Source organism: Corynebacterium sp. Marseille-P4611, from assembly GCF_916618765.1.
Lineage (GTDB): Bacteria > Actinomycetota > Actinomycetes > Mycobacteriales > Mycobacteriaceae > Corynebacterium > Corynebacterium marquesiae.
In genome coordinates, this window is sequence record NZ_CAKAKD010000001.1 from 795105 (window position 1) to 851905 (window position 56801).

A 56801-nucleotide genomic window follows, 5' to 3' on the forward strand; every position below is an offset into this window, starting at 1 on the left:
GGGACATCTCGTGCAGGATGGTATTTGCACGGCCGGCGTGCTGCGCGCGGGTAGCGCGGGAGCGGAAGATGTAGTTCTCCGTAAACGTCACTAGGCCGGGGTTTTCCATGGCACCCAGGTTGTATTCGGGTACAAAGATGGAATCGTACTTGCCCCACGGATAGGGATAGCCAAAGTTCTGGTGGAAAAAGTCCATGCCTTGGGCGGTAACTTCTAGGATTTCCTCGTCCAGGTGCTCAAACATGGACGCGCGCGCAAAGGCGCGCAGCTGTGCCGAGTGGCTGCCATCCGGGGCGGTCCAGGTGCGCTCTTGGTACTGGTAGGGGCCGGCGGCGAAAGAAGTCAGGTACGTCGACAGCGGCGGGGTCGGCGCAAAAGTAACGGTGGCGAGCTCCCCCTCTTCGCTGCGTTCGACTTCCGGTTGGTTGGAAAGGATCTGCCACTTTTTCGGTGCGGTCATGCGCACGTGGAAGACGGCCTTGAGATCCGGCTGCTCTAGGCAGGGGAAGATGCGGCGGGCATCAGAAGGCTCGAGGTGTGAATACAGGTAGGTCGCGTCATCGGCCTGATCGTGCATCCGATGCAGACCCTGGCCGGTGCGCGAATAGCGCGAGTGGCCGGTGACTTCGATGGCGAGCTCCTCCCCTACCGGCAGGCCGTGCAGCCGGATGATGCTGCCATCAAAGTCCACCTCCTGCGGGGTGCCATTGACCTTGACCTCCGCGACGGATTCGCCTAGGTAATCCAGGAAGAGCTCGGGCTCACTGCTGCTGAGTTCGAGGCGCGTAGTCACGCGGTAGGTGGGGCTATCGAGTACCTCCGAGAGGTCAAGGTGGAGGTGATAGGCGCGCAGGTCCACCGCCGCTGCGCGTTCTTGGAGCAACTCGTGCTGCGTCTTATTTTGTGGTGCGGTCATATCTACGAACTATAGTTACCGCCGTCACGTAGGGTGCGGGGTTGGGGTCTAAGTTCCGCTGCCTTTTAGAGGCAAACTACCCAGCGGGTATTGGGACCTCGCTGTGGACCAGTTGGATTAGTTTTTGCCGTCTCACACTCTTCAAGTGGCGCAAGATGTCAGTGACCATCAGCAAGCGTCACACCACACTGAGGGATGCAACCTATGGAAACCGTCAGACGATAACACCACACTCACCACTTTCTGTAAACATAAGGCCTAGACCCCACTAGACGCGTGTAAAACAATGCTAGGAACGGCCCTATTTACAGGAAACATTCTGCTCCAAACCGGCGTAACAATAGGGTGTACCCAAATGAGCGCCACGCTCGTAGTCACTGGCCTTAGGCGCCGTGAACAGGGAGTGACGCGGATCTCTCTCGCAGTAGACATAACTACACCATCCATCCGGTACACTTACGTTGTTCACGATTAAACGATTAAGGAGACGCGCATGTCCACGATGACGAAACGGCGACGCTGGTCGCTGCTGGTGACTGTCGGAGCGGGGGTCCTACTGATCACCCTCGACAACTCGATCCTGTACACGGCATTGCCGACACTGACCGAGGACCTTCAGGCATCAAGCACCCAGAGCCTGTGGATCATCAACGCCTACCCCCTGGTGATGGCGGGCCTGCTGCTCGGTAGCGGGACCCTCGGTGATCGCATCGGCCACACGCAGGTGTTCGTCGTCGGCCTGGTGATCTTCGGGTTGGCGTCCCTGCTCGCAGCGTTGGCGCCGTCGCCCGAGGTGCTGATCGGTGCACGCGCTGTGCTCGCTGTCGGTGCGGCAGCGATGATGCCGGCAACCCTGGCACTGATCCGCACGTACTTCACGGTCGAGCGCGAGCGGAACCTCGCGATCGCGATCTGGGGCAGCCTCTCCGTGGTGGGTGCCGCGCTGGGCCCCATCCTCGGCGGAACTTTGCTCGAGAACTTCTGGTGGGGCTCGGTGTTCCTGGTGAACGTGCCCGTAGTGGCGCTGGCGCTGGTTGCTACCTGGTTGATCCGCCCGGCCAATGACCCGGATCCTTCGAAGCGCTGGGATGCCGTGTCTTCGATACTGGTGATGATCGGGCTCGTCGGAACGGTGGTGGCCATCAAGGAGATCGGCCACGCGCCCCCGTCTGTCGCGACCATTGTTGTTGCGCTGCTCGTTGCTGCCATCGGGTTCTGGCTCTTCGTGCGCCGTCAGCGGCGCCTGGAGAATCCGCTGCTGGAGTTCTCCATCTTCCTCAACCCGGCGTTCAGTGCTGGCGTGCTCGCCGCGGCGTTCGCGATGTTCGCCATCGGTGGCATCGAGCTTGTCACCACGCAACGGTTCCAGCAGGTCGTCGGCTTCAGTCCGCTGGAGGCTGGGCTTTTGGTTGCCGTGATTGCCGTGGGCTCGTTGCCGACAGCGCTCCTGGGTGGTGCCTTCTTGCACCGTGTCGGGCTGCTCGCGCTGATCACCGGTGGTCTCGCCGTCGCCACCGGCGGCGTCGTGGTGACGGTAGTCGGGTTCCAATCATCCTTCGGCGTGCTGGTTCTCGGCCTTCTGGTGACGGGTGCCGGTCTCGGAGCTGCCCTGTCGGTCGCCTCCACCGCCATCATCGGGAACGTGCCGGTGCGCCGTGCAGGCATGGCCGCTTCCCTCGAAGAGGTCTCCTACGAGTTCGGCAGCCTCATCGCCGTGTCCGTGCTCGGAAGCCTGCTCACGGCCATCTATACCGCCAGTGTTGTCCTCCCCAACGGCGCACCGGCGGCGGCTGGTGACGGTATCGCTGAGGCACTGGAGGCGGCGCAGGGAGACGCCGCCATCATTCAGGCGGCCTCCACGGCCTTCGACTCCGCGTACCTCGTCGTGATGCTAGTCGTTGCCGGCGTCCTGGCAGCGGCCACTGTCATCACGGGAGTGCTGCTGCGTCGGTACCTGCCTGGCACGCAGTCGCAGCTGCACTCCGAGCACTGACCACGAAAGGACCGCTCATGCGGACCAGCAAACGAGACTCCATCCTCCAAGCCGCCCTCCACGTTGTCGAAACCGACGGCGTCACGGCCGTCACGTACGAATCGGTGGCCGCCGCCTCCGGACTCACCAAAGGTGGGCTGCTCTACCACTTCCCCTCGAAGGACGCCCTGGTGCTCGCGCTGCACGAGCATCTTGCCGAGCGCTGGGACCACGAGATGATCAACGTCCTGGGCAAGGACCCAGACGAGGCAACGCAGGACGAGCGCGTCGCCGCCTACGCCCGCGTGAGCGCTCGCAGCGCCACTGGCCCCGAGCTGCTGTTCATGCTCGAGGCGAGCACCGACAGCGAGCTCAACAAGCCGTGGAGAAGGGTCATCTCCCGATGGATACCCGACCCTGCCGAGATTGACCCGACTGACCCTCGGGCGCTGCAGAAGATGGTCGCGTACCTTGCCGCCGACGGACTCTGGCTTAGCGAATCCGTCGGAGCCGCCCCCCTTCCGCCCGAACTGCGCGCCGCGCTGGCAGAGCACCTCGCCCACTCCGTTGCGGACGCAGCCGGAACCTCGAGCAACGCGGCGAACCGATGAGCGCATCCATCTCGCAGATCTGAACCGATCCAGGTTCGCTGCCGCTGCCTTTCGCCTTCTCAAGAGGCTGCTCGTTCGCGGCCTCGTCGAGTCAGTGCCATACAGGGGCACCCCAGCGGGACAGTTACGGCGCAGTAGTTTGCTGTTGCCAATAGGCTCGGTCTCGCCATTTTTGCGACACATCTGTCGCACTGGGTGTACCCCATTGTTTAGTAATGGTGTCCTCTACTTTGGGCGATTGCTTTCAAATGCTGGGCGCGGGGACAACAATTCTGGAAAAGCTAGTTTTGGATCTCTCCTTGGCGAAGCCGATCGAAGACGCTACCGGCGTAATTCTCGTCGAGGATGAAACCGTTGTCGGTTTCTTTGAGAACTCCTTCTTTGACTCTGCGATCCCACCACATGATTAAGGATGCGAGCGTGTAGCCGAGTTCGTATTTCTGACCAGGAACTATAAATGAGTTCTTCATGAGTTCTGGGAAGGTTAGTATTTGTCCTTCTCGGCCTCCGTTGGCAAATGTTTCAGGATCGTGTTGGGGCTCAATATGCTGAACAATCCAGTACACAACGTCGTAAAAGGTTCGACTTTCAGGGCTATTCTCGGTGATTATTGGATTTAAATCTTTGGTGATGAGCTCTGTGGCCTGTTTTAAAAGCTTTTCGATTCCTGGTGTTGGAGTGGCAGATATCGCCTTTCGGAGAGGTTCAGAAAGGGATCCATATCGAACACCATTGATCCCGATGTTATCCGGCTCTGCATCTTCAACCGTTTCTTCTTGGTCTGGGTAGGGGCCTAGCTTAGACAAGAATGCGTCGACTGATTCTGCAACGGGCATGATGATCCCATCGGGATCGGTATCCACGTACAATACGGCGCCTTCTGGGAAATCTGGCAAGCCGTAGTTAATGACAAAGCATTGATGCATTCCGTCTTCGCTAGCAGCCAAGAGAAGGACTTCTTCGGGAATCTCCCACTCATCCATGAGGAAGGTTGCGTAGTCAATCAAATCGGTGCTGTTGCAAAGTTGGGGCAGTAGGAAGACCGGCGTGGAATAATCAGGTCCATGGGCATCTTCTCCGGTCGGCAGTTCCCTCGTGAAATCATCCTGTGGGCGGTGCGGTGGTACTGCCGCTACGGCGTGAGCTATCGCGACCTCGAAGAGATGATGACCGAGCGGGGAGTGCCGGTCGATCACACCACGATCTACCGCTGGGTCCAGAAATATGCTCCTGAGCTGGATAAGAAGACCCGGTGGTATCGGCAAGTTCCTGACTGGCAGGCCAGGTCCTGGCGGGTGGATGAGACCTATATCCGGGTCGGGGGAAAGTGGTGCTACCTCTATCGGGCAATCACCGCAGGTGGCCAGACCCTGGACTTCTACCTCTCACCAAAACGCAACGTCGCGGCAGCGAAGCGTTTCCTGGCGAAGACGCTGCGGTCGAATAAATCGGCAGGCTATCCGCGGGTGATCAGCACCGACAAGGCCCCCTCACTCGCCAGGGCAATCTCTGAGCTGAAGGCGGAAGGCGTCTGTCCATCGACGGTCGAGCATCGTCGGGTGAAATACCTCAACAACGTCATTGAAGGCGATCATGGCCGGTTAAAGCGGATCCTGGGGCCGAAAGGAGCATTCAAAAACCAAACGTCTGCCTACCGGACGTTGAAAGGGATGGAAGCGATGCACTCATTGCGGAAGGGGCAGGGCACGATGTTTGCCTATGGTCACCCGAATCCGGATGCAGTGATTGTTAGCCGGGTATTCGAGACGGCCTGACAACACAGGCACATAGCGTTGATCACACAATAAAAACGGAGCTTTCTTGGCTCCCGCCCCAAGTTGCAACAGCACCGAAGGGATGATCATGTCAATAAAAGTGAAGGGCCGGAAGCGCTCTGGCCTGGTGCTTGCGGCAGGCACTCTGCTGTCCTTCCTTGGTGTTGTGATGGTGGCGCTGGTGTGCTGCGGGGTACCCGTTCTGACGGCTGCAGCCGGTGTTTTCGCCGCGGCCGGCGCAATGGCCGGCAACCTCTGGTTCATTGCCGCCGCAGCCCTTGCCGCGGGGGCCCTGCTCCTGCGGGCGCAGCGTCGGGGCAGCCCGGGGACGGATTGTTGCGCCCGTTCCCGCCCGGGGGCCAGCCTGTCCGCGGGTTCTACTCCAACACCTCATTCATCGTCGGAGCAGGAGCGGTCCGGGCAGTCCCGGGCCGGTGCTTCTGAGGATGCGGGGTCACAGGGATGACGGGTGTTTTGGGTCTGGCCTTTCTGACCGGAATGCTTGCCACGGTGAATCCATGCGGGTTTGCGATGCTGCCAACCTATCTGGCGTATTTCATTGGTTCAGGCCCGGGTGCGGGACGGAAGCGGCCGTTGCTTGCAGGTCTTCAGGCCGGGGTTGCCCTCAGCGCCGGTTTCGCCACTGTCTTTGTTACGGCCGGCCTGCTCGCCGCTGTAGGCCTGCGGTCGGTGGCGTCGGCGCTTCCCTGGGCGGCGGCGCTGATCGGAGCGGTTATTGTGGTTGCCGGCCTTGGCATGGTGTTCGGATGGCAGCTGCCCGGGGCGAGGTTGAACCTGCCCCGGATTCTGAAGACGGACGGGACCAGTTCGGGCCTCAGGGCGGTCTTTGGCTACGGGGTGGCCTATGCGGTGGCTGCGCTCTCTTGCAGCCTGGCCCTGCTGCTGGCTGTTGTCGCCCAGGCTGTGTCCACCGGGAGCCTGGCCGGGCTGCTGGCGGTCTTCGCCGCCTACGCCTTGGGCTCCTCGGTGGTGCTGGTCCTTCTGTCCCTCGGTGCAGCGGTAGCGCGGGACGTCCTGGCACGCCACGTCCGAAGGATCCTGCCGTTTGTTAATCGTCTCGGCGGAGCCGCGCTTATCCTCGCAGGGATCTACCTGTTGCTCTACTGGGTTCCGGCCCTGTCCGGCGGGCAGGCCGGGGAGATCATGGGCGGGACGGTCACCGAAGCCAGCGTGGCGCTGTCCGGTTTCATCTCGGGCAACTGGCCCATCATCACCCTCACCGCGGTGGCCGCCGTCCTCGCCGCCGCGGCCCTGGCCCTGCGGCGCCGCAGTAAAAGCAAGGCACAGGACAACAGCGCAATCACGGATGGGGCTGAGAGCAGCGACAGCACCGAAGCGTGCTGCGGCCCGGAACATCTTCTTCCCGACACGGCGCCAGGGCGCACCAACCAGAAAGGAAACCCATGACAACGACCAGAAACCACCGGCGGATCTTCACCATTACTGCCGTCGTAGCGGCCGCGGCCCTCATCCTGGTCCTGGCCCTCACTGCGTTGAACCGCGGGAGCGAAACCGCTCCCGCCGCCGGGCCAGCGGGCGCAAACAACGTGGACAGGATCGAGATCACATCTGTGGACGGCAAGGCCCTCACCGTCCCTTCCACCCGCGCGACAGTGCTGTATTTCATGGCGAGCTGGTGCTATACCTGCGTTCCGCAGGCAGAAGCGATGAAGGAACTGGAACAGGAATATGCCGATAAGGCAGACTTCGTCGCCGTGGACGTGACGCCGGAGACCACAAAAACCCAAGTGGACCAGTTCCGCGAAATGGCCGGCACACCCGGATACCCCTTCGTTGTCGACCGGACCGGGGAACTCACCCAAAAGTACGCGGTCACATCCCTGGACAGTACCGTCGTCATCGCACCTGACGGTGACATCCTGGGCCGGGCCGATTCCCGGCCCATGAAGGCCGATGCCCTGAAGGAATTTCTTGACACAACACTTCCGTAGCAACACCGATCTCTTCGCTCCCGTTCTTGACCTTCCCGTGCAGGGGAAGGTGCAGACTGGGGACAGCATGCAAAAAGGAACGCCCCCCCGGGGTGTTCATTCGAGACTCCAAGGAGGACTAATGCCTGAGGCAGCACCAGATTTTGATTTAGCCGTGATCGGTTCCGGAGGCGGCGCCTTCGCCGCCGCCATCCGGGCCACCAAGCTGGGCAATCGGGTCGTGATGATCGAACGCTCCACGGTGGGCGGGACCTGTGTGAACACCGGGTGCGTTCCCTCCAAAGCCCTGCTGGCCGCCGCCGAAGCCCGGCATGTCGCTGTGGATGCGACCGGAAGGTTCCCCGGGATCAGCACTTCCGCCGCCCCGGTGGACATGGGTGTACTGATAGACGGGAAACGCTCCCTGGTCGAGGGAATGCGCTCGGATAAATACGTGGATCTGGCCGCCGACTACGGATGGGACCTGCGCCAGGGCACCGCGGTGTTCGCCGGCACCCCGGAGGAACCGGTCCTGGAAATCACCGGACCCGACGGCACCCGCGACTCCCTGACCGCCGCCCATTATCTGGTCGCGACCGGTTCGACCCCGTGGGCACCCCCGGTGCCGGGACTGGATGAAGTCAACTACCTGACCTCGACCACCGCCATGGAACTGAACGAGGTGCCCGAGTCCCTGATCGTCTTCGGCGGCGGGTACGTGGCCCTGGAGCAGGCGCAGCTTTTTGCCCGCCTCGGATCCAAAGTGACCTTGCTGGTCCGCTCCAGGCTTGCCTCGCACGAGGAACCGGAAGCCTCCCGTGCGCTGATGGGCGTCTTCGCCGACGAGGGCATCCGCGTGGTCCGCCGCGCAGCCGTAACTTCGGTCCGCACAGATCCCGCCGGCGCAGAGGTCCTTGTCACCGCCACGGTCGCCGGGGGCCAGGAGGAATTCCGCGCCGCAAAGCTGCTGGTAGCCACCGGCCGACGCGCCGTCACCGACGGACTGAACCTGGACGCCGTCGGCGTCAAGACCGGCGACACCGGCCAGATCCTGGTCGAGAGCACACTCGCCAGCTCCAACCCCAGGATCTGGGCCGCAGGGGATGTGACCGGGCACCGAGAATTCGTCTACGTCGCGTCCGCCCACGGAACCCTGATGGTGGAGAACGCCTTCAACAACGCCGGGCGCGAGGTCGACTACCGGCACCTGCCCCGCGTGACGTTCACCAGCCCGTCACTGGCCGCGGTCGGCATGACCGACAAGGAAGCCAACGAGGCGGGCATCCGGTGTGAATGCCGGGTCCTGCCCCTGGAATACGTTCCCCGGGCACTGGTGAACCGGGACACCCGCGGCTTCATCAAAATCGTCGCCGACGCCGACACCGGACGGATTGTGGGGATCACCGCCGTCGGCAAGGAGGCCGGTGACCTGGCCGCCGCCGGAGTCTACATCCTCGAGGCCGGCATGACCGTTGACCAGGTCGCGAACCTCTGGTGCCCATACCTGACCATGGCCGAAGGGATCAAAATCGCCGCACAGTCCTTCACCACCGACGTCTCCAAACTCTCCTGCTGCGCCTCCTGACCCGCGCCAGATCCCAGCCTAATCCCATTACGTTGTTGGCAGTTCCGCTTGAAGGAGCCCAGGATTCGTACTCCTAGCCCCATGCTGGGGCAGGCTATGTTTATCTGCGTTCCTTCTGCCTTGTGGCAGTGGAACTAGTCGCTGGCTTCGGTATGGCTTATTTTCGTCCCTGTCTGAAAATGATCCGGGGGGTGTTCCCGATCTCTGTCTTCGCATAGATCAAGCGCGTTAGCATTTATTACCCTTAAAGAGTGATTACCAACGAACTTCGAAATTTACTGGCCAAAGCAACTACCCATGCACAGCGTTTTCAAGACGGAGAAGACCACACTGTAGCCGCAGCGCTCCTTACCAAATCAGGAAAACACGTACTCGGTTTGAACGCGCACCATTTCCTCGGTGGTCCTTGCGGGGAGATCTCGGCTTTAGCCAACCATGCTGCTAGTTATCCAGAGGACCCAATCCAAGCAGTAGCCGCCGTATACGGACCTACTGGTCAAGTTATTCCTCCCTGCGGTAAATGCCGCCAGGTGCTTTTTGATGTTGATCCGTCCATTCGGTGCATCGTGCGCGGAAGCAATGGACTTGAAGCACCTACCGTAGAAGAACTCTTGCCATTCGCATTCAACTGGCGAAATATGGAACAAGAGCAGCGCATCTACATGTGGGAAGGCTACGAGGAATCAATTCGTAGCGGAGAAAAGCAACAAACCATCCGGGTAGATGATCCTTTCCATGAAGGAAGTGCCCAAATTGTCTTCGAGAAAGAATCCGGAGAGGTCGTCACTATTCCGGCACAGGTTACGTCCGTTGTCTCTACCCAGCGAAGTGAATTGTCGGAAAAGCAAGCTAGAAATGACGGTTTTGGCTCTCTTTCCGAGCTTCAGGAAGCGCTAGATACTCACTATCCCGGATTAGCTGCCGATGACGAAGTAGACGTCGTAGGGTTCAAGCTCCAGTAACTCGAACGAGCTCAAAGCGTGTTTGCTTTCTGTAGAAGCAGTAGAAACTACAGCAAAAGGCTGGGGCAATCCATGGCGAACGGTGCAGATTGTGGCGCTTGGGTGTACTCAAACAGAACAAAACCCGGGACACTTCAGATTTCAGAATCAACCTACGTAGTTGATGAACAGCCAGACGGTCATCGGTGCTTATGGACAGGCAAGTAAGTAGTCCTAGGGGAACTCCCAAAGACTGCGGCGAGAGGATGCGCTTTCCAGTTTTTCCCAGTATGGAGAAGGTGTTCTATCCCGGCTTGGCAAAACATACCGGCCCAAATCTGCGCAGTCATCTTTCCAATACGTTTCGTTGACCTCAACTGCAGCGCCGCCGCAAACTCACCCGTAACTCTGTCGGGCTGGTTGAGCACTGAAAACACGAAAGAATAAGGATCCGCGCTCAATCTTTTTATCGCTTCGCCAAACTCGTCGGTCTGCTTCACGAGCAAATTCTGATAAATATCATCAGTCTGCTCTTGCTCTTTAGCTGAAACAGAAATATAGCGCTCAGTGAGCGTGGTCAAACTGAGTAATGGTATGTTGACGAGTTCTGTTTTTGAAAAAACACCAATTCTCGCAAGATTCAAGCGGACGTCATCGACCGTCTCGGCCTCGGTTAACCCCCGAGCCCACACATCAGCTTCCAACGCACCACACCTTAATAGAGGCAAACTCCATAATTACAAGTGTAACGATTGCTTTGGAAACTCCACTCACCTGAAGGCGTCTGTCCAAGGGTCGTTACGTTGGGTGCTGTTGCAAAGTTGGGCGGAGAGCCGAGACGACCCAGTTTCTCATTTCCTGATGGCCGCTGCGTGCCGGCGTTCTCAGGCCGTCTCGAAGACCCGGTTGACGATCACCGCGTCCGGATTGGGGTGCCCATAAGCAAACATCGTGCCCTGACCTTTCGGTAATGAATGCATCGCTTCCATCCCTTTCAACGTCCGGTAGGCGGAAATTCGGTTTTTGAACGCCCCCTTCGGTCCCAGGATTCTTTTAAGTCGGCCATGATCTCCCTCGAGAACGTTGTTCAGGTATTTCACCTGCCAGTGCTCCACCGTCTGAGGGCAGATTCCCTCCGCCTTCAGCTCGGATATTGCCTTGGCCAGAGCTGGTGCCTTGTCGGTGTTGATGACCCGCGGGGACCCGGCTGTCGTATTCGATCGCAGCGTCTTGGCCAGGAAACGCTTGGCCGCAGCCACATTCCGTTTTGGTGAGAGGTAGAAGTCTAAGGTCTGCCCACCGGCGGTAATAGCCCGGTAGAGATAGCACCACGTGCCGCCGACCCGGATATAGGTCTCATCCACCCGCCAGGACCGGGCCTGCCAGTCGGGTACCTGCCGGTACCAGCGAGTGTGCTTATCCAGCTCAGGGGCGTATTTCTGCACCCAGCGGTAGATCGTGGTGTGATCGACTGGCACACCCCGCTCGGTCATCATTTCTTCGAGATCGCGGTAGCTCACCCCGTAGCGGCAGTACCACCGCACCGCCCACAGGATGATGTCACGGGGGAAATGCCGACCGGAGAAGATGCCCATGGCTCTGATTATTTCACGCCGGTCTTTCTACTGCCCCAACTTTGCAACAGCACCATGAATACTCCTAAGGCTGTTGTGTGCGTTACGCCCCACAGTGTAAGTACCACTTCTAAATAGTCAACACGTGAAGTAAATGATTTTTGAACGTGCAGTTCAAAGAGGTGTGAATGCGGAAAATCTTAAGAAAGAAGGCCGAATCGAGGGGCGTGTCCTCGATTCGGCCGTGTGGATTGTGCCTAGGGCTGTCCGACGAGACCAATGTCTGCGATGGTTGCCCTATCGGACTTGGGCAGCTCGGTGATCATGAGGAGGAGGCCGTCGAATTGCTCGGTGGTTTCCTCCAGCTCGATATCTTCCTTGCCGCTTTCGAACTTGCCCCTGGCCAGTTGGTGCAGGGAGCCAGCTTGTGGGTTCTCCGGATTGAAGCTGTCCTGATTTACGCCATAGACGGCGTACCTCGCCCCAGTGGAGTTGGACTGCACCACCGGCAGGACCGCAAGGTGCGTTGGCGTATCCAAGGTGACGAGGACGCCGGTGTCCTCCTCTTCGGTGGACCAAGTGGTGGCCGTTTTGCCGTCGATAAGCGCTGCATTGTCCTTGTTATCAGGGACGGTAACCGCAGAGGAAGGCTGGAGACGCACCGGCGGGGTATCCGGAATGTCCGTGCTGCCGTGGATGGTCTCGCTGACCGGGTTGGATGCCTCCACATTGCTGAGCAGGGACATGATCCAGGTGGTGAGCGCGGCCATTGCTACGACGAAGATGGTGGCGAAGATGCCGATGACGATGACGCCGGAACCGGAATAACCGCGGCCGCCGAAGCCAGGCTCTTGGGCTGGATCATCTTCTTGAGCTGGTTCTTCTTCCGCCTTTACCGGCAGGGCCTCGGGTGCTTCTTCTGGTTCATCCGGTGCGAAGTCGCGCAGGCGCTGGGCGATGCCGGCCAAGGTCAGCGCCTGTGCCTCTTGCAGCTTCTCCATCTTTTCCTCGCGGCTGTCTTCGTCGGCACTATCGAGCGCGTAGTGCGCATCTTCGACGCGCTGAGCGGCCTCGTCCGCAGGAAGGTTGGCGTCCTCAGAAATATCGCGCAGCTTCTTTGGCGAAGGTTCCGTGGACTCCACCAGCAGCTCGAGGGCGGAGCTCAAAGCCTCGCGGTCGGTGGCCGCGGAGGTGCCGTCCAGCACGGCGGGGAAGGCAACCTTGACCACACCGTCGGTAGAAACGCGGAAACGATCGCGGTGTTCCACGCCGAGGATGAGGCCGGCATCGTGGGCAGCGGCGGCGTCAGCAAATAGCGGTGCAGTAGCACGAGCCACGGAATGGGGATCGAGGTTATCGGCCTCAGCCACCTGCTTAAGGGAGGTGCCCTCAAACCAATCCGCCACTACCAGGCAGCCAGTGCGATAAGACAGAACTTGGATATTATCCGCCACGGTATCGAGCTCCAGCTCGGCAAGGCGGCGGGTATTGCGCGAAATCTCTGCGGAGCGGCGGGCTGCAACTCCCGGCGTCGCCGGCGCAATTGGCGCCAGGCTATTGGTATCGACGAACGTCAAGGCGACCAGGCGACCGGTGGCCTGCTCGCGTGCTTGCCAGAATTGTGCACCAGTAACCGCACCGTGATCTTGGAGCAGGCGGAAGCGGCCATCCGATACCGGGGCGCCCGGCACGAGGCGTGGGCCGCGGACGATACCGGCGGACATCGGCGGCGGCACCAGGGTGGCGTTGAAGGCGTCTTGGGAGAATACCGGTTGAATTTCCGGTACGTCGGGCTCTTCCAACTCGATGGCCTTGGAAGAATCGACCTTGATGAAGCGGGACATGCCCGGGATGCGCTGTAGGGCACGGGCCAGGTTCTGGACCTCCGGCAAGGAGGACTTGGACAGCACCAGGCCGGTGGCGATGAGGAAGATGATGCCAAGCACCGCGACCTTGATCAGCGAGACGATGGACGGCAGATTCTCCGGGAGGAGCCAATTCACGCCCCAATACAGCGCCCAGGAGACGACCAAGCCCACCAGGCCGGCACCGGAAGCCCACAGCACGGTTTGGGTGACGGCCTTGCCGCCGAGGCTGCCGAGCTTGCGCTTGAGCAGGAAGCCGCCAATGACCGCACCGGAGACGAAGCCAAAGCCATTGGCCGTACCGAGCAGAATCACCACGCGGTCCGGGTTGGACGTCATCAATGGTGCCAAGAGCGTGAGGACGATCTTGGTCAGCGTGATGCCGGCGATGATGAAGGTAGGCGTCCAGGCTTCCTCGCGGGCATAGAACACGCGCAGGTGCAGCAGCACCAAGGCATACGGGATGAGCGTGAAGGCGGAGAAGCTGATGGTCAGGCCAAGCTGCTCGGCGCTCTCGGCGCCGTAGGCACCGTATTGGAAGAGGGCGCGGGCGATAGGAACGCCGAAGCCGGTCATGAAGATGACGATGGGGATAAGTGCGATGAAGGTCAGCTTGGAGCCCAGGGTGAGATCGCGGACCACGGCATCTACATCGCCGTCGGCGGCGTTGCGGGACAGGCGAGGCATAATCGCCGTCAGGAGCGTCACGCCGATAACGCCATAAGGCACCTGCAGCATGAGCCAGGCATTCTGATAGACCAGCGGAGCGCCCGCATCCGCGTATGCGGCCACGCGAGAGGTGATTACGTAGCCCAACTGGGAGATGGCTACGTAGGTAATAATAGCCAGTGCCATGCCACCGAATTGCTTGATGCGCGCATCCAAGCCCCATTTGGGGCGCAGGTTAATGCCGGCCTTTTTCAGATACGGCAATAGGATGAGGCACTGCACCATCACCGCCGTGGTGGTGCCCAAGCCCAGTAGCATGACGTGTGGATCGGCCACCGGCGTGGGATCATGCGGGTCGAGCTCGCCTGGCAGGATGCGATAAGCCAGCAGCACGCTAATGGAGATGACGTTATTGATCACCGGCGCCCAGGCGCCCGGACCAAAAACATTCTTGGTATTGAGGACGGCCTGGAAGAGGGCGAAGAGGCCGTAGAAAAGGATCTGCGGCAGCAGTAAAAAGGCCAAGGAGGTTGCCTGCACGGCATTGGCCTTGGAATCCTCCGGCAGCATCATCCTTGTTAAGAAGGGAGCGAGTACTACGGAGGCAATGGTGACTATGCCCAGAATGGAAAAGGCCAGGGTAAATAGCCGCCGGACAAAGGTCTCACCGCGGTCCGTGTCTTCCTTTTCGGCCCGCACGAGGACGGGCACGACCAGAGAGGTCAGCACCGCACCCAAAACGATCTCGGTGACGAGGTTGGGGATCTGGTTGGCGCTACTAAACGCAGTTCCCACCGTGGCGCCGAGCGTGGCGCCGATGAGCATCTGGCGTAAGAAGCCGGTGATGCGGGATAGCAGCGTCGCGACGGCCATCGTGCCTGTTGCGCGGATGACATCCTGATTGGAGGATTCATTGTCCGCGTTGCGTCCAGTGAGCGCGGACTTATCCTCCTCGGGAGGAACGGTGGTATCCTTCACCGCTGGGGTGGGGCGCTTTTCGGGTACCGGAGCGGGAGGAGAGGCCTGGACGATGCGGCCGCGGGCACCCGCCGGGGCGGGGTGCTCTGCCGGCACGGCGGCATCCTTCGGCTCAACTACACCCGCAGGTGACTTCTCCACGTGTTCGGCCTCGCGGCCAGTCTTATCAGTCATAGAGGATACAACTTCAACTTACTTTTTAAGCCTTTGTGATTTTTTGCGCCGATGGCGGCCTAGCCGGAAGAGCGTGGCTAAGACCAGCGCAAGGGCGCCGGCTATGCCGACGCCATACACGCTTACGATACCGGCACGCGTTTGCACAGCGATATTGATGGGCTCGGAGATGGTTTGCTTTTCTGGGGTAGCAAGCCACAGGCCAATGTCCGTGCGATCGGCGTCCTTAGGCATATCGGCGGTCATGGATACAGTAATAGAGCCCTTGGCCGGAATACGGACGCTCTTGGGTGTGTTGAGGCGCGCGCCATCGGGGGCATCGTATTGCAGCTTGGCCTCCACCGGTAGTGGCAGGCCATTTTCTGCCACGATGAGCAGCGGCGATGACTCGGATACGCGGGTATAGACATTGCCCGGTGGGATAAGCGCCACAGAAGAACGCAAGTCCCGCAGCGTATCGGAATGCGCATCCATCGTATGAGTGAACCGGCGCTGCGCCTCTGCATTGCTTCCCAAGCTATCGCGGTTGGTCAGCGAGAGGGCGGCGAGCAGATCCCGGCGCAAAGGCAGGACGAATTCATAGCGAGTGAGCGCGATATCGGGATCATCGACCATGATATTCATCAGCTCGTCGGTGTAGCGGGCCTGCTGCTCCACGCGGACGATATCGGATTCGACAAAGGCGGCGGGATCGCTAAAGGGGCTGCCGGGCAGTGAACCGGGCTCCGCGGTCTCCTGCTTCAGGCTGCCGACGGTGCGCGGAAGGGACTTACCGGAAGCGATGAGTGCCTCGGCAGAGTCGAGTGCGTACTCGGCCGCGCTGGGATCCAAGTAATTGGGCAAGCGTGCCACGGTATCATCGCTCGCGGCCAAGCTCAGTGCGGCGCCGCCGGTGATGGCACGAGAAAGATCGGAATCGAGCGAGTAATCGTAGCGCAGCTCTGGGTTGGAATAGCCCACCGTCTGTGGTTTGGAGCCGGTTTGGGCGAGGAGGGCGCCCAGGGAGGCGTCGAAAGTCACGGCGCGGCCGGGCCACGAAGTATTATCCGCCACCAATGCGGGCAGGGGCAGCTGCTGATCCACATAGCCGGAGCCGACCGCGAGCACGGTGGTGGCCGGCTTGGCACCGAGAATTCGCTCGATGGTGTGATTGCCGCGTTGCAGTCCTTCGTAGGTAAGGAAGGGATTATTCGCTTTGGCCACGGAGGAAGCATTGGCGTTCGCCCACGGCATAGACATAAAGCAATCGAGCTCGCGCAGGCGCTTGAGCCAGCGGGCGGCATTCTCTTTCCCTGAGCCGGGTTCGAGGTGCACATCGTCCTCGTTAGTGAACCACGAATCGCGCAGGCGCTTAGGGCGCTCGGCCTGAGATGGGCGGGCAGAGCCCACCTTATAGCCCTCCGCCATGCGGTTGACCGTATCCAAGAGGGCGGGATCGATGGCTACGCAGCCTGCCCCGCGCAGGTCGTGGTCGGCGTACGTGCTGACCAAGCGATCGAGCCGGCCGCCCTCAGCCAGTTCATCTGCTAACTCATCAGAGGAGAGGATAAGCTCCTCTCCTCCAGCGCCGCCTGGTACCGAGTCGATATCGGCGCTGATGGGATAGATCACGGTGAGATCGTGGGGTGTGGGATCCGAGGGGGCATCGCCAAGCGCCTGCTCCTTCCCCTTCACTTGGCCTACGAGGCGCTCCTCCGCAAAGCTAACCGCCTCGCCGCCTACGGTGCCGGTGAGGGTAAAAAGCAGTGGATAGGCTCCGGGCTCCTCAATCGCCAAGGTCTGCTCACCGTGCAAGGAGGTGGGAACCTGGAAGGTGACCTCCCGGGATTCGCCCGGCTGCAGGGGCGCGGTGGCGGTGCTGGGACCGTAATACGGGAATTCGCCGGTGGCCAGCTGCGTGCGGGCCTGCGCGGTATCCTTCACGGCATCGCCGCGGCGGCTCGTGAGCTGGAGATCCTCCATGGCTTCATCGGTAGGATTGTGCAGCCGGAAGGTCAGTTTCAGGTCCTTGCCCACGGTAAAGGGCTCGGCCGCAAGGAGATCAAGAGTGGCCCGCTCCGGCCCGCGCGCGCCCAACCATGCCTGGATATCCTGCTGCTTTTCGGCGGCCGAGTCCATCTGCGCGGCGGCCTCTGGTAGCGGCAGGCACACGCCCCACCCCGCTACCGCCATGCAGCCGCCCACGACGGCCCAAGATTTCAGGCGCTGGCGCATTACCGTGGGGTCACTTTCCCCGCCGCGGCTTCCTTTCGTGCGAGATCGGGAAGGAGATCATGCGCGATGCGCGCCAGCTTGCGCTCATCGGCGTAGGCCAAGTGCTCGATGAGTTCAGAGACGGGGATCCACGAGACCTCAGTGACCTCTGGATCCTCATCGTTCATAATGCCGTCTACAAAACGCAGCAAGTGGTGGTGCACGGTCTTATGGATGCGCACCCCATCAGAGACGAACCAGTAATCAATCATGCCGAGGTCCGCAAAAACCTCACCAGAAATGCCGGTTTCTTCCCATACCTCGCGTTCAGCGGTAACCTCCTTGGCCTCGCCATTTTCCACGTGGCCCTTGGGCATGGACCACAGCAGGCGCCCGCGGCGGTCAAGGCGGCCAATGAGCGCCACATAGAGCCGGGAAAGGTCGACATTGCCATTGGCATCGACGCACTCCGCCAAGCCGGAGACAACGAGGCCGCCCGCGGAGGTTTCATCGCGGGTTTCCATGGCCGTGGATTGGCCATTGCCACCGCGGTAGGGCTTGCGCTGCTGAGTGGTGCGGCGCGCGCGATTATCCGGCCGGCGGCGCCGCCTGCGCCGAGACCGGTTGCGGTTGCGGCCGCCTCCCTTGGAGGGGCCCTGTTCTTGGTTAGTCATCCCTGCCAATCGTAGTAGACTCTCACCCGTGAATTTTCAGGACACTCAGCTAATCGGCGTTCTTGCCCGCGCGGAATCCACCGTCTCCTCCCTCAGCAGCCTGCTGGGCGGACTGGTGGAGAAATTTGCCGCGCGGGGCTACTCGCTCTACCTCGTGGGCGGCTCTGTGCGCGATGCGCTTTTGGGTCGCTTGGGAAATGACCTGGACTTTACTACCCCGGCCCGCCCCGAGGTGGTCAAGGAGATCCTCGATGAGTGGGCCGAAACCGTGTGGGATACCGGCATAGACTTCGGTACCGTCTCCGCGGCCTACAAGGGCCAGCAGATTGAGATCACTACCTTCCGTTCCGATTCTTATGACGGCCAGTCCCGCAATCCTGAGGTGGTTTACGGTGACACCTTGGAAGGCGATCTTGTCCGGCGCGACTTCAAGGCCAATGCGATGGCCATTGAGCTGCTTGCCGACGCCTCCTTTAAGTTCCACGATCCCCTCCACGGCCTCCAAGACATAGCTGACCGGGTGCTCGATACCCCGGATAAGCCGGAGATCTCCTTCCATGATGATCCGCTCCGCATGCTGCGTGCGGCTCGGTTTGCCTCCCAGCTAGAATTTCGCGTGGCCGATCGCGTCGTGGAGGCCATGCGGGATATGGCTGGCGAGATCCAGCGCATCACCGTCGAGCGCGTGCAGGTGGAGCTGGATAAGCTCATCTGCGGCACGGCCCCGTGGGATGGCATTGATCTACTGGTATCTACGGGAATCGCGGACTATATCTTCCCGGAGATCCCCGCGCTACGCATGACCGCGGACGAACACGCGCAGCACAAGGACGTCTATGCCCACTCGCTCAAGGTGCTAAGCCAGGCCATGGATCAAGAGGAAGATGGTCCTGATCTTGTCCTGCGCTGGGCGGCGCTGCTGCACGATATTGGCAAGCCGGATACCTTTGATAACACCGATGGCAAGGTCTCCTTCCACCACCACGAGGTGGTAGGCGCCAAGCTCGCCCGCAAGCGCCTGCGGAAGTTGAAATACCCCAAGGCCACCACGGAGTCCATCGGCCAGTTGGTTTATTTGCACATGCGCTTCCATGGGTTTGGGGAAAATCAGTGGACTGATTCCGCCGTGCGCCGCTATGTCACCGACGCCGGCGATCTCCTTCCCCGATTGCACAAGCTGGTGCGCGCCGATTGCACCACCCGCAATGCCAAGAAGGCCCGTCGCCTCCAGCGCACCTACGATCAGCTGGAAGAGCGCATCGAAGAGATCGGCCGCAAGGAGGACCTGGCGCGCGTGCGTCCAGACCTCGACGGCAACGAGATCATGGAGATCTTAGGCCTCCAGCCCGGCCCTGAGGTGGGCCAGGCGTGGTCCTATCTCAAGGAGCTGCGCCTCGAGCATGGACCCCTCGAGCGCGAGGACGCGATTGCGAAGTTGCGCGAGTGGTGGGATTCTAAACAGTGATGTTTGCCGATAGTTTATTCAACGCCCTCGAGCGCAATGACCCCGCCCCCGGCCAGCTGCTCATCGCCGCTCCGGGCATGCTTTCGCCGGAATTCGCCCGTTCCGTCATTCTCGTCATTGAGCACAATGACATGATGACCTTCGGCGTGGATCTGACCAAGCGCTCCGAGGTGGCGATTTTCAATGTGCTGCCAGAATGGCTTCCCGTTGTGGCCAAGCCGCAGGCGCTGTACATCGGCGGCCCGCTCAATCAGCAATCCGTCGTAGGGCTCGCGCAGACCAACCAGGGCGTCGATCCGGACAAGCACGACCGACTCACCCGCCTCGCCCCGCGCCTCGCGCATGTGGATCTGCGCGCGGAGCCGGAAGAGATAGAGCCCTTGGTCTCGGGTATGCGCATGTTTGCCGGCTACGCCGAGTGGGGCCCGGGCCAGCTAGAAGAGGAAATCGAGGCCGGCGAATGGTTCGTCTCCCCTGCCCTGGCCCAAGACGTTATTACGCCGGGCCCGGCCGACCTCTGGTCCGATGTTATGAAGCGCCAACCCATGCCGTTGCCGTTGTACTCCACCTATCCTGTCAACGTGGAAGACAATTAATTCCTATCGAGCTGCAGGCAGTGGGCTACACTAGCCCGCATGCGTGAGGATATTGCACAAGGCTTGCGGGATACCTGGGCCGCCGCCATCGGCCTTATTCCCCTCGGCCTAGCCTTCGGCCTGCTCATGGTCCAATCTGGCTTCAGTTGGTGGTGGACGCCTATTTTCTCCATCGTCATTTACGCCGGCTCGATGGAGTTCCTCGCCATTTCCATGGTCACCGGCGGCGCCACAGCCGTGGCTTCTCTAGTCACCGGTTTCATGGTGAACTTCCGCCATATTTTCTATGGCCTCACCTTTCCCCGCCACCGCATTCGCTCGCGCCTAGGCAGGGCTTATTCCACCTATGCGCTTACCGACGAAACCTATGCCATCGTCTCCTCCCTCCCCACCGATGACCGCCCGACCGGGGCCCGGATCCTCACCATCCAAATTTTTTGTCAGGCCCTGTGGGTAGGCGGTGGCATTGTCGGTGCTCTCGCCGGCCAGGTCATTCCCTCTACCGTGCAGGGCATGGAATTCGCCCTAGTGGCGCTGTTCGTCGTGCTGGCTATGGATTCCTTCCGCAATAACCAGGACCTTTCTTTACCCCTAAGCGCGGCGATGGTGGGGATCCTCGCGGCCGCCTTCGCCCCTGGACAACTCCTCATGGTGGCTCTCAGCGTCTACTTCATCCTGCTCATTATTCGGTACCTCTCCCCACGCGTTGATGCCACTTTCAGCTTGCGTAGGCGAGGCGACCTTAAGCGAACCCGGGAGGAGTGCTAAATGCCCGCTGGAGTTACCCTTGCTTCCATCGCGGCCGTCCTGGTTCCCATCGGCCTAATCACCGTTGTACTTCGCCAACTTCCTTTCTCCTTTGTGAAATGGATGAAGGATAGTCAGTTCTTTTCTTTGCTCGGCATGATGATGCCTGTCGGCGTGATGACTATTTTGGTGGTGTATACCGTCCACGGGCAGGCCGACGCCCCCGGTGGTATCTGGGCGGCTCTCCCTGGTGTGGTGGTCACCTTCCTGCTTCACCTGTGGAAGCGGGACTCAGCGCTGTCCATCTTCGGCGGAACCGCCTTCTATATGCTCCTCGTCAACGTAGTCTTTTAGCCCTTGCGACTCTTATAGGCCGAACTTGGCGGTGGCTTCGGACCACAGGGCATCGAACCGAGACTGGTCCACGTACTGCGCGCTAATGTCCGGAAAATCATCATAGGTATCCGGGTGAGGGACAACCTCTTGCGGCTGATCTACGTTGCCCGTGGAACTAGTTGGTGTCGCTACCCCGACGATGGCATCCGAGGGATCCAGTGCAATCATGCGCACCATGCGGCAGCTGCTTGCATCGCGCTCTTCCATTTCCGCCATGTGGATCGCTGAGCCCACGCCGGGCACGTTCAGTTCGGTTCGTACGTACAGGTAGTTCGTCATGGCTTTCAAGTGTAGCTACGTGCTAGGACGCTGTGCGTAGCGGGCCGCTAGCCACGAGCACATCATCAGCTGAACCTGGTGATAAATCATCAACGGGAGGATGAGTAGGCCAAGGGATGCGCCGCCAGAAGCGAAGATTACCGACGCCATTGGCAGTCCCGTGGCTAAAGACTTTTTCGATCCACAGAACTCGATTGCAATGGTGTCGGCGCGATTGAATCCCATTTTTTGGCTTGCCTTTCTGGTGAGCCACAGCATGAAGGCGACGAAGGCAGCAGCGAACACAACTAGGAAAGCCAGATCCCACAGGGAAATAGAGGACCAAATTCCGTCCACCACACCCTTAGAAAAAGCGGAATATACCACCATTGCGATTGAGCCGCGGTCCACGACTTTAGTGGCCTTGCTTTGCGCAATCTTCCCCACCCAGCGCCGAGTAAGCTGACCTAAAACAAATGGCGCCAACAACAGCAGGGCGATTTCGCCGAATACTGACGTATCGATGTGAACTTCTCCCCCAGTTCCCATCAGGAGCATGACGAGCAATGGAGTGATGATTACTCCCACCAAGTTTGAGGCGGAAGCCGATATGATTGCACCCGCCACGTTTCCTTTCGCGATTGAGGTGAAGGCAACCGAAGACTGCACCGTGGATGGAACCAGCGTGAGGAATAAGATGCCCAGGTACATGTCGTGCGATATGACAGCGGTGAGTGGGCGCAGAGCTATGCCTATAAGCGGGTAAACCACAAAGGTGAAAGCGAGAATTGTGAGGTGTAGCCGCCAATGCTTGAGTCCGTTGAGGGCTTCTTGAGTGGAAAGCCTCGCGCCATACAAGAAGAAGAGTAGCGCGATGGCCACGTTTGTTAATTGGCCGAATATGTCGGCAAAGCTCCCGCGGGCTGGTGCAATGATCGCAATGATGACCGCCAGGATAATGAGGACGATAAGCGGGTCGGGCTTTTTCAAACGCTGCAGCATGCTAAGAGTTTAAACCCTATTCGTCATCACATGCTGCAGATGCTCGGGCCAAGAAAACACAACCCGTGTAGTTTCACGTGAAACCACACGGGAAATGCACTTTAGGCCGTGGTGACGTTAGAGCCGTCTTGTTTAACTTCGTATTCTTCCAATGGATCGCGCCCCGGGCCGGAGATTACGCTTCCATCGCTGAGATTGTAGGAAGTGTTGTGTGCCGTGCAAGTGGCCGTCATGCCATCAATCTCGGTGATTGGATTGTGTTGGTGGGGGCAAGTTTGGGAGTAGGCCTTAAACTCCCCTTCCTTGGGCTGGGTGAAGATTACGCCATCGACAATCTTCGCGGAGCCAATCGGAATCTCGGTTGCCGCAATTTCTGCGGACGGAGAGGAGCCACAGGCCGCGGCGTAGGCGCCTGCAAATGTGGTGGCGGTTCCAAGTAAGAACATTCGACGGGAGCACTTGATCATGCTTCTACTCTAGCCCGTTGGTCTTGCGTATTGTGCCGTTCCCGTTTGTCCGGTTGGAATTAAAGTTTCACGTGAAACACTGTAGTTAGTTAGCTAGGAGTCCTTCCCAAGTTTCCGGAGAGCCTTCAGAAGTAGCGACAAGTTCATAGGTGCCAGACTCGATGCCTAAATCATTTACGATGCTCTGCGCAGACTGTTGTTCGTGTGCTTCTGCTACAGACGTCGTCGCCTTGTGGTCTTGCTCGGCGTACGTGCCGATGACAAAAGTTGAAGCGGCGATGGCAGCCAGGGCGGTACTTTTCTTCATGCACTATATTCTGCCCTTCAGGGGGCTGGTTGTGCTCTTGCCTGTCAGGGTTTCATGGCAGCTTTACGTAACCTCTACCCTCTCTCGCAGGAATCGCAATGGTGCAGTGAATCAACTATAGAGTTATTCAAGTATGGGTTAATTCCAGACCGTGGTTTGGATTAAAATATTGACAGTTACTAAAAACGGGCAAACAGCTGTCCTAATTAATAAAGTCACTGTGACTAACCGGAAGTGTGTAGCGATAACTCACTACGAAAGGTATAGCTACAAAAATTCCCCTTCTGGACGGAAGATGAATCTTTCTCCAGAAGGGGTAGATTGCGCAGCGGTGCGTGGTTACTTGTCGGATTCGCGAGCGGCGTGACGGAGTGCGTCGACATCAACCTGGGGGGCGGATGCTGCGGAGGCCTCTTCCCCACCGCAACCGTCGGAACCACAATTACAGGATTCTCCACAACCCTCCTCATCCGCGTGTGCTTGTTCGTAGAGGAACGCGGCACGTGAGCCGAGATTAGAACCGATGGAGAGGGCTAGAACAGCGGCCACAAAGGTAAGAACCGGGATGAGCCACATCCAGCCTTGAGAGCGGAGCGCGACGATGCCGCCAAAAACTAGACAGACACCGCTAAGGATCCAGAATGGCCCGGCGACGCGATGGGCATTGTCCCATGCTTCGCGGGATTTGCGGATTTCCTGCAGGCGTAAACCGATATAACTATTTCCAGGCAGGCGCTTGGTCGAGGCCAAGGCTCCCACGATGATGAGGAAGACGGCGAGGATTAAAAAGATGATTCCCACAGCGATCATGTATTCAGTTTAACCTTGTAGCGCCAGGATAAAAATCGTGGCTGGGGTGAGTGTTCTGGCTAAGTCTTCTGTCGGGTAGTATGCCTTTAAGGTCGATCGATAGATATTGAATCGACTATTGCCTCTATACCGCGCTGTTTCACCCTGGAACCTTTACCAAGGGGCGAAACACCCAATTTGAATGTAAGTACATGAATCTCAAGAAACTCTCGGAATCCCTATTATTCCGCATCATCGTCGCCATCATCCTTGGCGTGGTGGTGAGCCAATTCGCGCCCGAATGGTTTGGCCGCGTATTCGCCACCTTCAATGGACTCTTTAGTAACTTCCTCAATTTCTTTATTCCGGTCCTCATCTTCGCGCTTATCGCCCCGTCGATTGCTGCTCTGGGGCGGGGAGCCGGAAAATGGCTGGGTGTTACTGCAGGCATTGCCTACGGCTCAACGATTGTTGCGGGTCTTCTTGCCTACGTACTTGCGCACTGGCTCTACCCCACCATGCTCAGCGGTCAGGATCTGATTACAAATGTCTCCGATATTGATGAGGGCGCACTTACTCCGTACTTCGAGGTGGAAATGGCGCCGCCTTTTGAGGTTATGACGGCTCTCTTGTTGTCATTCTGCATCGGTGTAGCGATGACTACAGTGAAGTCCGATACCTTGTATGCGGTGACAAAGGAATTGGAGAGCGTAGTAGTCAAGGTCATTTGGGGCTTTGTAGTGCCAATTCTGCCCTTCTATATCTTCGGCATGTTCTTGGGCTTGGGCATGAATGGCAATTTGGGCTCAGTGCTCTCGGCCTTCGCCAAAGTGCTGATCCTGGCGGTTGTTATGACTCTGGTCTATCTGGTGCTCCAGTACATTATCGCGGGTGCAATTACTGGCAAGAATCCTTTCAAAGCACTGCGCAATATGTTTCCGGCATATTTCACCGCACTGGGAACCTCTTCTTCTGCCGCCACCATCCCGGTGTCTATGGAGTCCACCTTGAAGAACGGCATTTCGAAGCCGGTGGCAAGCTTCGTTATCCCGCTGTGTGCGACCATTCACCTCTCTGGTTCCATGATTAAGCTGACGCTCTATGCCTTTGCGATTGTGTACATGGCGAACCTGGATATTAGTACGAGCACCGGCCTTGGTTTCATCTTCCTATTGGGAATTATGATGATCGCGGCACCAGGCGTGCCTGGCGGCGCAGTCATGGTCGCAGCTGGACTACTGGCGGACATGATGGGCTTTGACGATGGCATGGTGGCGCTAATGATCGCGGCCTACATCGCCATTGACTCGGTCGGCACTGCTGCCAACGTTACTGGCGACGGCGCCATTGCGATGATCGTGGACAAGTTCGCGGGCTCCAAAAAGGACCACACTGAAGAGGAATCTGCAGAAGCAACCGCGTAGAGGCTTTTTATAGCGAACCCTCCTCAGCTGCCGAGAGCTGAGGAGGGTTCTTCGCGTCTTCAGGACTACTTCCTAGTTGCCGCCTTCATGCGAGTTACGTATTCGGCGAGTTCTTTATGCAAGGCTTTCGCATCGGAAATGCGTCCTGGGGTTCCTTCCACAATTTTGCCCTCCGCGTCTGTTTCACGTGAAACGTGCCGATCAATAATCTTGGTAATTGCGGATCCTGTAATGGCTCCCGCTGCCCCAGCGGCGACGGCATCGCGCACGTGTTCAGGCTCGGAAATGCCGAACCCGAGCAGTACCGGTGGTCCGTCGAACTTTTTGATGTTGGCGACGACTTCTTCGAGACCAATAGTTTCTGATTTCTTTTCGGCACCCGTAACTCCATCGCGCGAAACTGCGTAGATATATCCCCGCGAGCTTTGAGCGACGCCCTCGAGGGTGTGCGAAGTAGCGCGGGCCGGGGCGATGAAGATTGGATCAATACCGGCCTTTTCTGCTGCGGTGATGAATGGAGCACCTTCGCGCACGGGGACGTCGGGAAGCAAAATGCTATCCGCGCCCGCCTCTGCAAATTCCGCGTAGAAGCGGTCGAATCCTCGAGTGAACGCCACATTGCCGTAGATGAGCATGCCGATGGGAAGCTCGGGAAATTCCGCGCGGATTGTTCGCACCTGTTCTAAGGCAGAATCTACGGTGGAGCCGCCGTCAAGCGCGCGAAGGTGGGAGGCCTGAATGGTGGGGCCGTCAGCCACTGGGTCAGAAAATGGAACGCCGAGCTCCAATGCATCGGCTCCGGCCGCGACGACCGTTCGCACGATGGCCAACGTGTGCTCTGGCGTGGGGTCGCCCAACATAAGGAATGGGACGAAAGCGCCCTCTCCCCTGTTGTGTAGTGAGCGGAATAGGTCTTCGTATCGGGTGCTCATTAATTCTTCTCCTGCAGTTTGAATTCTGGGTGGGCCTCAAGGGTGTGGCGAACGTGGTCGATATCCTTGTCTCCGCGGCCGGACAGGGAGACCAAGATGGTGATGTCCTCGTCCTTGCGTTTCAGGGCGTAGGCCAACGCGTGAGAGGATTCGAGGGCTGGAATGATGCCTTCCTTAGTGGAAAGAAGCTGGAACGCCTCCAGTGCTTCGGTGTCAGTAATGCCGACATATTGTGCGCGGCCGCTAGCGTGAAGGTGCGCGTGCTGCGGCCCTACACCCGGGTAGTCCAGCCCGGCGGAAATTGAATAGGATTCCTCCACTTGGCCGTCCGCGTTGCGCATGAGATAGCTGCGCGCGCCGTGGAGGATGCCAACGGTACCGTTGTTGATGGTGGCACCGTGCTTGCCGGAGTCCAGCCCTTCACCACCGGGTTCGGCGCCGACGAGTTCCACTTCCTCTTCGTCAATAAAGTCTGCGAACATGCCGATTGCATTGGAGCCGCCTCCGACACACGCTACGACTACATCCGGCAGGCCACCGGTGCGCTCAAGCATTTGTGCTTTAGCCTCTTCAGAGATGACCTTGTGGAACTCTCGGACGATGGTTGGGAATGGATGGGGTCCGGCCGCGGTACCGAGGAGATAGTGGGATTCATGGAAGGTGGCGGTCCAATCACGGAGGGCTTCATTCACTGCGTCCTTAAGAGTTCCGGATCCGGTGTCGACGGCGACGACCTTCGCGCCCATCAGCTCCATACGGAATACGTTTGGCTGCTGGCGCTCCACGTCTTTCGCACCCATGTAGACCACACACTCAAGATCCAGCAATGCGCAAGCGAGTGCAGTAGCGGTGCCGTGCTGGCCCGCTCCGGTCTCCGCAATAATGCGTGTCTTCCCCATCCGCTTTGCCAGCAGTGCCTGACCAAGAACCTGGTTCGTCTTGTGTGCTCCACCGTGTACGAGGTCTTCCCGCTTGAGGAAGATGCGCGCTTTACCCCCGAGGTTCCTCGCCTCTGTAATTGGTGTGGGACGGCCGAGATAGTCACGCAATAGCGCGCTTAGCTCTTCGCGAAATGCGGGGTCGTTTTGTGCGTCGACAAAGGCCTTCTCAAGTTGGTCGAGCGCCGGGATGAGGGATTCGGGGACGAACTGTCCGCCGAATTCGCCAAAATATGCCGGAAGGAGCGTTTCACGTGAAACTGTCATCGTTCTCTTCTTTCTATGGGTGTGTAGTTTCGGATGGTGCTAAAGGCTTGGGCGATTAACGAGGCGTCCTTGCGCCCAGGCGCATATTCCAGACCGGAATTGAGGTCGAGTCCCTTCGTGCCGATCGACAACGCCTCTTCGAGGTTGTCTAGCCGGAGCCCGCCGGCGAGGAGAGCCTTGTCCTTCACTTCAGGGGGAATCGTTCGCCATTCAAAAGTGGTTCCTGTCCCGCCACTGCCGGAGTCGAGGACAAGAGCGTCTGCCTCTGGCGCTAGGTCCAGTGTCAAGGCAGCGAAGTCAGGGTTATTCATGTCGATGGCCCGCCAAAGGTGAAGACCGTCAGCGACGCCGCGTACATCTCGAACGAATTCCAGCTCTGCTTCCCTACTGCCTTGGAATGGGGCGTGGAGCTGGAGAACTTTGAGGCCGGGAATCCCGGCTAGGCTCCGTAGCGTTTCCACATCCGTAGACCGCGTCACGGCCACGTACTCCAACTCTGGTTCCGCGGAAATGATGCTTTGTGCGGTTTCACGTGAAACACTGCGGGGCGAATCCGGCGCGAAGATGAGCCCCCCGTAACGGGCTCCAGCAGCGCGGGCCGCTTGTGCGGAAGAGGCGGTAGTAAGGCCGCATACTTTATTGGCACCATAGACGAGGTCGCGCGCCGCCCGATCGATGTCCTCCTGGGAGGTGAGCTGGGAGCCTACAAGGAAAGCATGAGCGTGGGCTCCTAACCGGCGGACGGTGGCATTATCGCGGATTCCAGATTCGGAAACGATCACCTTTCCGTCTGGAACATGGCGGGCTAGGCGTTCGGTGCGGCCCAGGTCGATGCTGAGATCGTGGAGGTTGCGGTTGTTAATGCCGATGATATCGACGCCAAATTTCACTGCGCGATCCACTTCGTCCTCGGTGATGGCTTCAGTCAAGACGTCTAGGCAGAGTTCGTCCGCCAGTGCTTTGAGCTCACCGTAGGTGTCATCGTCCACGATAGACATCATGAGCAAGATGGCATCGGCGCCGTAATAGCGCGCGGCATATACCTGGATGGGATCGACAATAAACTCCTTGCACAGCACCGGCACATGGGTGGATAGCGCGACGGTCTGCAAGTGGTCGTAGTCGCCGCCAAAACGATCGGGCTCGCACAACACCGAGATGGCGGAGGCATAGCGAGAGTAGATCCGGGCAATATCGCCCGGGCGATAGTCCTCGCGAATTTTGCCAAGGGACGGCGAGGCAGACTTGCACTCCATGATGAAGCGGTTGGTGCCACGGAGGGCGTCGGCAAGCGAACGCTCCGAGCGTGGCACGCTAGCCAGGTCCACGTGGGACAGGCGCTCCCGGAGTGCAGGCAGGTGAGTGCGGCGCTGGGTGACGATCTCCTCGAGCACCGTGGGTAAAGTATTCTCTGACATTAACTCTCCTCCCCTATTGCATAGTTGGCGCTCTCGTGAAGGGTGAGCCACTGTTCAACAGTGCCGCTGCCGATCAGTTCCTTGGCGTGAGTGACTCCCGCTGCGATAGTCTCCGTGGTCCCGTTGAGGTAAAATATCGCGCCGGCGGTGGCGGCAATGGCGTCACAATGGGCGGGCTCGCCACGGCCGGCAAAAACCGCACGGAGGGCTTGGGCATTCGCGGCGCCGTCGCCGCCTGCAAGGTCCGTCAGCTCGTGGCGCTTGATGCCGAGGTCTTCCGGAGTGAGCTCGTAAGAGGCAATCTCGCCGTCCTTGAGCTCCCAGACCTGTGTCGTGCCGTGGGTAGCGATCTCATCCGTTCCAGCACCATGGACGACTAAGGCGCGCTCTCGGCCGAGCTCTCGAAAGACTTCCGCGATGAGTTGGCCTTGGGCTGGGTTTGCGATGCCCATAATTTGCAGTGACGGGCGTCCTGGGGACAGGAGGGGTCCTAGTGTATTGAAGATGGTGGGGATACCTAGCGCCTTGCGCACCGGTTGTACGTGGGCGACCGCTGGGTTGTAGGCTGGGGCGAATAGGAACGTGAAGTTGGAAGCTTTAAATTGGCGCACTGCTCGGGCAGCGTCTAGGTCCAGTGGAATATTCAGGGCTTCGAGGACATCGGCCGATCCGGACTTAGAAGAGACCGAGCGGTTGCCATGTTTGATCATCCTCACTCCCCCGGCGGCGGCAACGAGGGAGGCGCCCGTAGTGATATTGATGGTATTCGCGCCATCGCCACCAGTGCCGGCCGAATCCATGAGTCCTTCTCCGGTGAGGGGGAATGGATAGCCCACCTTCAAGAATGCTTTGGCCGCCCCGGCAATGTCTGCGAAGGTCTCGCCGCGGGTGCGGATATGGGTAAGCAGCGCCGCGATATGAATATCGTCATAGTCGCCCACGGCCAAGGGAGTAAATACCTCCATGGCTTCTTCGATGGTGGGCTGAGGGTTATTCAGGAAGGCTTGCAAGGTACGTAGGGGTGTGTGATTCATTTTTAATGCTCCGTATCCATAGTGGTGTGCATACATAGTTGACTAATGCAACGCTCAAGCATGAGCGGGCCGCGGGGCGTGAGGATGGACTCGGGGTGGAACTGCACGCCGAAGGCCCTACCATCGTCCGTTTCGGCCGCCATGGCTACCTCTCCGATGTCCGTGGATGTACGCGCGAGACAACGCATCCCCCGAGGGAGGTCCGTACATCCAAGCGAGTGATAGCGCGCCACCGGAACTTGCGTACCAAGGTGACCCGGTTGGTCCGGCTCAGTATCGGTGGCAAGGCCCTGAAAGACGGGGTGCATAACGCCGGCCTCGGTCAGGGTCATCGGGATGGACTTCCCGTGCACGGGGCCGCACGGTTCGACCGAACCGCCGTGGTGCTCGAGTAGTGCTTGGAAGCCGAGGCATACGCCAAGGATCGGGGTGGTGCCTAGGGTGGCGTCGATAAGTTTCATCATGCAGCCGGCGTCCCGTGGATGACCGGGGCCCGGGGAAAGCACAATAATGTCGGGTTGTGCGCGCAGCACGTCGTGAACCGCTACGGTATTGCGAAACACGGTGGTATCGAACCCAGCAAGGGCATCGACGAGGTTGTAGACAAAAGAATCGTGGTTATCTAGCAGGACAATATGCGGCGAGCTCATCGCTGTACCTCCAACTCGGCTCCGTGTGCAATGGCGATGGCATGGAGTACGGCGTAGGCCTTATGCACCGTTTCATCGGCCTCGGCTTGCGGCACGGAATCCTTGACCACTCCGGCGCCGGCTTGCACCACTGCGGTTCCGTCCTGGACGTAGGCCGAGCGGATGACGATGCAGTTATCCATGGCTCCATCGCCGCGCAGGTATCCCACCGCCCCGCCATAGGAGCCGCGGCGCTTTCCCTCCGTGCGGCGCACCAGTTCGGTGGCGTGCAGTTTGGGAGCTCCGGTGAGCGTTCCCATGTTCATGCACGCACGGTAGGCATCGAGCGCATCGAAGTCCGGGTGGAGCGTCGCCGTGACACGGGAGACCAAGTGCATGACCCGCGAGTAGCGGTCAACGTGCAGGAGTTCTGCTACCTGGCGGCTGCGGGGCACGGCCACGCGAGCGAGGTCATTGCGTGCAAGATCGACCAGCATCGTGTGTTCCGCAACCTCTTTTTGGTCTGTACGCATGTCCAGCTCGTTGCGGATATCCAGTTCATGGTTGATGCTGCCATCCGGGTTGAGCCCGCGCGGCCGGGTTCCCGCGATGGGATAGAGCTGGACCTGCCTATCTTCTGGCGTGAATTTGAGGTTTGATTCCGGCGAGGCGCCGAAGAGCTCATAGGAGGCACCACGGACGTAGAACATATAGGGCGAGGGGTTGGTCTCGCGCAGTGCCCGGTAGGCAGCCAGGGCGTTGGGGCATTCCACGGTGAAGGCGCGCGCGGGCACTACTTGGTAGATATCACCGGCGTGAATATTGCCTTTAAGCTTGTCGACGTCCGCCCTAAACCCTGCATCATCCACATCGGCCACCGCCCGGATCCTTTCCTTTTGCGGCGCCGTGAAACGAGCAGCCACCGGCAGTGAGGCAAGATAATCCAACTCTTCCCGCAGGCGCTTGTCGTCGATGTCCCAGCCTTCTAGGTGCGCAGTCCCTTGCAGGTGGTCCACTGCGAGGACCGTTTGGGCTACCAAGAATTCGTAGTCCGGGTAGGTGTTGGCCCCGGGGTTAACCTCGGGCAGTTCCTCAAAAGTAGCGAGGTAGTCATAAGCGAATCCACCCCCAAGGAACGGCAATATTGGAGAGGAATAGTTGGCTTCTAATTGCAGGAACCGCAAAATATCGGCGGTAGATTCGGCAAGAAGCCGCTCCCGCTCGTCGGGCTGTGTGGACAGCGAGAATTCGAAAACCGCGGCGGTAGTTTCACGTGAAACTAGGCGATGGTGGAACCGGTCCTCGAGGGAAGGAAGGAGCGTCTCCCCTGCCTCCGTGAGGGCGCGTACCTCTACCCTCTGGCCGTGGCATGTTACTTTCAGGGCGGCCCTGAGGACCGCGAGGCAATTGAGATTCTTCTTTGTCTCAATGTCCGCGCTTTCGAGAAGTAGGGAGTCGTGCGGTTGTGCGAGGGCGTCAAAGATTGCGGCCGCATCGCTGCCGTAGGAGATGTCGCGAGTGGCGGTGTATGGCATTGCAGTGCCCTTTCGATGGGTGTGGGGAACGGGGAAACGGATAGGAAGCTTCCGCGAGCAGAGGCACTAAAACGCCAAAAGGCCCGCAGAATGCGAGCCTAAAAATGGGATGTGGAATAAGGCCCGCGGGTTACGCGCGCCACCACCAAGCAGTAGTCATCTTCTTCATAACGGTCATACTAACCTAGATTTCTATAGCCTGTCAGGTAATCGATAAAAATATTCATCCTCTCCCACTATGCGCTTGTGCTTGGCGCCGGACCAAGAAAGCCAGCTAACGAATCGCGGTACTGTGGAGTGCATTCACGCAATGGAGAAAGGTGATGAATATGAGCATCGACCAGAAGGAACTACTAGCGAAGGTCCCCACTCAGCTTTTGATAGGCGGACAGTGGCGCGATGCGTCTTCCGGTGAGACCTTTGACGTAGAAAATCCGGCGACGGGCGCGACCATCGCCACGCTGTCGTCAGCGGATTCTGATGATGCGGTGGCTGCCCTCGATGCTGCCTGTGCGGTCCAAGATGAGTGGGCGCGCACCACCCCGCACGAGCGCGCCGATATACTCCGCCGCGCCTTTGAATTGGTACACGAGCGCGCCGATGAGTTCGCCACCCTGATGACCCTTGAAATGGGAAAGCCCTTTGCTGAGTCGCAAGGTGAGGTCACCTATGGTGCGGAATACTTGCGGTGGTTTAGTGAGGAAGCCACGCGCGATTATGGCCGCTACTCCCCCGTCCCGGAAGGTACCTTGCGCATGGTTACCCGCCGCAAGCCTGTGGGTCCGTGTCTATTGATTACTCCGTGGAACTTCCCCCTCGCCATGGCCACCCGAAAGGTTGCTCCGGCCGTTGCAGCGGGCTGCACCATGGTCCTGAAGCCGGCCAAGCTGACGCCGCTCACCACGCAGTACTTCGCACAAACCATGCTCGATGCCGGGCTGCCACAGGGCGTGCTCAATGTGGTCTCCGGCAGCTCCGCTTCGGCCATTTCGGAGCCCTTGCTTGCCGACGCCCGCTTGCGCAAGCTCTCCTTCACCGGTTCTACCCCAGTGGGCAAAATCCTCCTTAAGGGTGCCGCGGATAATGTCTTGCGCACCTCTATGGAGCTTGGCGGTAATGCACCGTTCATTGTTTTCGAGGATGCGGATATTGACCAAGCGGTTGCGGGAGCCATGGGCGCGAAGATGCGCAATATTGGCGAGGCCTGCACTGCGGCCAACCGCTTCTTGGTGCACGAGTCCGTGGCGGAGGAGTTTACGCAAAAGCTGGCAGCAGAGTTTGAGAAACTCGTCGTCGGTAATGGCATGGACGAAGGTGTGACGTGTGGTCCGCTGATTGAGGCTAAGGCACTCGACAATGTTGCATCCTTGGTTGAGGATGCGGTGGACAAGGGTGCGACCGTTGTCACCGGCGGCACCCGCGGCGAGGGCGCGGGTCACTTCTATGCGCCCACTATCCTGAGCAATGTTTCACGTGAAACTCGCGTCGCTCAGGAAGAAATTTTTGGACTGGTCGCGCCCATCCTAACCTTCAAGGATGAATCGGAAGCGCTAGAGATTGCGAACGATACGGATTACGGACTTGCCTCCTATGTATATACGGAGGATTCCGATCGCCTCTGGCGCGTTGCCGACGGCCTCGAGTTTGGGCTGATGGGATTCAATGCCGGTGTCATCTCCAATGCCGCTGCCCCATTCGGCGGCGTCAAGCACTCTGGTTTAGGACGCGAAGGCAGCGCTGAAGGTATTGAAGAATATACCTCGGTGCAGTACTTGGGTATTCGTGATCCTTATGCCGGCGCCTAGGATTCAAGAACTTTTCTTAAGCGCGAATAAGTCAACGCTACCTACCCAGTGCGTAGCATTTTCCAGTTCAAAGCGTAGCGATTGTCGGTAGCCGCCCGTGTACGGGCGGCGTCGGTAAGGGCCTGGAAAGCTTTTCAATTAACCTTTGCAGCCTGCGGGGCGTATAGTTCCTCTCCGTAAAATTTAATTTCTATTTCCTTCATCTGCGATGCGTGGCCTTATGGCCAGCGCGTGGAGAGGGAATTTTCTTTTTGTTATTTGGAGTGAGTATATGACGTCTACAGAATCTGCAGCGGCTAAGCCGCCGCTGATTACGCCTACGTTTGTCCTCGCGTGGGTGGCTAACTTTTGTCAGTTCTTGGTCTTCTACCTGTCCGTAACCACCATGGCCCTCTACGCGGTAGAGAGTTTCGGGGCATCAGATACCGTGGGTGGTTTCGCCTCCAGTGCCTTTGTTCTGGGCGCGACGTGCATGCGCGTGTTCTCCGGCTGGATCGTGGACCGCGTGGGCCACAAGAAGGCAGCCTTGACTTCACTGGTCTTCGTCACAGTTGTAGCTGTGGCGTACTTTTTTGCGCATAATGTTGCGGTCTTGATTATCGTGCGAATGGTGCACGGCGCGGGCTATGCCTTGACCTCTACCGCACTCATGGCGGTAGCGCAGTCCGTTATCCCGCACGAGCGCCGTGCGGAAGGCACCGGATACTTCGCCTTGGGCACTACCCTGGCAACCGCGTTCGGTCCAGCTATCGGCCTGTTCTTGGCCAATAACATCGGCTACACTACGCTATTTGCAGTCGCCCTTGGCGCAAATATCGTTTCCCTGATCCTGGCCTTGGTGCTGCGCTATCCGGCCGAGGTTTCCTCCGAAAAGCCGGCCTTTAGGCTGCGCAATGCCGTACACCCCAACGTGGTTCCCATCGGTCTATTCATGCTCCTAGTCGGCATCGCCTACTCCGGCGTGGTTACCTACCTCAACGCCTACGCACGCAAGGAAGACCTAGCCACCGGCGCAGGGCTGTTCTTTATTGGCTATGCGGTCACGATGCTCATCATGCGCTTCGTCTTGGGGCGCATCCAGGACCATAAGGGTGATAATGCCGTGATGTACCTCGGCTTGGCCGCCTTTGTCGTGGCGCTGCTGCTCATGGGCTTCCCCACCAATGACGTCATGCTGGTGGTTGCGGGCGCCTGCACCGGTTTGGGCTTCGGCACCCTCAGCCCCGCCTGCCAAGCCATCTCCGTGCGCTCGGTGCCTGCCGCGCAAATGGGCGCGGGCATCTCCACCATGTTCCTGCTCATGGACCTCGGCATTGGCCTGGCTCCATTCGGCCTGGGCCCCATCGTTGCGGCAACGGGCTTCGACACGATGTATCTTATTCTCGCGGGCCTCGTGGTTATCGCCGCTATCTACTACTTCTTTGTGCACGGCCGCTTCCCTAAGGCGAAGGGGCACTATCTGAGCTTTGAAAAGGGCGAGTAGCACAGTTACACTCCCCTACTTCGCACTTAGCATGTAAAGCACGCCAGCACTCAGTGCTGGCGTGTTTTTGTTATGCGCGCACTCCGGGCGAGAAGACTGTGCTGGACTCTTGGCAAGCTAAACGTCGTGACGTGGCCTGCGGTTCCGGAAGTAGAGTATGCGTCTAGACTCGCTGTGCAGGGATGTGCCGACTAACGGTCCCGGTCCCTACTGTGGGCCTCTGCGGCTTCCCATAACGCCGAGTACAAGCCACGGGTGGCCTGGCCTGCAGGCCTAGGGCGGGGCAATGACGAGCCCGATATGAGGACGCGGGACGGGCGGATATCTTTCGAGCACTGCCGAAATTGATGGGAACGCTTAAGAGGTTGGGGCGGTGGGCAGCGAAGCTTATGCGCACCTTGATGGCGGACTATAAGTGCTTGTGTAACTAGGTGCGAAGCGAGTTCTGTTGGTGCGTGGGCAGGCAGCCAGCATCGATAACGCGCCGGGCCAGGGCGCGGTCGCCCATCTTGGCGGCAAAGGCCATGCGCATGGTGATGCCGTGGCTGGGTGGGGTATCCAGCTCGATGGCGTCGCCGGGGCGAATGCGGCCGGGGGAAATGATGCGCAGGTAGGTGCCGCAGTCACCACGCGCGGTCCAGCGCTTGAGCCAGCCGCGCTCCCCTAGCCAGCCGGCGAAGGTGGCACATGGTTGGCGGGGCACGGATACCTCAAGCACGGCGGTGCCAATGCGCACGCGCTGATTGATGAGCAGAGCAGAGAGATCGATGCCCCGCGTGGTGAGATTTTCGCCAAAGCCGCCGGAGGCCAGCGGGCGGGAAAGCTCGGATTGCCAGTAATCCAGTTCCTCGCGGGAGTAGGCGTAGACGGCTTTATCGTTGCCGCCGTGATGTTTGGTGTCACCAATTATATCGCCGCGCACCCCGGAACCATCGCCATAATGGGGTCCGGGTGCTGCCAGCTCGATGAAATCCTGCGGCTTTTTGTCGATGCCCGAGAACTCATGCCGCCCGCTCGGGTCCGGCCGGCGGACGGCGACATTGGTGGAGATGACCTGCATGCCTGTCACCCTAGCTGAGTGTGAGCGCCTCCGCGGTGAGAATATCGCGGTAGAAAAGCTGCGGGGCGAGGGAGACGGCCTCGGCGAGCTGCGGGAGGGCGTCGTCAAGCGTGGCGGCGAAAGCAGGGTCCGCCAGCTTGCCATTGGCCACGCCGCGCGCCGTGATGGCAAAGACGTAGGAAATAAACGGCATCCAGGCGGAATCGCCGAGCTCCGAATTGCCATCGCCAAAGGCGTCCAGCGCGAGCAGGGTATGCAGCACGGACTTATCGACGCCCAGCTGTTGCAGCGTCACCCGCAGCTGCATTGCGGTGCTACGCAGCTTGGAAATGGTGCCGAGGCGGGTGAGCGCAAGGTCATTGGCAAAGCACTCGCGCAGTGCGGCGATGCGGTGGGCATCATCGCAGAGCTGGTCGCTGTCCGTTGCTGGTGTAGGTGCCTCGCCTGTTGCGCTCATCAGCAGCATGGGGCGGGTGACATCGTCGATGCCGGTGGACGGCACGCGTGCGAGGGAGGCGGAGCCGTGGGCTTCGACGTAGTCATAGGCGGCGTCGGCAAGCGCGGCCAAGAGCGAGGAAGGCTCGCCGGCCGGCTCCTCGCGGCGGAAGGTGCGGGAGACCAAGCCGGTGCGGACAAAGGCGCGCATGCGCTGCCCCGGCTCAAATTCCGCGGCCATAAGTGCATCCATGCTGGCGCGCGGATCGGCCTCAATCTCCTTGATGATTCCCTCGAAGGTTTCCTTGGCCTTGGGTGCGAGGCGGCGCATGGCCGCGTAGGCAGGCCACATACCCTCGGTGTTTTCGGTTTCACCGTCGTGGAAGATGATAAGAGCGCTAGCCGGCGGGTACTGCGGCGCGGCCAAGTCGCTGGCCGGCTCATCCTCGCGGAAGTCCACGATGAGGTGGCCGGCGTCCAGCAGCTCCTCGGGCAGCTCAAAGCCTTCCTCAGTGGGCTCCAGTGGTAGCGGCTCGCCCGCGGGATTGCCCAGCGGCCACGCCCAAGCCAATAGCTCTACCTCCTCCTCGTGCGCCTGCTCGGGGACGAGGATGCCGTCCTCAATGGTTGCGCGGGCGACCAACGGTGCCTTGCGCACGGTGGCGATGGCGGCATAAATGAGGTCGCTGGCCGCGGTGGCCTCATATTCCATGACGCGACGCTCAAAGCTGCGCTTTTGGTGCGCTGCGCGCTCCTTTTCCGGCAGGCCTTCGAGGTATTCCTCATAGGACAACGTGGACCACAGGAGGTAAAGCTCCAGCGAGGTCTTCTTCGTCAGTGCCGACTTCAGCGCGCGGTTGGGTACGGATAGGCTGGTGGCCGCTTCCGTTGAGCCATTGGCGGTGACCAGGTCCCTAATCTTCTGGTTCTTATCAATAACCACGAACTTTGCCAGCGGCAGTGGCTCCGGAGAATGAATGGTAAAAAGTGCATCCGCATCGAGCTGGTCCGCCAGGATGACCTGCTTATCCAGGTAATCCACGGGCTCGGCCGCGGTGCGTTTGACTCGAGTACGAATCGTCGCCGGCTCCACCTGGAAGGTCAGCTCATAGCCGGCCTCACTGCCGACGGTCTCCTCGCGCACGCTTTCGTCCTCGCCAAAGACGCGCTGGCCCTTTTCCATTTGGATAGCCTTGCCCGGCGCAGAAGCCAAGGCATAGCTAAACGGCGAAAGGTTGCCCAGGGCATCGATAAAGCGAAAGTTGGTGCCGCGCGGGCCCTCGTTCTTGGCACGCATGTGCAGCGACTCCGCAAAATTGAGGTACTGGATATCCACCAGTTCCTCGTCCTTGTACAGGGTGAAGCGGTAGCGGCCCACCCAGGGATCCTCGAAGGCGTCTGCGGGAAGTACCTCGTGAATGCCCTCCGGTAGTTCATCCTCCAGCACGGCCTCCTCTTCCCCACCAATGGGGACATAGGCCAGCTCCATGCTGAGTTCCGTATTGGCGATGACCCGCGGGGACTGGGTATAGACCAGTTCACCATCTAGGCCATGGGCATTAGGTAGCGTCTTCACGGCCATGTCCCAGGCAAAATCAGGGCTGCCGGACACCTTGATGGTCGCGGATTCTTGGCGCGGAACCTCCACGGTGAAAGACTGGCTGACCTCGACCGGGGCGATGGTCCAGCCCTCCCATGCACCGTGGGGACGGGCCTCGCCGACCTTGGCCTTAGCAAGCTCCGTGCCGGTGGGGGCGATGAAGGTATAAGAACCCTTGGCTACCGCTGTGGTGGTATCGATTGGGCGATGGGTGGAATCGAGCAGCAATCCGCCATTGGCCACGCCGGCAAACTCCAAGGTGTGCTCCTCAAAGGAAACGCTGAGGTGGCTAAAGGCACGCGGCATGCTGATCCACAAGCCGGGCTCCTCGCCCTCCACGTAGTAGAACTTGCGGGTGTCCTCGCTGCCGTCGAGCAGCTGTGCGGTCACGGTCCACTGGGGATCTTCTGGCTCATAACCTGCGGTTACGGCCGGTAGGTACAGCTCCAATGTGTTGGTAGCTGGGGAGAGGCGCAGGTGCGGGATCCCCTGAAATACCGCTGCGTCTGCAAAAGATGATAGCTGGCTGCGAAACTTCTCCTGGCTCATTTACCCCAGCCTAGATCATTTTCATGCAGATCTGCATTTTGGCTGCGAGCGGCGGAAATGGCGCGAAAACCGGGGGCGATTACGGCGGGGATTTTGGATGTGCGTGCCAAGCAGAACGCGGAAAGCATAGCGAACTACCCCGCGCCGGGATGCGGCTATTACACTGTGTGATTATGACTACCCAGAGCGATTCCACTTCGTACCGCTATACCCCGGAGCTGGCGAACCAGATCGAGAAGACCTGGCAGCAGTACTGGAAAGACAATGGCACCTTTAATGCCCCGAACCCGGTAGGCGAGCTCGCCACCGATGCGGGCGAGTTGCCTAAGGAAAAGCTCAATGTGCAGGATATGTTCCCCTACCCTTCCGGTGCGGGCCTGCACGTGGGACACCCACTGGGATATATCGCCACCGATACGTACGCCCGCTATAACCGCATGCTGGGCAAGAACGTGTTGCACACCTTGGGCTACGATGCCTTCGGCCTGCCGGCCGAGCAGTACGCCATCCAGACCGGTACCCACCCGCGCACCACCACCGAGGCGAATATTGAAAACATGCGCCGCCAGCTGGGCATGTTGGGCCTGGGCCACGATCCGCGCCGCTCCGTGGAATCAACCGATCCGGAGTTCTTCAAGTGGACGCAGTGGATCTTCCTGCAAATTTATAACTCTTGGTTCGATGAGGAGCAGCAGAAGGCGCGCCCGATTGCAGAGCTCATCAAGGAGCTGGAGGCCAATAAGCGCACCACTAAGGATGGCCGCTACTACGAGGACCTCACCGAAGAGGAAAAGGCCGCGGCCATCGATGAATTCCGCCTGGTCTACCTGTCTAATTCCACGGTGAATTGGTGCCCGGGCTTGGGTACCGTGCTGGCAAATGAGGAGGTCACCGCTGAGGGCAAGTCCGAGCGCGGCAATTTCCCGGTCTTCCGCAAGAACCTTTCGCAGTGGATGATGCGCATTACCGCCTACTCCGATCGCTTGCTGGATGATCTGGAGCTTTTGGATTGGCCGGACAAGGTCAAGTCCATGCAGCGCAATTGGATCGGCCGTTCCCGCGGCGCAGAGGTCTCCTTCCCTGCCGAGGGCTACGAGATTGAGGTCTTTACCACCCGCCCGGATACCCTCTTCGGTGCCGAGTACGTGGTGCTGGCCCCAGAGCACGAGCTTGTCGACGCCCTCCTCTCCCCCATCCCTTATGACGATGACGTGGATGAGCGTTGGACCTATGGCCACGATGATCCGAAGGAGGCCGTGGAGTCCTACCGCACCGATATTGCCGCCAAGTCCGACCTGGAGCGCCAGGAGAACAAGGAAAAGACTGGCGTCTTCCTGGGTACTTATGCCACCAACCCGGTTTCTGGCAAGAAGGTCCCGATCTTCATCGCGGACTATGTCCTGACCGGCTACGGCACCGGCGCCATCATGGCAGTTCCGGCGCATGACACCCGTGACTACGAGTTTGCCCAGGCCTTCGGCCTACCTATTACGGAGGTTGTCTCTGGCGGAAACGTGGAGGAAGAAGCCTGGACCGAGGACGGCGCGCTGGTTAATTCCTCCAACGACAAAGGCCTGGATCTTAACGGCCTGAATAAGGCCGAGGCCATTGCCGCGGCCATTGAATGGCTGGAAAAGGACGGCTCTGGCCGCGAAAAGGTGCAGTACAAGCTGCGCGATTGGCTCTTCGCCCGCCAGCGTTACTGGGGCGAGCCCTTCCCCATCGTCTACGACAAGGACGGCTTTGCCCACGCCCTGCCGGAATCCATGCTGCCGGTAGAGCTGCCAGAGGTAGAAGATTATAAACCCGTTTCCTTTGATCCCGAGGACAAGGATTCCGAGCCACAACCACCGCTGGCAAAGGTGCGCGATTGGGTCGAGGTAGAGCTGGATCTGGGCGACGGTCCACAGACCTATTTCCGCGATACCAACGTTATGCCGCAGTGGGCGGGTTCTTCCTGGTACCAGCTGCGCTATATCGATCCCCGCAATGATGAGGCATTCTGCGATATCGAGAACGAGCGCTACTGGACCGGCCCGCGTCCGGAGCAGCATGGCCCGCAGGACCCGGGCGGCGTGGACCTCTACGTTGGCGGCGTCGAGCACGCGGTGCTGCATCTGCTCTACTCCCGCTTCTGGCACAAGGTGCTCTTTGACCTGGGCTTTGTTAGCTCCCAAGAGCCTTACCGCCGCCTGTACAACCAGGGCTATATCCAGGCCTATGCCTACACGGATTCCCGCGGCGTGTACGTGCCGGCCGCTGAAGTAGAGGAAAAGGACGGCAAGTTCTACTACCACGGCGAAGAGGTCAATCAGGAGTACGGCAAGATGGGTAAGTCCCTGAAGAATGCCGTTGCTCCGGACGATATTTGCCGCGACTTCGGTGCCGATACCCTGCGCGTTTATGAGATGTCCATGGGTCCGCTGGATACGTCTCGCCCGTGGGCTACCAAGGATGTCGTAGGCTCCCAGCGCTTCTTGCAGCGCCTGTGGCGCCTGGCCGTCAACGAGGACACCGGCGAGCTGGCCACTACCGACGCCGCCTTGAGCGAGGATGACCTCAAGCAGCTCCACCGCACCATCGCAGGCGTGCGCGATGATTACGAGAACCTGCGTCTCAATACCGTGGTGGCGAAGCTCATCGAGTACGTCAACTACCTGACCAAGACCTACCGCACCGAGGCCCCACGCGCCGCCGTGGAGCCGATCGCACAGTTGGTCTCCCCCATTGCCCCGCATATCGCGGAGGAACTGTGGCAGCGCTTCGGCCATGACGAGACCATCACCTACCAGCCCTTCCCCACTTTTGAAGAAAAGTACCTGGTCGATGATGAGATCGAGGTGCCGGTTCAGATCAATGGCAAGGTCAAGGCTCGCATCAATGTGGCCGCGGATGCGGACCAGGACGCGGTCTTTGACGTTGCTCTCGCCGACGCAAAGATCGCCGATCTGACCAACGGCAAGAACGTAGTGAAGAAGATTTACGTTCCGGGCCGCATGGTCAACCTCGTGGTCAAGTAGTTACCCTTCCCAGAATTCCGTGGCGCACAGCGCAATGCCGTGCGCCCGGATTCCCTGGCCGACCTCCAGCTTCTCGTTCACAATGAGCGGGAGGCCGTCGCTTGAGTTCAGAGGGTCGTTGCAACACTTTCCCTTAGGAGGGTGTTGTTGTGTCTGAGATTATTGGCCCGTTTCATTCGTTGTCTGAATCGGATCGTCGTGGCTTAGTTGCCTTGGTTGGCAGTGGGCGTAGTGTCCGTTCGGCGGCTGGTGAGCTTGGTTGTCATTACGGGCATGCTTTGAATTTTTGTCATGCCTTTGGATTGCCAGTCGTGTTTAAAGCCAAACGAGTTGATCGCCGCGGTAGCCAGGCTTTCCAGCTTGTAGAGCTAGTCCGAAGCGGACTGTCGGTACGCCAAGCTGCTAAAAGATGTGGGATGCATCTTTCTGCGGCTTATGCCGTAGCTACGGAAGCTGGGTGCCATATCCGGTTGAGTCAGTATGCTCGGAAAGTCCGCCAGACGCAGTTAAGAGTGGAATATCTGCGCCTTCGGCTGGCGAGCCTGCCTGGTGGTGATGCTGGCGCGGCAGTAGGAATTGATCGTCGACTGCGTTTAGATTTCGAAAAAGGACTCACCAAATCCCAGGGTCGACGAGAAGAGTTCATACCCGTCGGCGAAGACGCCAGCACGTATAACAGACTTATGAAAGCGCTGCGCCAACGCCATGATGTCATCGAATCCGGAAGGCTTGCCCCTCCCGCCTTACCTAGCGGGGTAGATCCGTATAAACGCATCAGCAATCGCTACATTTGCTTCGAAGAACGCGTCATTATCGCCGATCTTCTCCGCGAAGATGTGCCACTGCGTGAGATTGGGCGCCGTTTAGGGCGAAGTGCATCGTCAATTCAGCGTGAAGTACGCAGAAACCACAGTGCTGAAGGCCCGTATCGTGCGGAAACAGCCCAGTTAAAGGCCTGTGCGCGGAGATTGCGGCCGAAAATACCGAAACTACTAGCCAACAAAAGACTATGGGACTATGTATGCGCACAATTGCGGGCACAATGGTCACCTGAGGAGATTTCTAATCGCCTGCCCATCGACTACCCCACTGATAAGGACATGCGCATTAGTCACGAAACGATTTATGACGCCTTTTACCTGCAGGCCAAAGGAAGACTCAAAGACCTTGGCTTGGACTTGCCGACAGGTAGAAAGAAACGCAAGAAACGTCAAACCCGCTCCAGCACACCTGCCCAGCAACGCTTCGTCGACGACATGATCCTCATAGACGACCGGCCAGATGAGGTAAGTGAACGTATTTTGCCAGGCCACTGGGAAGGCGACCTCATCCTCGGTAAAAACAACCAATCAGCGGTAATCACGCTAGTAGAACGCGTTAGCCGATTTGTTGTCCTTGGCCACCTACCGGGAAGGCATACCAGCAAAGAAGTATTCACAGCCCTGCACAAGGCAGTTGCAGGAATCGATAAAGCTATCTGGTCATCAATTACCTGGGACCAAGGAAGCGAAATGGCTGGCCATAAAGCCTTTACTATGGCCACTGACATTCCCATCTACTTCTGCCATCCAGGATCACCATGGGAACGCGGCAGCAACGAAAACACCAACGGCAGGCTCAGAAGAAACCTTCCTAAAAACAGCGACCTGTCCATCTACAGCGCCGAGGACCTAGAAATGATCGCCAACATTCACAACCACAAACCACGCAAAGCACTCAACTGGCGCACCCCAGCCGAAGTCATGACCAACGCCCTCACACAAACCGGTAGCATCAAACCAAACTAACCATCATCGTTGCAACGACCCCTAGAATCCGCCTCGAGGTCGCATATCCAAAACTCCCCCATGCCCAGCTCATTGCTGTGCTTGGCGACGCCCCCGATAGTCCCCGCTACCTCTACCTGCGGGTTAAGCATGCTGGGCTTGAAGTTCCGGTAGAAGCGCTCGGTTGCAGGCGAAGTCAAGGAAAACTCTTCCGGCTCCCCTACCTCGTATTTCAATGCCACAACCGCCGGCCGCACCTGTCCCTGGAGCTTCTCTCCGCCGACCGGGTTGCCTGCTGGCAGGGCAAAAGGCGCATCCGCCAGTGCCGCGAACCGTAAATCCCCTGTTTCCACAATGCCGATATAGGGCGTTGCGCGATATATCGTGCCCGGTGCCTCTTCCCCACCCCGGTACGAAGGCACCGCGGCCCACTCCCCTTCGTATTCCATAGCTGTGACCGCCATGCCGGACGGGTCGGCGTGGAATAGCACTCGATCAAATCCGGGCGCGTCCCACATGTCGTGCTCGGTAGGCAGCTCCGCAATGAGTTCTTCCATATCCGCGAAGTCGAAACCGCACGTGCTAAATAGCTTATCCATGTTTGCCATTCTAAACGCTGCAGTCTTCTCTGCTGGAGCGGTGATTTCGTTCGCAGCCGCATCTTTGCCGCGAGTAGTTGCTTCACTATTTAATTTTCATGTCAAGAACATACCTACTCAAACAATGGTGATTAGCAGCAGATAGGTATTCAAAAGCAAAACATAAGTGCTTTCGAGACCAAAGGCATTGGTTTGGGAAACTGTGGTTTTCCTATACGCACATCGCCGTGCAGTAGTGGGAGTTGGTGTATCAACTCAACGCAGGCCAATGAGTTGCTAGATCAACTCTGCAGTATAGACTGGTGAAAGAAGGAAAACCAAAGGAGGAATGCGATGCGTGTGGAGCAGAGCGCGGCGTGGGGTGACTTTGTTGCCATGCAGGAAGCGCTCCACGCGCGGCTTTCTGGGGAGCTGCAGAGTGGCTCTAGATTGAGCGAGGCAGACTACGCGGTTTTGGCCGTGCTGAATCGTCGGCGCCAAACTTCTACACGCCCGCATGAATTGGCAGACGAGCTCCGGTGGGAGAAGTCGCGGCTGCATCGGCAGTTAGTGCGCATGGAGTCCCGAAAATTGGTTTCCAGGCGCGAGGCGCCGGAGTTAGGAACCCGTGCAGTTAAAGTCACTGTGACGGAAAAGGGAAGTGCCGCTTTCAACGCGGCGATCGCGCGACATACCGCCGCAGTCGAGGAAACCGTGGTGGGCACCCTTAGTGACGAAGACCTACAAACCTTGGGCAGGATTTCCCGCTCGTTGCTACGCGGGTTAGCTCAAAAGAGGACGCCAGAAAGCTAGCGCGTCGCGGGGTAGCCGTGCATACAAAAAGCACCCGCCAGGAAGGCGGGTGCCGTGCAAGAGTGTCTAGGAGTGGCCTAGGAAATCTTGAGGACGGTGCGTCCGTGGTGGGTGCCTTCGAGGAGGGACTTGGATTCCTCGACAACATCCGACAGTGGAATGGTATTGGTCAGGGACTCAAGGATGGACCGGTCCAGCTTGCGTGCGAGCAACTGCCATGCGTTCTGGCGGTAGTGCAGCGGGGCGTCGACAGAGTTAACACCGGCGAGGTGCACGTTGCGCAGAATGAAAGGCAAGACGGTGGTGGGCAGGTCTGGGCCGGCGGCCATACCGGTGGAGGCGACGGTGCCGCCCCACACGGTACGGGCCAAAACATTGGCTAGGACGTGGGAGCCGGAGGTGTCGACGGCACCGGCATAGCTAGCCTTTTGTAGTGGCTTTCCGGCCTCGGCGAACTCGGCGCGGTCCACAATGGTGTGGGCGCCTAGCTCGTGGAGGTACTGGGAGTAGTCATCCGGGCGGCCGGTCATCGCGTGAACCTCGTAGCCGGCATTGGAAAGGAGGTTCACGGCGATGGAACCCACGCCACCGGTGGCGCCGGTGACCAAGACCGGACCATCAGGCAGCCCGCGCAGAGAGTTCACGCACAGGGCGGCGGTGTAGCCTGCGGTGCCAACGGCGGCCGCCTGCTCTGCGGTGAAATCCGCGGGCAGGGCGACGGTTGCTTGGGAGTTGACGCGCTGCTTCGGGGTGTAGCCGCCGTGGCGGAATTCACCGAGGCCATCGCCGAAGGATGCTACCAAGGTGCCAACTGGGAGGCGCTCGACGCTAGATTCAGAAACCGTGCCGACCACGTCGATGCCCGGAACCAGCGGGCTGGTGCGCATGACGCCGCGGTCACCAGCGATAGCCATGGCGTCTTTGTAGTTCAGGGAAGAATAAGAAACATCAACGGTAAGGTCGCCCTCGCCGAGGAACTCTCCCTCTTCGAAGGAGGTCGTAACGGACTTATCTTCGTTGCGAGTTACTAGTAGCGTGCTCATGCTCACCATCGTACGTTAAATGTGATGCAGGGATTTAACAGCGAATCTCACGGCGATTTTTCAGGCTCGCTTGTTAACTTGAACAACATGACGATGACCACGACATCCACCCGCATCTCGCGCCAGGTTGGGGCGCCGGGCGTGCCTGCCCGACCGACCCTGTGGCGCAATGCAGGTGTCGCCTGTGTGGTCGTTTTGATGGCAATCGCCGTAGCTACGGTGGGTAAGCCATTTATTGATATCCCCGGCGTGATCGATGCCAGTGCGCATGCTCGCAGCAGCCTCGATCTGCAGATGTTCAACGGCTTTAATAACCCTCATCCGTGGTGGGGTCCGTGGACCAATACCTTTGGCAATATCGCGCTGTTTATGCCGCTCGGGGCGTGCCTAGTGGTGCTGGGACAGAATTCACGGCGCATTCGCTTTGGCCGCGGTGGAACCATCCTTCTGGCAATGGTGCTCAGCCTGGGTATCGAAATTACCCAATACGTATTCTCGTTGGGATTTAGTGACGTCGATGACCTCGTTTTCAACACCCTCGGTGCGTCTGTGGGCGCGTTCTTGGTAAGCCGCAGCAGCGCGAAGGTGCAGCTGCGGACTGTACGCGTCATTGGGTGGCTTTCGGCATTGAGCTTGGGTGCATTACTGCTTGCCGTTATGGCCGGGGTAGTTCTCTAGAAACTAGGCCTCGAGCGATAAACCTTAGGCAGCCTGTGGCTGAGTGGACTCTTCTGCAGCCGGATTTTCATTCCGGGATTGCTTGCGTTCTTTAACAATGCCCGCCGCCAGGGAGCACAGACCAACCGCGATCCAGGCTACGAGAATCCACAATTCAGTGCTGATGGAAGCCAGCGGGAAGTAGTTTGCCGAGCGGGTTAGGGAAGCGGTGGCTGCATTGGGGAAGAATTGGCCAAGGGATCCCCACGGTGAGGCAATAAACTCCTTGGGGGCCATCGTTCCGGCCAGGGGGTTGCCAATCAGCATTATGGCAAGCGCGCCAAGTCCGAATCCGGGAGTTCCGAACAATGCGCGGAGTCCAACAATGAAGGATGAGGAGGCGGCGATGCCAAGCGTGAACACGCCTGCTGAAGTCCAGAAGCCAGCCGGCAGTAGGTCGAATACTACGCTAAATATCCAGGAAACGAGGAGGCCGCCGAGTGGGGCGTAGACGGCGAATGCGAGAAGGCGCTGGCTGTTTTTCTGCAGTGTGAAGGAGATTAGTGCAGCTCCGATCATGCCGCCGAAAGCTACGGGAAGGATCGAGAAGTTGATGCCCGCTCCTTGTGAATCTCGACTATCCAAGGGGGTTACATCTGTTGCTTTGACCTCGACGGAGGGAACTTTGCTCTCAGGAAGACCCTTAGCTTGAGCGGCGGCCTTGGCTTGGTGATTTGCCATCTCACTCAATGGCTGTGACAGGTTTTTGATGATATTTGCCTGGGGCAATCCCGATGCCGAAGAGAAAAGAACCTCGGGCTCTTGACCAAGGACGATTGCACCTGATACCTCACGTTGTTGAATGAGCCGTTCGGCTTCGGCCCGGTCCGGGGCGGATTGCGTCTTGAGTAGGCCGGGCTTCTTTTCATCGAGAGCCTTTTGAATCTGTGCAACCTGCTGAGGCTCACCGACCACGGCGGTGGAAACATCGCGGGGTTCCATCGTGGCCATCGGCCACAGGAAGGCTAGAAGGAAGAGTGTTAGCGCTAAGGGGGCGAGAGCCCCGACGACTAGTGCCTTTTTGACGTTGTGCATGGGGTACCTGCTTTCGGTTCGTATGGGTAGTCCGTCAACCGCAATTCAACGAACGTTGAACATGCTAATTCAACACCCGTTGAAACTCAACAGGTGTTGAAATTCTTAGAGAGGGTAGAGGTAAAATACCCAGCATGGAGAACAAACATGCAGGACGACGGCCCGGCAATGAGGAGACTCGAGAAAAGATCCTGGCCGCAGCGTGTACGCGTTTTGGCGATGTAGGCTTTGAGGCCACCACAATTCGCAGCGTGGCAGCAGAGGCCGAGGTAGACCCTGCGCTGGTGATGCACTACTTCAAAAACAAGCAAGGCCTTTTTGACGCAGTTGTCTCAAGCCTGCAAGAACTCCCTGGGCGGTTGGAGGATGTAGCAGACCTAAAAGGCTACATTGCCCAGTACTTGCAGCTTTGGGAAGCAGAAGACATGGGATCGAGGCTGAAGGCGGTATTGCGCGCCGGAGTCGGCTCTTCCCATGCTTCCGGAGTATTGCGGCACTATATGGACGACCAGTTCTTGGAGCTAGTGTCCCAATCCAAATTGGGTGCAACGGTCTTCAATACGCCAGAAAAACGGGAACGCATTCCCTTTATTGGCGCCATGCTGGTTGGCGTGGCAACTACGCGCAACGTGATCCTCGTGCCGTATTTGCGGGAGAAAACCATCGATGAGCTCGCAGAAATCTATGCAGCGGCATGCGAGGCGATTTTGGAGGCGCGGCATTAGGCGGATAATTCCACCCGGTGGCCCCATTCAAACATGGTGGTGCCGGCATCGGTGCCGCTTAAGCCCTCGAACATAGCGAGGGGAGAGGTGGGGACCATTCCGGTGACCTGCGATACGCCGTAGTCTTCCAGCAGTACCGGGGCTAAGGGAGTTGATGGGCCCAACACGACATTGAAGGACTCGCGAGAGAGCTCGAGCAGGCGGGGAGCGGTTTTATTGACAAAGGCGGAGCCGGTAATAAAAACATAATCGCACTCGGGCAGGATGTATTCGGCGGCGGAATCGGGATAGTCGCCCTCATTGAGCGAGCGCTCCAACATATAAAAATCCGCAGCCTGGTTGAGTGCCTTGGGCGCAAAAGGGAAGTGGCCAATGACCGCGACCTTCTTCCCAGCGACGGCCTCGCGGAAGGGATCGAAGATGTGGGGCCAAGGGGCGTCGGCAAGCGCAAAGCCATGCTCATCGGCCACGGAAGGCGTGGCGTAGTAGGAATTTAGCGCGGCCATGCCGAAGGAAGCCTCCGAGAAATTCCAACTCTTAGCTAACTGAGCAATGGCGCGTAGAGGAACCCCGGAATACTCGGCGCGCATCTGGGCCGGGCGGGAGGTTGCTGACATGGTCATGGCCATGCCGCAGCTAGGACTTTCGGTGTATACCCGGGTCCACCGCGGGCCTTGGGCGGCGCGGGAGACCACTATGTCACGGGGAATGGCATTGATGAGGTCATCGTAGAGATCCCAGGCAGACATGTATAAACCAGCTTTCCCACATTGTGTCGCATTCTCTGCGTGAAGGCAGTGTAGTCGAATTAGCTGGGACCAACCTATAGCTTTAGTCACATATATTCGCCACATCGTGCGCGGTCTGCCTGGCAAAGGGGCTTACCCCGGTAATGGTGGCGGAGCCGGGGCCGGTCCACGTGCCGTAACCCACGAGGAAGAGGCCATCGACGGTGGGGTCGGTGCCATCAAGAAGCCCGCGGATGGGCCGGAGGGCGGGCCGGAAACCGGTGCACCATATGAGGTGGTCTGCGGTGACTTCAGCAAGCGAAGAAAACATGGGGGTGGCCTGCAAAAGCCCTGAATCCCGCGCGCGTAGGACCGGTGGAACCATCACAATATCGCCCAGGTTGGAATCCGCGCCGGGGTCTGGCTCGCCGCGCAGCATAGCGTTGAGGCGGGCGCGATTGCGCTGAAAGAGCACGCGGCCGTCAACGTCGTCGGGCATCCACCGCGGGGAGCTGCGGGTATACCAGGTGGTTTCCACGCCGGAGAGTAGGAGCTCGGCCGCGATTTGGGCACCGGAATTGGCCGCGCCGACGACCGCCACGGTAGATCCGGCAAAGTCCGCGGGGCCTGGATAGAAGGCGGAATGCCATTGCCTCCCGTCAAAAGTACCGGGGTAGTAGGGGATAAAGGGAGCGGACCACGTGCCCGTGGCCGCCACGACCGTGCGTGCTGTCAGATGCTCTGTACCGGCAAAGACGTGGAAGCACGCGCCGTCATGGGTTACCTCATCCACTGTGACCGGCCGGCGAATGGGCAGTTCATAGCGCTTCTCATAACGCGCAAAGTAATCAATAACGTGGCTGGCCGGCGGAAAGCCCTCGTGGTGGGGCATGGGCCATCCCGGCAGGTTAGAGGAGGCGGAATTGCTAAAGAGCGTAAGCGAAGGCCAGGTATGGCGCCAGGCCGCGCCGGGGCCGGGCTCAGCGTCTAGAATGACAAAATCCAGCCCCTTCTTGCGCAGGTAATAACCCACCGCAAGACCCGCCTGGCCGGCGCCAATGACTATGCAGTCCAGCATTAAATGAGCTTCCTCTCCCGCGCCACGGTCACCGCGGCGGTGCGAGTTTCCACACCCAATTTCTGAAAGATATGGATGAGGTGGGTTTTGACCGTGGCCTCAGAGATGAAGAGTTGCTTGGCCAGCTCCTTATTGGAGGAACCGGTAGACAACGCCCGGAGGATTTCTAGCTCGCGGGCGGACAGCGATTCGTGCGGCCGGCCCACGCGCTGGGCTAGGAGGTCTACTACCTCCGGTGCTAAGGTGCGGCGGTGCGCGGCGGTATTGAGTACGGCCTCGTGCAGCGCCTGCTCGGGGGAATCTTTAAGCAGATAGCCCATCGCGCCGGCCTCTACGGCGGCAAGGATATCGGCCTGCGTGTCATAGGTGGTGAGGATGAGTACCGGTGGGCCGCCGGCCTCCACTACCCGCTTGGTGGCCGCGATGCCGTCCATGCCAGGCATCTGGATATCGCAGACCACGGCGTCTACTTGTGGGGCGTCGTCAGTAAAGAGCTTATCCACATCCGCGCCGGTAGAGCCTTCCATGACAACCTCGACATCGGAGAAGGTATTGAGGATGGCGCGTAGGCCGGCGCGGACCACGGGGTGATCATCAATCAGCATGACATTAACCATTGCTTTTCTCCTTCAGCGGGATACGGACGGCCAGGGCGGTGCCTTCGCCGGATTCCAGGTTCATGGTGCCGCCCACAGCTTCCACGCGGCCGCGGAGGCCGCTGAGCCCAAAACCATGGTCCCTGCCGCTGGGGCGAGGGGAGGCGGATAGTCCGCATCCATTATCAACGACGTCTAAGGTCACCGCATCCTCAAAGAGACCGAGCGTGACCACGGCGCGCGAGGCGTGGGCATGTTTGATGACGTTATTGAGCCCTTCCTGCGCAGCACGTATGATGACCTCTTTGATCCGGCCGGGCACCTTGCCACTTCCAGATACCACCAGTTCGAAGGTGGTTTCTTCCCCCAAAGCCTTCACGCGGCTGCGCATCTGGGACAGCAGGGAACTAAGTTGGGTTTCCAGTCGCTCATCCGGGCCGGCTAGTTCGCGGACAAAGCGGCGGGCCTCAGCCAGGTTTTCGCTCGCGACGTCTTCAATAACCGCCAGTTGCTCCTCTTTGGTCGCTGGATCGTCGGCGCCGCGGGCCGCGCGGGAGAGCAACAAGATGGAGCTGAGGCCTTGCGCGACGGTGTCATGGATCTCGCGGGAGAGGCGCTCACGCTCCTCTAGCCGGCCGGCTTGGTGCTCGCTGGCGGCCAGTTCGGCTTGGGTTTCGCGCAGCTGCTTGGCTATGTCCCTGTGGTGCGCCGCCTCTGCCTGCAGGCGCCGCTGGATGAAAAAGACCGTGGCTGCAAAGGCGGTACCGATAAGTGGTCCCACGGCTGCAGCGATGGACCAGCCCTCGGGGTGCAGCCAGGCGGGAATAAAGGCGGCCGCTGCCCACAGCACGGCGATGGAGACCAACCCGGGCACGGTGGGCAGGGCACGCAGAAAGACAAAAATGAGCGGGAATTCCAGCCACATGAAATCCTGAGCATGCACCATCAGGCCCAGCCACAGCAGGCATAGCCCACCCAGCCATAACCATGTGGGCAGCCAACGCTGTGCGGCATAGACCACGGCGAGGGCGATGGCTAAGGCGATCACCCGGGCGTCGAGCCGGCCATCCACATAGGCGCGCGCCACGCCGAAGACCAGCAGAAACGCGAACATGGCGTGCAGGCCATAGACCCATAATTTCTGTCCTTTAAACACAATCACCCAGGATATCCGCGTACGGGTGGACCGTGAATCAACCACTTGGTTGAGTGGAGGTTCAGCGAGCTGGCCGATTACTTCTGACCTGCATAAAGCGAATATAGAAGTATGTTCCTAGCAATCAGAGAAATCACCACAGCGCGCGGCCGTTTCGCGCTCATCGGCGGCACGGTTGCGCTCATTACCCTTCTGCTCGTGATGCTCTCCGGCCTGACGGAGGGCCTGTCCAAGCAAAATACTTCCGCGTTGGAGTCCCTGGAAAAGGAATACCCATATATCTCCTTTTCCACCGAGGACCCCTCCTTTAGTGAATCCGAGATGCATGCCGGCGATATCGCCAGCGACGGCATTCCGCTCGGCGTAGCGCAGACCAAGCTGGAGGGGCACGGCGGCGTTGCCGTCCTCAGCCTGCCGGCCGGCACCCAGGTTCCGGGTAGCGATAGGACCATCCCGGAGCAGGGCGTGCTCCTGCCAGAGTCCATCGACGGGGCTGATACCGTCACCCTAAGTGGCGCCGATTTTTCGGTGGAGGGCACCGTCCCAGAGACCATGTACTCCCACTCCGAGGTGGTGTGGGCCTCCACCGAGTCCTGGCAGCAGATTAGCCATGCTCCAGAAGGCGTGTTAGGCACCGCAGCGCTGTATAAGTACGAGGTTCCAGGCTCCGTGAAGGTGTCCAAGTCGTTCTCCGGCCTGGCGGCCTATCAGTCTGAACGCGGCTCGCTGCTTAGCATGCAGGGCTTCTTGTATGGCATCTCCGCGCTGGTTACCGTCGCTTTCCTGACTGTATGGACCATCCAGCGCACCCGCGACCTGTCCATCCTGCGCGCGCTTGGCGCCACCGTGCGTTACCTCTTGCGCGATGCCCTGGCACAGGCTGCCATCATCTTGGCCGCCGGCACTATTGCGGGCGCCGTTGTTGGTTGGGTGCTCGGCGCGCTTGCTTCCGGCACCGTGCCCTTTGATGTTTCCCTGCGCACCATCGCCGTTCCCGCGGTTGGCATCTGGGCCCTCGGTATGGCCGGTGCCCTTATTGCTACCCGCCGCGTAGCTAAAGCCAACCCACTCGATGCCCTTGGAGGAAATGCTTAACATGTCCACCATTCTTGATATCCGCAACGCCACCGTGACCTACCAAGACGGTGAGACCACGACCACCGCGCTTGCCGACGCCTCCCTCATCGCCGAATCCACTACCCTTACCGCCATCGTGGGTGAGTCCGGGTCCGGCAAGTCCACGTTGCTGTCCGTAGCCGCAGGCCTCATCACCCCAGATTCCGGTTCCGTGCACGTGGGCGGTACCCGCTCCATCATCTTCCAGCAGGCCAACCTGCTGTCCTCGCTCAATGTGCGCGACCAATTGGTGATCATGGACCATATCGCTGGCCGCAAGCTGCGCCCACAGCGCGCCGATGAGTTATTGGAGTTTGTTGGCCTCGCAGGAATGGGCAATCGCCGCATGGGTCAGTTGTCCGGTGGCCAGCGCCAGCGCGTCAATATCGCCCGTGCGCTCATGGAGCGACCAGACCTGCTCTTGGCCGATGAGCCCACCTCTGCGCTTGATTCCCACCTTTCGCAGGAGATCATCCGCCTCTTGCGCGATGTCACCCAGGAGATGAACACCGCCACCGTGCTGGTGACCCACGACCGCTCCCTGCTGAACTTCGCTGACCGCGTGGTAGAGGTCAAGGATGGCCACGTCTCTGAGCAGGAGAAGGTCTCTGCGCTCGGCTAGCGCTGCATTACTAGTAGCCGTGCGATTGCCTGCGGCACGGCTGCGGCAATCTGGGAGGCGGAGCATAGGCCAAAGCCGTCTGGGGTGTGGGCGGCAATGGCTGCCGCGTGTTGGTGAATGGCCGCGGCGTGCAGGATTTCCATAATTACCGCCCCCGCATCCGTCTCGGCGGCATCCACTTGCGCGAGCGTGGCGCCGAGGATGCCAGAGAGCACGTCACCAGAACCGGCGGTGGCTGCGTAAGAATGCCCAGCGTTCATGCCGTAAATTTTCTGGCCTGGGGCCGTGACCGTGGTGATCCGGCCCTTGTGCAGGATGAAGCAGTCGAGCGCGTCGGAAAGCTCGCGCAGGCGCACCCCGAGTCCCTTCGAAAGATCAAGTTCGCGGCCGAGAGTTGCCGCGTAGAGCCGCTCAAATTCCCCGGCATGCGGGGTCAGGACGGCGCAGGGATGATCGCGTACGAGTTCGCGCAGATCCCCACAGGTAGAAAGTATGGTCAGCGCATCGGCGTCGATAATCGTGGGCAGCCCGCGTTCTAGCACGGCGCGCAATTCCGCGGCCGCCTCCGGTCCGGTGCCCCGCCCTGGGCCTACGACCCAGGCTTGGGCGTGGACTTTTTCTTGGGCGCTGGCATGAGGCACTACCTCCGGCAGGCTCGTGACCACGGAGTCATTGCCCACGACGCGAACCATGGACGGAGTGGCGCGCACTGCGCCCGTGGCGGCGAGGATGCCCGCGCCGGGATAGGCGCTGCTGCCAGCACAGACCGCGGTCACCCCGCCGGTGTACTTGGTGCTTGTCGCCCCCGGAGTCGGATCCAGGATTGGTCCAGTGCAGCCCACCGGCTTCGGGGCGGTGACCAGGCCTTGTTCTCCCGAAAGCACCGGCTCAGTCGGCCACTGGTAGGGCAAGGTAATAGTGGGTTCATTGGCGATATAGCCCACCGGCTCCGCGGTAGCGGAAAGCTCTTCTGCAAAGGAGCGCGGGGCGCCGGGCAGGAGCAGATCGCAGAGCATCACCGCGCCGCATTCCGGGGCAAAGATATGTCCGGCACGGGCCCAGCCAAAGCTAATGGTCACGTCTGCCTCTACAGCACCGGCTGCAGCTACGCCGGTATCGGCGTTAATGCCCGACGGAATGTCCACCGCTAATACCGGCACCCCACGCTTCTTGGCCTCGGTATAGGCCCTCAGTGGGGCACCGGAAAGGCCGCGGGTGGAGGCGAGGCCGGCGACGGCGTCGATAAGCAGATCGGCGTTTCCTAGGTCGTTCGCTATGGTTCCGCCGGCCGTGGCAAATGCGTCTAGCGCGGGTTCGTGTGCGGCATCCGCCGCGAGGATAGCCACTACTGAATAGCCTTTCTCCGCCAAGAAAGCGCCAGCGTAGAGGCCATCGCCGCCGTTGCCGCCTGGCCCGACAAGGATAGTTACGCGCCGATAAGAGCCGAGCATGCTCGCGGCCGTGGCCGCCACGCCTCGTGCGGCCAAACGCATGAGCTCATCGTCAAAGTTCTGCTGGGCTAGAAGGGAACGCTCCGCCGCGCGGACGGCAGTAACGCTATAGGCATATCGCATGCCCGCCAGGATAGGCCTTTAAGGAGCCGGCTGGCAGGTCGGACACCAGAATAGGTTGCGTCCCTCCATGACTCTTTCCGCCACTGGGGTGCCGCACACATAGCAGGGCAAACCGGCGCGGCGATAGACATAAACCTCCCCGCCATGGTCGTCTTTACGCGGTTCGCGCCCCATGGCTTCGGGGGAATGCTCGGGCCGCACCGTATCAATGCGGCCGTGTTGCACCCCGTACTCCATCAGATCCACTAGGTCGGTCCACGTGGCGTCAAAGGTTTCACGGGAAACGTCGCGGCCAGGCAGGAAAGGGGAGAGGCCGTGGCGAAAGAGGGTCTCCGCCCGGTAGATATTGCCCACTCCGGCATAAAGGTGCTGATCCATCATGAGGGAGCCGATGCTGCGGCGCGATTTATGCACTTTGGCCCAGAGCGCCTCCACGTCGGCGTCCTTGCGCAGCGGGTCTTGGCCTACCTTGGTTAGCTGTGCGCGGTACCCCTCTTCGGTGAGCAGGCGGCAAAACTGCGGTCCGCGCAGGTTAGCGGCCTCGGCGCCATTATCAATGCGCACCCGGATCTGTCCCCCGGTTTCCTCGCGGGGCTCGAAGCGCAGCTTGCCAATCAGGCCTAGGTGAATATAGAGGATATGGCGCGGATCCTGGGCGCTAAAGTGCACGAAAAGGTGCTTGCCGTAGGTCTCTGCCAGCTCGATGCGCTCGCCATCGAGCAGCTCCGCCTCCGCTGCGAAGCGACCCTGCGGACTGGTCACGCGCAGCGGCATGCCGCGATAATCGGCGTTGAATTTATTAGCTAGGCGGTGGATAACGTGACCTTCAGGCATAGAACTCAGTCTAATCGGGAAGAATTTTCGGCCAAACCTGCCGCTAACCAGCCCACTTATTCGGGAGGTGGCAATAGCGTAAACTCGAAATGCGGAATGATTTAACTCAGGGGAAGGCTTTCAAATCATGACGCAAAAAATTGGCTTTGACCGCGAGAAATACATCGAGCTACAGTCGAAGCACATTCACGCCCGCCGTGAGGAAATCGGCGGCAAACTCTACCTAGAGATGGGCGGCAAGCTTTTTGACGATATGCACGCCTCCCGCGTGCTGCCCGGCTTCACCCCGGACAATAAAATCGCGATGCTGGAGCGCATCAAAGAGGACGTAGAGATCCTCATCTGCATCAACGCGAAAGATATCTCCCGCCAGAAGGTGCGCGCG

General features: G+C 59.4%; 51 protein-coding genes and 1 pseudogene (2 of these 52 cut by a window edge). 23 read left to right on the forward strand and 29 right to left on the reverse strand.

Annotated elements, in window-relative coordinates:
• A protein-coding gene (gene pepN / locus LG376_RS04015) for an aminopeptidase N (protein ID WP_225746222.1) crosses the window boundary here: on the reverse strand, positions 1-916 show its beginning. The gene continues 1610 nt to the left of window position 1, outside the view; 916 of the gene's 2526 nt are visible here — the first part of the coding sequence; its start codon is at positions 914-916; the stop codon falls past the left edge of the window.
• A 493-nt stretch (positions 917-1409) separates the two neighbouring features.
• Here pepN and LG376_RS04020 point away from each other — a divergent pair, with 493 nt between their 5' ends.
• Both LG376_RS04020 and LG376_RS04025 read left to right on the forward strand, forming a co-directional pair.
• Complete coding sequence (locus LG376_RS04020) at positions 1410-2909, forward strand: MFS transporter (RefSeq protein WP_225746223.1); 1500 nt, start codon at positions 1410-1412, stop codon at positions 2907-2909.
• Between the two features lie 17 nt (positions 2910-2926).
• A complete protein-coding gene (locus tag LG376_RS04025; RefSeq protein ID WP_021353195.1) occupies positions 2927-3499 on the forward strand; it encodes a TetR/AcrR family transcriptional regulator in 573 nt (190 codons plus the stop codon).
• 281 nt (positions 3500-3780) lie between these two features.
• Here the strand turns inward: LG376_RS04025 and LG376_RS04030 are convergent, their stop codons facing one another.
• Positions 3781-4506, reverse strand: a complete 726-nt coding sequence (locus LG376_RS04030; RefSeq protein WP_225746224.1) for an SMI1/KNR4 family protein — start codon at positions 4504-4506, stop codon at positions 3781-3783.
• Positions 4507-4563: 57 nt separating this feature from the next.
• On the opposite strand from LG376_RS04030, the gene LG376_RS04035 reads away from it, so the two are divergent.
• The 6 genes from LG376_RS04035 (at position 4564) to LG376_RS04060 (ending at position 9773) form a co-directional block, all read left to right on the forward strand.
• Positions 4564-5274 (forward strand): IS6-like element IS1628 family transposase, encoded by a 711-nt coding sequence (locus LG376_RS04035; protein ID WP_011069225.1) that lies wholly within the window; start codon positions 4564-4566, stop codon positions 5272-5274.
• Positions 5275-5362: 88 nt separating this feature from the next.
• Positions 5363-5740 carry a hypothetical protein gene (locus LG376_RS04040; protein WP_044055145.1) on the forward strand — a complete coding sequence of 126 codons (378 nt, stop codon included), beginning with the start codon at positions 5363-5365 and terminating at the stop codon, positions 5738-5740.
• Positions 5737-6702 (forward strand): cytochrome c biogenesis CcdA family protein, encoded by a 966-nt coding sequence (locus LG376_RS04045; RefSeq protein ID WP_005532162.1) that lies wholly within the window; start codon positions 5737-5739, stop codon positions 6700-6702. Before LG376_RS04040 ends, LG376_RS04045 begins: the two co-directional genes overlap by 4 nt.
• Positions 6699-7247, forward strand: a complete 549-nt coding sequence (locus LG376_RS04050) for a TlpA disulfide reductase family protein (RefSeq protein ID WP_225746225.1) — start codon at positions 6699-6701, stop codon at positions 7245-7247. The genes LG376_RS04045 and LG376_RS04050 overlap by 4 nt, the downstream gene beginning before the upstream one ends.
• 121 nt (positions 7248-7368) lie before the next feature.
• Complete coding sequence (gene merA, locus LG376_RS04055; protein ID WP_005532160.1) at positions 7369-8811, forward strand: mercury(II) reductase; 1443 nt, start codon at positions 7369-7371, stop codon at positions 8809-8811.
• 251 nt (positions 8812-9062) lie between these two features.
• Positions 9063-9773 carry an ASCH domain-containing protein gene (locus tag LG376_RS04060; protein WP_198492262.1) on the forward strand — a complete coding sequence of 237 codons (711 nt, stop codon included), beginning with the start codon at positions 9063-9065 and terminating at the stop codon, positions 9771-9773.
• Between the two features lie 179 nt (positions 9774-9952).
• Here the strand turns inward: LG376_RS04060 and LG376_RS04065 are convergent, their stop codons facing one another.
• The 5 genes and pseudogenes from LG376_RS04065 to LG376_RS04085 form a co-directional block, all read right to left on the reverse strand.
• Positions 9953-10456: a hypothetical protein gene (locus LG376_RS04065; protein ID WP_198492261.1), complete on the reverse strand. Its 504-nt coding sequence runs from the start codon at positions 10454-10456 to the stop codon at positions 9953-9955.
• Between the two features lie 180 nt (positions 10457-10636).
• A complete protein-coding gene (locus tag LG376_RS04070; protein WP_225746226.1) occupies positions 10637-11347 on the reverse strand; it encodes an IS6 family transposase in 711 nt (236 codons plus the stop codon).
• A 236-nt stretch (positions 11348-11583) separates the two neighbouring features.
• Positions 11584-15012 carry a murein biosynthesis integral membrane protein MurJ gene (gene murJ, locus LG376_RS04075; protein WP_225746227.1) on the reverse strand — a complete coding sequence of 1143 codons (3429 nt, stop codon included), beginning with the start codon at positions 15010-15012 and terminating at the stop codon, positions 11584-11586.
• A gap of 18 nt (positions 15013-15030) precedes the next feature.
• A complete protein-coding gene (locus LG376_RS04080; protein WP_225746228.1) occupies positions 15031-17226 on the reverse strand; it encodes a DUF6049 family protein in 2196 nt (731 codons plus the stop codon).
• A pseudogene (locus LG376_RS04085) lies at positions 17226-17729 on the reverse strand (NUDIX hydrolase); the annotation flags it as partial. The pseudogene LG376_RS04085 and the gene LG376_RS04080, both read right to left, overlap by 1 nt.
• 178 nt (positions 17730-17907) lie before the next feature.
• Between LG376_RS04085 and LG376_RS04090 the strand changes: the two are divergent.
• Genes LG376_RS04090 through LG376_RS04105 form a run of 4 tightly spaced genes read left to right on the forward strand, consistent with a single transcriptional unit; the run spans position 17908 to position 21041 of the window.
• A complete protein-coding gene (locus LG376_RS04090; protein WP_005325864.1) occupies positions 17908-19344 on the forward strand; it encodes a CCA tRNA nucleotidyltransferase in 1437 nt (478 codons plus the stop codon).
• The gene (locus LG376_RS04095; protein WP_225746229.1) at positions 19344-19940 is read left to right on the forward strand and encodes a YqgE/AlgH family protein; all 597 of its coding nucleotides are present in this window, start codon (positions 19344-19346) and stop codon (positions 19938-19940) included. Before LG376_RS04090 ends, LG376_RS04095 begins: the two co-directional genes overlap by 1 nt.
• Positions 19941-19979: 39 nt before the next feature.
• Positions 19980-20708 carry an AzlC family ABC transporter permease gene (locus LG376_RS04100; protein ID WP_225746230.1) on the forward strand — a complete coding sequence of 243 codons (729 nt, stop codon included), beginning with the start codon at positions 19980-19982 and terminating at the stop codon, positions 20706-20708.
• Complete coding sequence (locus LG376_RS04105) at positions 20709-21041, forward strand: branched-chain amino acid transporter permease (RefSeq protein ID WP_198492256.1); 333 nt, start codon at positions 20709-20711, stop codon at positions 21039-21041.
• Positions 21042-21053: 12 nt separating this feature from the next.
• On the opposite strand, the gene LG376_RS04110 is transcribed toward LG376_RS04105, so the two are convergent.
• The 5 genes from LG376_RS04110 to LG376_RS04130 form a co-directional block, all read right to left on the reverse strand.
• Complete coding sequence (locus tag LG376_RS04110) at positions 21054-21362, reverse strand: hypothetical protein (protein ID WP_034667948.1); 309 nt, start codon at positions 21360-21362, stop codon at positions 21054-21056.
• A 15-nt stretch (positions 21363-21377) separates the two neighbouring features.
• Complete coding sequence (locus LG376_RS04115; RefSeq protein ID WP_225746231.1) at positions 21378-22343, reverse strand: bile acid:sodium symporter family protein; 966 nt, start codon at positions 22341-22343, stop codon at positions 21378-21380.
• Between the two features lie 101 nt (positions 22344-22444).
• Positions 22445-22810: a Rieske 2Fe-2S domain-containing protein gene (locus LG376_RS04120; protein WP_005326925.1), complete on the reverse strand. Its 366-nt coding sequence runs from the start codon at positions 22808-22810 to the stop codon at positions 22445-22447.
• A gap of 85 nt (positions 22811-22895) precedes the next feature.
• Positions 22896-23117: a hypothetical protein gene (locus LG376_RS04125; RefSeq protein ID WP_225746232.1), complete on the reverse strand. Its 222-nt coding sequence runs from the start codon at positions 23115-23117 to the stop codon at positions 22896-22898.
• 339 nt (positions 23118-23456) lie between these two features.
• A complete protein-coding gene (locus tag LG376_RS04130; RefSeq protein ID WP_225746233.1) occupies positions 23457-23927 on the reverse strand; it encodes an SdpI family protein in 471 nt (156 codons plus the stop codon).
• 191 nt (positions 23928-24118) lie between these two features.
• On the opposite strand from LG376_RS04130, the gene LG376_RS04135 reads away from it, so the two are divergent.
• On the forward strand, positions 24119-25330 hold the full coding sequence (locus LG376_RS04135; protein ID WP_225746234.1) for a dicarboxylate/amino acid:cation symporter: 1212 nt from the start codon (positions 24119-24121) through the stop codon (positions 25328-25330).
• Positions 25331-25395: 65 nt separating this feature from the next.
• Here the strand turns inward: LG376_RS04135 and trpA are convergent, their stop codons facing one another.
• Genes trpA through LG376_RS04165 form a run of 6 tightly spaced genes read right to left on the reverse strand, consistent with a single transcriptional unit; the run spans position 25396 to position 32083 of the window.
• Positions 25396-26262: a tryptophan synthase subunit alpha gene (trpA, locus tag LG376_RS04140; protein ID WP_225746235.1), complete on the reverse strand. Its 867-nt coding sequence runs from the start codon at positions 26260-26262 to the stop codon at positions 25396-25398.
• Complete coding sequence (gene trpB, locus LG376_RS04145) at positions 26262-27467, reverse strand: tryptophan synthase subunit beta (RefSeq protein WP_225746236.1); 1206 nt, start codon at positions 27465-27467, stop codon at positions 26262-26264. Before trpB ends, trpA begins: the two co-directional genes overlap by 1 nt.
• Complete coding sequence (trpCF, locus tag LG376_RS04150; protein ID WP_225746237.1) at positions 27464-28885, reverse strand: bifunctional indole-3-glycerol-phosphate synthase TrpC/phosphoribosylanthranilate isomerase TrpF; 1422 nt, start codon at positions 28883-28885, stop codon at positions 27464-27466. Before trpCF ends, trpB begins: the two co-directional genes overlap by 4 nt.
• The gene (gene trpD, locus LG376_RS04155) at positions 28885-29919 is read right to left on the reverse strand and encodes an anthranilate phosphoribosyltransferase (RefSeq protein WP_225746238.1); all 1035 of its coding nucleotides are present in this window, start codon (positions 29917-29919) and stop codon (positions 28885-28887) included. The genes trpCF and trpD overlap by 1 nt, the downstream gene beginning before the upstream one ends.
• A 2-nt stretch (positions 29920-29921) precedes the next feature.
• On the reverse strand, positions 29922-30569 hold the full coding sequence (locus LG376_RS04160; RefSeq protein WP_225746239.1) for an anthranilate synthase component II: 648 nt from the start codon (positions 30567-30569) through the stop codon (positions 29922-29924).
• Positions 30566-32083, reverse strand: coding sequence for an anthranilate synthase component 1 (locus tag LG376_RS04165; RefSeq protein ID WP_225746240.1), 1518 nt, complete (start codon positions 32081-32083; stop codon positions 30566-30568). The genes LG376_RS04160 and LG376_RS04165 overlap by 4 nt, the downstream gene beginning before the upstream one ends.
• A 323-nt stretch (positions 32084-32406) precedes the next feature.
• Between LG376_RS04165 and LG376_RS04170 the strand changes: the two genes are divergently transcribed.
• Positions 32407-33888 (forward strand): NAD-dependent succinate-semialdehyde dehydrogenase, encoded by a 1482-nt coding sequence (locus LG376_RS04170; protein ID WP_370633337.1) that lies wholly within the window; start codon positions 32407-32409, stop codon positions 33886-33888.
• Positions 33889-34159: 271 nt separating this feature from the next.
• The gene (locus tag LG376_RS04175; protein WP_225746242.1) at positions 34160-35371 is read left to right on the forward strand and encodes an MFS transporter; all 1212 of its coding nucleotides are present in this window, start codon (positions 34160-34162) and stop codon (positions 35369-35371) included.
• Between the two features lie 427 nt (positions 35372-35798).
• On the opposite strand, the gene LG376_RS04180 is transcribed toward LG376_RS04175, so the two are convergent.
• Positions 35799-36431, reverse strand: coding sequence for an MOSC domain-containing protein (locus tag LG376_RS04180; RefSeq protein WP_225746243.1), 633 nt, complete (start codon positions 36429-36431; stop codon positions 35799-35801).
• Between the two features lie 10 nt (positions 36432-36441).
• Positions 36442-39015 (reverse strand): hypothetical protein, encoded by a 2574-nt coding sequence (locus LG376_RS04185; RefSeq protein ID WP_225746244.1) that lies wholly within the window; start codon positions 39013-39015, stop codon positions 36442-36444.
• A gap of 173 nt (positions 39016-39188) precedes the next feature.
• Between LG376_RS04185 and leuS the strand changes: the two genes are divergently transcribed.
• The gene (leuS, locus tag LG376_RS04190; protein ID WP_225746245.1) at positions 39189-42035 is read left to right on the forward strand and encodes a leucine--tRNA ligase; all 2847 of its coding nucleotides are present in this window, start codon (positions 39189-39191) and stop codon (positions 42033-42035) included.
• Between the two features lie 149 nt (positions 42036-42184).
• Positions 42185-43822 carry an IS30 family transposase gene (locus LG376_RS04195; protein WP_049377707.1) on the forward strand — a complete coding sequence of 546 codons (1638 nt, stop codon included), beginning with the start codon at positions 42185-42187 and terminating at the stop codon, positions 43820-43822.
• Here LG376_RS04195 and LG376_RS04200 read toward each other — a convergent pair.
• A complete protein-coding gene (locus LG376_RS04200) occupies positions 43819-44400 on the reverse strand; it encodes a hypothetical protein (protein ID WP_225746246.1) in 582 nt (193 codons plus the stop codon). The two genes, LG376_RS04195 and LG376_RS04200, sit on opposite strands and share 4 nt — an antisense overlap.
• A 333-nt stretch (positions 44401-44733) precedes the next feature.
• On the opposite strand from LG376_RS04200, the gene LG376_RS04205 reads away from it, so the two are divergent.
• A complete protein-coding gene (locus tag LG376_RS04205) occupies positions 44734-45192 on the forward strand; it encodes a MarR family winged helix-turn-helix transcriptional regulator (protein ID WP_225746247.1) in 459 nt (152 codons plus the stop codon).
• A 77-nt stretch (positions 45193-45269) separates the two neighbouring features.
• Here the strand turns inward: LG376_RS04205 and LG376_RS04210 are convergent, their stop codons facing one another.
• Positions 45270-46244 (reverse strand): MDR family oxidoreductase, encoded by a 975-nt coding sequence (locus tag LG376_RS04210; protein ID WP_034667957.1) that lies wholly within the window; start codon positions 46242-46244, stop codon positions 45270-45272.
• A 78-nt stretch (positions 46245-46322) separates the two neighbouring features.
• Here LG376_RS04210 and LG376_RS04215 point away from each other — a divergent pair, with 78 nt between their 5' ends.
• Positions 46323-46913, forward strand: a complete 591-nt coding sequence (locus LG376_RS04215) for a VanZ family protein (protein WP_225746248.1) — start codon at positions 46323-46325, stop codon at positions 46911-46913.
• Positions 46914-46937: 24 nt separating this feature from the next.
• On the opposite strand, the gene LG376_RS04220 is transcribed toward LG376_RS04215, so the two are convergent.
• Positions 46938-47894, reverse strand: coding sequence for a hypothetical protein (locus LG376_RS04220; protein WP_225746249.1), 957 nt, complete (start codon positions 47892-47894; stop codon positions 46938-46940).
• A 227-nt stretch (positions 47895-48121) separates the two neighbouring features.
• On the opposite strand from LG376_RS04220, the gene LG376_RS04225 reads away from it, so the two are divergent.
• Positions 48122-48712, forward strand: a complete 591-nt coding sequence (locus LG376_RS04225) for a TetR/AcrR family transcriptional regulator (RefSeq protein ID WP_225746250.1) — start codon at positions 48122-48124, stop codon at positions 48710-48712.
• Here LG376_RS04225 and LG376_RS04230 read toward each other — a convergent pair.
• From LG376_RS04230 to LG376_RS04245, 4 genes are all read right to left on the reverse strand, one after another.
• Positions 48709-49461, reverse strand: coding sequence for a DUF364 domain-containing protein (locus tag LG376_RS04230; protein WP_225746251.1), 753 nt, complete (start codon positions 49459-49461; stop codon positions 48709-48711). The genes LG376_RS04225 and LG376_RS04230 overlap by 4 nt on opposite strands.
• A gap of 82 nt (positions 49462-49543) precedes the next feature.
• Positions 49544-50518 (reverse strand): NAD(P)-binding domain-containing protein, encoded by a 975-nt coding sequence (locus LG376_RS04235; protein WP_225746252.1) that lies wholly within the window; start codon positions 50516-50518, stop codon positions 49544-49546.
• The gene (locus tag LG376_RS04240; protein WP_049377040.1) at positions 50518-51135 is read right to left on the reverse strand and encodes a response regulator transcription factor; all 618 of its coding nucleotides are present in this window, start codon (positions 51133-51135) and stop codon (positions 50518-50520) included. Before LG376_RS04240 ends, LG376_RS04235 begins: the two co-directional genes overlap by 1 nt.
• Entirely contained in the window at positions 51128-52276 is a 1149-nt protein-coding gene (locus LG376_RS04245) for a sensor histidine kinase (protein WP_370633401.1), read from the reverse strand. The genes LG376_RS04240 and LG376_RS04245 overlap by 8 nt, the downstream gene beginning before the upstream one ends.
• Positions 52277-52381: 105 nt before the next feature.
• Here LG376_RS04245 and LG376_RS04250 point away from each other — a divergent pair, with 105 nt between their 5' ends.
• On the forward strand, positions 52382-53365 hold the full coding sequence (locus LG376_RS04250; protein ID WP_225746253.1) for an ABC transporter permease: 984 nt from the start codon (positions 52382-52384) through the stop codon (positions 53363-53365).
• 1 nt (position 53366) lies between these two features.
• Positions 53367-54008, forward strand: a complete 642-nt coding sequence (locus LG376_RS04255) for an ABC transporter ATP-binding protein (RefSeq protein ID WP_225746254.1) — start codon at positions 53367-53369, stop codon at positions 54006-54008.
• On the opposite strand, the gene LG376_RS04260 is transcribed toward LG376_RS04255, so the two are convergent.
• Positions 54005-55582: a bifunctional ADP-dependent NAD(P)H-hydrate dehydratase/NAD(P)H-hydrate epimerase gene (locus tag LG376_RS04260; protein ID WP_225746255.1), complete on the reverse strand. Its 1578-nt coding sequence runs from the start codon at positions 55580-55582 to the stop codon at positions 54005-54007. The genes LG376_RS04255 and LG376_RS04260 overlap by 4 nt on opposite strands.
• Positions 55583-55600: 18 nt before the next feature.
• Entirely contained in the window at positions 55601-56416 is an 816-nt protein-coding gene (locus LG376_RS04265) for an Fpg/Nei family DNA glycosylase (protein WP_225746256.1), read from the reverse strand.
• 127 nt (positions 56417-56543) lie between these two features.
• Between LG376_RS04265 and LG376_RS04270 the strand changes: the two genes are divergently transcribed.
• Positions 56544-56801 carry the 5' end (the start) of a DUF1846 domain-containing protein gene (locus LG376_RS04270; RefSeq protein WP_225746257.1) on the forward strand. It continues 1239 nt past the right edge of the window, so the window shows 258 of its 1497 coding nt (coding positions 1-258); it begins with the start codon at positions 56544-56546; the stop codon falls past the right edge of the window.

What these genes read in the sequence shown, in the direction of transcription:
- LG376_RS04020 (WP_225746223.1), top strand. Translation starts at nt 1,410, where the DNA reads ATGTCCACGATGACGAAACGGCGACGCTGGTCGCTGCTGGTGACTGTC.
- LG376_RS04025 (WP_021353195.1), top strand. Translation starts at nt 2,927, where the DNA reads ATGCGGACCAGCAAACGAGACTCCATCCTCCAAGCCGCCCTCCACGTT.
- LG376_RS04035 (WP_011069225.1), top strand. Translation starts at nt 4,564, where the DNA reads ATGGGCATCTTCTCCGGTCGGCAGTTCCCTCGTGAAATCATCCTGTGG.
- LG376_RS04040 (WP_044055145.1), top strand. Translation starts at nt 5,363, where the DNA reads ATGTCAATAAAAGTGAAGGGCCGGAAGCGCTCTGGCCTGGTGCTTGCG.
- LG376_RS04045 (WP_005532162.1), top strand. Translation starts at nt 5,737, where the DNA reads ATGACGGGTGTTTTGGGTCTGGCCTTTCTGACCGGAATGCTTGCCACG.
- LG376_RS04050 (WP_225746225.1), top strand. Translation starts at nt 6,699, where the DNA reads ATGACAACGACCAGAAACCACCGGCGGATCTTCACCATTACTGCCGTC.
- merA (WP_005532160.1), top strand. Translation starts at nt 7,369, where the DNA reads ATGCCTGAGGCAGCACCAGATTTTGATTTAGCCGTGATCGGTTCCGGA.
- LG376_RS04070 (WP_225746226.1), bottom strand. Translation starts at nt 11,347, where the DNA reads ATGGGCATCTTCTCCGGTCGGCATTTCCCCCGTGACATCATCCTGTGG.
- murJ (WP_225746227.1), bottom strand. Translation starts at nt 15,012, where the DNA reads ATGACTGATAAGACTGGCCGCGAGGCCGAACACGTGGAGAAGTCACCT.
- LG376_RS04080 (WP_225746228.1), bottom strand. Translation starts at nt 17,226, where the DNA reads ATGCGCCAGCGCCTGAAATCTTGGGCCGTCGTGGGCGGCTGCATGGCG.
- LG376_RS04095 (WP_225746229.1), top strand. Translation starts at nt 19,344, where the DNA reads ATGTTTGCCGATAGTTTATTCAACGCCCTCGAGCGCAATGACCCCGCC.
- LG376_RS04100 (WP_225746230.1), top strand. Translation starts at nt 19,980, where the DNA reads ATGCGTGAGGATATTGCACAAGGCTTGCGGGATACCTGGGCCGCCGCC.
- LG376_RS04105 (WP_198492256.1), top strand. Translation starts at nt 20,709, where the DNA reads ATGCCCGCTGGAGTTACCCTTGCTTCCATCGCGGCCGTCCTGGTTCCC.
- LG376_RS04110 (WP_034667948.1), bottom strand. Translation starts at nt 21,362, where the DNA reads ATGACGAACTACCTGTACGTACGAACCGAACTGAACGTGCCCGGCGTG.
- LG376_RS04115 (WP_225746231.1), bottom strand. Translation starts at nt 22,343, where the DNA reads ATGCTGCAGCGTTTGAAAAAGCCCGACCCGCTTATCGTCCTCATTATC.
- LG376_RS04120 (WP_005326925.1), bottom strand. Translation starts at nt 22,810, where the DNA reads ATGATCAAGTGCTCCCGTCGAATGTTCTTACTTGGAACCGCCACCACA.
- LG376_RS04125 (WP_225746232.1), bottom strand. Translation starts at nt 23,117, where the DNA reads ATGAAGAAAAGTACCGCCCTGGCTGCCATCGCCGCTTCAACTTTTGTC.
- LG376_RS04130 (WP_225746233.1), bottom strand. Translation starts at nt 23,927, where the DNA reads ATGATCGCTGTGGGAATCATCTTTTTAATCCTCGCCGTCTTCCTCATC.
- LG376_RS04135 (WP_225746234.1), top strand. Translation starts at nt 24,119, where the DNA reads ATGAATCTCAAGAAACTCTCGGAATCCCTATTATTCCGCATCATCGTC.
- trpA (WP_225746235.1), bottom strand. Translation starts at nt 26,262, where the DNA reads ATGAGCACCCGATACGAAGACCTATTCCGCTCACTACACAACAGGGGA.
- trpB (WP_225746236.1), bottom strand. Translation starts at nt 27,467, where the DNA reads ATGACAGTTTCACGTGAAACGCTCCTTCCGGCATATTTTGGCGAATTC.
- trpCF (WP_225746237.1), bottom strand. Translation starts at nt 28,885, where the DNA reads ATGTCAGAGAATACTTTACCCACGGTGCTCGAGGAGATCGTCACCCAG.
- trpD (WP_225746238.1), bottom strand. Translation starts at nt 29,919, where the DNA reads ATGAATCACACACCCCTACGTACCTTGCAAGCCTTCCTGAATAACCCT.
- LG376_RS04160 (WP_225746239.1), bottom strand. Translation starts at nt 30,569, where the DNA reads ATGAGCTCGCCGCATATTGTCCTGCTAGATAACCACGATTCTTTTGTC.
- LG376_RS04165 (WP_225746240.1), bottom strand. Translation starts at nt 32,083, where the DNA reads ATGCCATACACCGCCACTCGCGACATCTCCTACGGCAGCGATGCGGCC.
- LG376_RS04170 (WP_370633337.1), top strand. Translation starts at nt 32,407, where the DNA reads ATGAATATGAGCATCGACCAGAAGGAACTACTAGCGAAGGTCCCCACT.
- LG376_RS04175 (WP_225746242.1), top strand. Translation starts at nt 34,160, where the DNA reads ATGACGTCTACAGAATCTGCAGCGGCTAAGCCGCCGCTGATTACGCCT.
- LG376_RS04180 (WP_225746243.1), bottom strand. Translation starts at nt 36,431, where the DNA reads ATGCAGGTCATCTCCACCAATGTCGCCGTCCGCCGGCCGGACCCGAGC.
- LG376_RS04185 (WP_225746244.1), bottom strand. Translation starts at nt 39,015, where the DNA reads ATGAGCCAGGAGAAGTTTCGCAGCCAGCTATCATCTTTTGCAGACGCA.
- leuS (WP_225746245.1), top strand. Translation starts at nt 39,189, where the DNA reads ATGACTACCCAGAGCGATTCCACTTCGTACCGCTATACCCCGGAGCTG.
- LG376_RS04200 (WP_225746246.1), bottom strand. Translation starts at nt 44,400, where the DNA reads ATGGATAAGCTATTTAGCACGTGCGGTTTCGACTTCGCGGATATGGAA.
- LG376_RS04205 (WP_225746247.1), top strand. Translation starts at nt 44,734, where the DNA reads ATGCGTGTGGAGCAGAGCGCGGCGTGGGGTGACTTTGTTGCCATGCAG.
- LG376_RS04210 (WP_034667957.1), bottom strand. Translation starts at nt 46,244, where the DNA reads ATGGTGAGCATGAGCACGCTACTAGTAACTCGCAACGAAGATAAGTCC.
- LG376_RS04215 (WP_225746248.1), top strand. Translation starts at nt 46,323, where the DNA reads ATGACGATGACCACGACATCCACCCGCATCTCGCGCCAGGTTGGGGCG.
- LG376_RS04220 (WP_225746249.1), bottom strand. Translation starts at nt 47,894, where the DNA reads ATGGAACCCCGCGATGTTTCCACCGCCGTGGTCGGTGAGCCTCAGCAG.
- LG376_RS04225 (WP_225746250.1), top strand. Translation starts at nt 48,122, where the DNA reads ATGGAGAACAAACATGCAGGACGACGGCCCGGCAATGAGGAGACTCGA.
- LG376_RS04230 (WP_225746251.1), bottom strand. Translation starts at nt 49,461, where the DNA reads ATGTCTGCCTGGGATCTCTACGATGACCTCATCAATGCCATTCCCCGT.
- LG376_RS04235 (WP_225746252.1), bottom strand. Translation starts at nt 50,518, where the DNA reads ATGCTGGACTGCATAGTCATTGGCGCCGGCCAGGCGGGTCTTGCGGTG.
- LG376_RS04240 (WP_049377040.1), bottom strand. Translation starts at nt 51,135, where the DNA reads ATGGTTAATGTCATGCTGATTGATGATCACCCCGTGGTCCGCGCCGGC.
- LG376_RS04250 (WP_225746253.1), top strand. Translation starts at nt 52,382, where the DNA reads ATGTTCCTAGCAATCAGAGAAATCACCACAGCGCGCGGCCGTTTCGCG.
- LG376_RS04255 (WP_225746254.1), top strand. Translation starts at nt 53,367, where the DNA reads ATGTCCACCATTCTTGATATCCGCAACGCCACCGTGACCTACCAAGAC.
- LG376_RS04260 (WP_225746255.1), bottom strand. Translation starts at nt 55,582, where the DNA reads ATGCGATATGCCTATAGCGTTACTGCCGTCCGCGCGGCGGAGCGTTCC.
- LG376_RS04265 (WP_225746256.1), bottom strand. Translation starts at nt 56,416, where the DNA reads ATGCCTGAAGGTCACGTTATCCACCGCCTAGCTAATAAATTCAACGCC.